This is a genomic window from Cellulomonas sp. B6, assembly GCF_001462455.1.
Classification (GTDB): Bacteria; Actinomycetota; Actinomycetes; order Actinomycetales; family Cellulomonadaceae; genus Cellulomonas.
Genome location: NZ_LNTD01000061.1, coordinates 1 through 55,806 on the forward strand (window position 1 = coordinate 1; position 55,806 = coordinate 55,806).

Here is a 55,806-nt window from a genome sequence, read left to right on the forward strand (position 1 = left end):
GCCCGGACGCGCCCGCGGGTGCGTCCGCCCCGACCGACCCGCCGCGTCGTGGCCGTGAGCCGCGCACGCCGCCGACCCCCTCCAGGAGCACCCCGTGACCCGCATCCTGCTCGTCGAGGACGAGGAGTCGTACCGCGACCCGCTGTCCTACCAGCTCGGCCGCGAGGGCTACGACGTCGTGACCGCCGCGACGGGCCCCGACGCGCTCGACGCGTTCGCCGAGCACGGCGCCGACCTCGTGCTGCTCGACCTCATGCTGCCGGGCCTGCCGGGCACCGAGGTGTGCCGCCGGCTGCGCCTGGAGTCCGACGTGCCGGTCATCATGCTCACGGCCAAGGACGACGAGATCGACAAGGTCGTGGGCCTCGAGCTGGGCGCCGACGACTACGTGACCAAGCCGTACTCGTCGCGCGAGCTGCTCGCGCGGATCCGCGCGGTGCTGCGGCGTCGCGAGTCGGCGGCGCGCACGTCGGACGGCGACGGCGAGGACGACGGCACGCTCGAGGTCGCGAACGTCCGCATGGACGTCGACCGGCACACGGTGCACGTCGACGGCGTGCTCGTGCCGTTCCCGCTCAAGGAGTTCGAGCTGCTCGAGATGCTGCTGCGCAACCCGGGCCGCGTGCTCACGCGCGGTCAGCTCATCGACCGCGTGTGGGGCTCGGACTACGTCGGCGACACCAAGACGCTCGACGTCCACGTCAAGCGGATCCGCGCGAAGGTCGAGGCCGACCCGTCGGCGCCGACGCTCCTGACGACCGTGCGCGGCCTGGGCTACAAGCTGTCCGACGGCGTCGAGGACTGATCGCCCCGCCCTGCCTGCCCCGTCCCGGCCTCGGCCCGGCGCCCCGACCGGGCGTCGGGCCGAGGCCGTTCCCGGTGCGCTGTGGCGCACGTCGCAGCTGGACGCGCGTCTGGTCGACCACCGTTCACCCGGGGTTCACCGAGCACCGCCGGTGCGGTCACCTGACGCCCCTAGCGTCGCCTGCGGTTGCGCACCGACCGGTGCGCGCGGACCGACAGGACGGGACACAGTGAAGCTCACCTCCCCCACGCGTTTCGGTGCGGTCGCCCTCACGGGCGTGCTGGCCCTCACGCTCGCCGCGTGCTCCTCGACCTCCTCGGCGGAGCCGGGCGAGTCGACGGGCACCGCCGGCGGCGGCAGCGCGACCGAGCTGAGCGGTTCGCTCGCCGGTGCGGGCGCCTCGTCGCAGGAGAAGGCCGTGGCCGGCTGGATCGCCGGCTTCAACGACACCTACCCCGACGTGGCCGTCAGCTACGACGCCGCGGGCTCGGGCGGCGGCCGCGAGCAGTTCCTCGCGGGCGGCGTGCAGTTCGCCGGCTCGGACGCGGCGCTCAAGCCGGAGGAGCTGACGAAGGCGACCGAGCGCTGCTTCGGCGGCGAGGCCCTCGAGCTGCCGCTCTACATCAGCCCGATCGCGGTCGTGTACAACCTCAAGGGTGTGGACGCCGAGCACCTGCAGCTCTCGGCGGCGACGATCGCGAAGATCTTCAACCGCGACATCACGTCGTGGGACGACCCGGCCATCGCCGCGGAGAACCCCGACGTCACGCTGCCGTCGACCGCGATCATCCCGGTCAACCGCAACGACGAGTCCGGCACCACGGAGAACTTCACCGAGTACCTCGCGGCCGCGTCGGACGGCGCCTGGCCGCACGAGGCGTCGGGCGACTGGCCGCTGTCGGGCGGGCAGTCCGGCAAGGGCACGCAGGGCATGATCGACACGGTCTCGGGCGCCGACGGCGCGATCGGCTACGCCGACGCGTCGCGCGCCGGTGACCTGGGCACGGTCGCGCTCAAGGTCGGCGACGAGTACGTGCCGTTCTCGGCCGAGGCCGCCGCGAAGGTCGTCGACGCGTCGCCCGCCGCGGCGGACGCGACCGACAAGCGCCTGGTCGTCGAGCTCGACCGCACGACCACCGAGAAGGGCGCCTACCCGCTCGTCCTGGTGTCGTACTCGATCGCCTGCTCGACGTACGACTCCGAGTCGGACGCGAACAACGTCAAGGCGTACCTGTCCTACGTCGCGAGCCCCGAGGGCCAGGAGCGCGCGGCCGACCCGAGCGTCGCGGGCTCCGCGCCGATCTCGGACGACCTGCGCACCAAGGTGCAGGCCGCGATCGACGCCATCACGGTCGCGAGCTGACCGCACGGATGACCGCAGCGCGCACCCGCCCCGGGGACCGGCCCGTCGCCGGCCCCGGGGCGGGGGCGTGCCCGCAGCGCCCCTGAGCACCACACCCTCCCCGCCCCTGCGGACCACACCCGGAGCAGCCGTGGCCGTCACCACCAGCACACCCCCGCAGCGGGGCGCCGACCCGGACGTCCCCGCCGACGCGGCCGCCGCCGTGCGCGCCGCCTCGACCGGACGCGTCGCGAGCCGCGTCTTCGCGGGCCTGTCCACCGGCGCGGGCGTCCTCATCCTCGTGACGCTCGCCGCGGTCGCAGTCTTCCTCGTCCTGGAGGCGTGGCCGGCCCTCACGGCGTCGTCCGAGGACCTCGAGGCGATCTCGTGGTTCAACGCGTCCTCGGTCGCCGCGTACGTCGGGCCGCTCGTCTTCGGCACGCTGCTGGCCTCGGTGCTGGCGCTGCTGCTCGCGGTGCCCGTGTCGATCGGCATCGCGCTGTTCATCTCGCACTACGCGCCGCGTCGGCTCGCGCAGGGCCTGGGCTACCTCATCGACCTGCTCGCGGCGATCCCGTCGGTCGTCTACGGCCTGTGGGGTGCGCTGTGGCTCATCGGGCAGCTCGACCCGGTGTTCACGTGGCTGTCGTCGACGCTCGGGTTCGTCCCGCTCTTCGAGGGCTACCAGGCGCCGGCCAAGAACGTGCTGTCGGCGTCGGTCGTGCTCGCCGTCATGATCCTGCCGATCATCACGGCCGTCTCGCGCGAGGTGTTCCTGCAGACCCCGCGCCTGCACGAGGAGGCGTCGCTCGCGCTCGGCGCGACGCGCTGGGAGATGGTGCGCATGGCCGTGCTGCCGTTCGGCCGCTCGGGCGTCATCAGCGCCGCGATGCTCGGCCTGGGGCGTGCGCTCGGCGAGACGATGGCCGTGCTCATGGTCATCTCGCCCGGGTTCCTCTACTCGTTCTTCCTGCTGAAGCCGGGGCAGCACCAGACCATCGCCGCGAACATCGCCTCGAAGTTCCCCGAGTCGAGCGGCCTGAGCGTCAGCGCCCTCATCGCGACGGGTCTCGCGCTGTTCGTCGTGACGTTCGCCGTCAACTTCGCCGCGCGCTGGATCATCGCGCGGCGCGCCGAGTTCTCGGGAGCCAACTGATGACCGCCGACGTCGCCCCCGCCGGGCTGCTCGCCGACGCCACGTACCGGCGGCTGCCGTCGTGGGCCCCGTGGGGGTTCGCGGGCGGTGCGCTCGTTCTCGCGTTCCTCGTGCTGCTCGTCGCCGCGACACCTGGCGTGCCCGGCGTCGTCGCGCTCGGCGCGGCGCTGTACGTGCTGTCGCTGAGCATCACGTCGCGCATCGTCGAGGGTCCGCGCCGCGCCGCGGACCGGCTCGCGACGACGCTCGTGACGGGCTCGTTCCTGCTCGCGCTGATCCCGCTGGTCTCGCTGCTGCTGCTCGTGCTCACGCGCGGCTCGACGTCGTTCAGCTGGGCGTTCCTCACGACCGACATGGTCGGGATCTTCGGGGACATGACCGACGGCGGCATCCAGCACGCGATCGTCGGCACGCTCATGGTCACGCTCGCCGCAGCGGTGATCTCGGTGCCGATCGGCCTGCTCACGGCGATCTACCTCGTCGAGTACGGTCGCGGGCCGCTCGCGCGGGCCATCACGTTCCTCGTCGACGTCATGACGGGCATCCCGTCGATCGTCGCGGGCCTGTTCGCGTTCGCGCTGTTCACGCTGATCTTCGGTCCCGCGTACCGCGCGGGCGTCATGGGGGCCGTCGCGCTCGCGCTCCTCATGACGCCGGTCGTCATCCGCTCGGTCGAGGAGATGCTGCGCCTCGTGCCCAACGAGCTGCGGGAGGCGTCGTACGCGCTGGGCGTGCCGAAGTGGCTGACGATCGTCAAGGTCGTGCTGCGCACCGCCGCGGCGGGCATCGTCACGGGCGTCATGCTCGCGGTCGCGCGGGTCATCGGCGAGACCGCGCCGCTGCTGCTCACCGTCGGCCTGGTGACCCAGGTCAACTGGGACCTGTTCGACGGCCGCATGGCGACCCTCCCCGTGTTCGCGTACCGCCAGTACGAGCAGGGCGGCACCGGCATCGACCGGGCCTGGGCCGCGGCGCTCACGCTCATCCTCATCGTCATGCTCCTCAACCTCGTGGCCCGGCTCGTCAGCCGCTGGTTCGCCCCGAAGGGCGCCCGCTGACCGCGGGCCCGCTCCGACCCGAAGGAAGGACCCTCCCCATGTCCAAGCGGATCGACGTCTCCGACCTCGACGTGTTCTACGGCGACTTCCTCGCCGTCGAGGGCGTCAACATGACCATCGATGCCCGGCAGGCGACGGCGCTCATCGGCCCGTCCGGCTGCGGCAAGTCGACGTTCCTGCGCACCCTCAACCGCATGCACGAGGTCATCCCCGGCGCGCGCGTGCAGGGCAAGGCGCTCATGGACGGCCAGGACCTGTACGGCACCGACGTGGACCCGGTGACGGTGCGCCGGCAGATCGGCATGGTCTTCCAGCGCCCCAACCCGTTCCCGACGATGTCGATCTCCGACAACGTGCTCGCGGGCGTGCGTCTCAACAACCGCCGCATGTCGAAGGGCGACCAGCAGGACCTCGTCGAGCAGTCGCTGCGCGGCGCGAACCTGTGGAACGAGGTCAAGGACCGCCTCGCGCGCCCGGGCTCGAGCCTGTCGGGCGGGCAGCAGCAGCGCCTGTGCATCGCGCGCGCGATCGCCGTGAAGCCGCAGGTGCTGCTCATGGACGAGCCGTGCTCGGCGCTCGACCCGATCTCGACGCTCGCGATCGAGGACCTCATCGCCGAGCTCAAGTCGGACTACACGATCGTCATCGTCACGCACAACATGCAGCAGGCCGCGCGCGTCTCCGACCGCACCGCGTTCTTCAACATCGCGGGCACCGGCAAGCCCGGCAAGCTCATCGAGATGGACGACACCGCGACGATGTTCTCCTCGCCGCGCGAGCAGGCCACCGAGGACTACATCTCGGGCCGCTTCGGCTGAGCGGACGCCCGGGCCGACGTCCGCACGGACGAGGGGGCCGACCACCGCCCGGTGGTCGGCCCCCTCGTCGTGGTGCGGGCGCGCTCGTCGTGGTGCGGGGCGTCAGCCCTCCTGGTCGCCCTCCTCGTCGGACGGCGAGGACGCGTCGCGCGTCGGCGCGTCCGTGGCGGAGGTGCCGGGGAGCAGCGCCTGGTACTCCGGGAGCTTGCCGTCGAGCACGGGCACCCGCAGCTCGACCGAGCCGCCCGAGCCGGTGGCGAGCGTGACGGTCGTCAGGCCGCCCGGGGCGACGTCGACGGCCGCGATCTCGACGTCGGCCGTCTCGTAGCGCGCGGGGGCGTCGGGCGCGCCGACGAGCACGGTGCTCGACGCGGCGACCGGCACACGGACCTGCTGGCCGCCGAGCGTGAGGGTGACGGTCTCGTCCTGCGAGGACCGGTTGGTCAGCGCGCCCGTGAGCGTGCCGGGCGCGCCCTCGGCCTCGGCGACGACCAGCATGTTGAGCGCGCGCACGTCGCCGACGGTGGTCGCGACGCCGTCGGACGGCGGGTAGTCGGCGATCGTCGCGATCGGGTTGGTGGCCGAGCAGCCGCTCAGCGCGAGGACGGCGACGACCGCGAGTCCGGCGGCGGTCCGGGCGGTGCGGGGGCGGAGGCGGGTCACGAGAGCTCCTGCTCGGTCTCGCGCGCGGAGGCGGCGTGGGACGGTGGTCACGACCGGCGCCCGCGCGCGTGTGGTAGCGCGGGGAGCCGCAGGTCAGCCTACCCGTGGCGCGCCGTCCGGGGGTCCTGTGGGGGTGCTGCGCAGGTCCTGCGCAGGGTGCGCGGGGCGCGCGTCGCGGGGGCCGCGGGAGGGTCCGCACGGGTCCCGCAGCGTGCGACGACGGTGCGTGAACCCCGCGTGACGGGCGGGCGACGAGCCTCTGACCTGGGCAGATGCCCGGGAGGTGTCGGAAATCGCAGCAATCCGGCGTGATACCATACACGTCTGCGAAAGGGGACACCTGCAGATGACTTTCACTGTTGGGGAGACCGTCGTCTACCCGCACCACGGTGCAGCCAAGATCGAGGAGATCAAGAGCCGGACCATCCGGGGCGAGGAGAAGATCTACCTCAAGCTCAAGGTCGCGCACGGTGACCTGACCATCGAGGTGCCGGCCGAGAACGTCGACCTCGTCGGCGTCCGCGACGTCGTGGGCCAGGAGGGCCTGGACCGCGTGTTCGAGGTGCTGCGCGCCCCGTACACCGAGGAGCCCACCAACTGGTCGCGGCGTTACAAGGCCAACCTGGAGAAGCTCCAGTCGGGCGACGTCATCAAGGTCGCGGAGGTCGTGCGCGACCTGTCGCGGCGCGACGCCGACCGCGGCCTGTCGGCCGGCGAGAAGCGCATGCTCGCCAAGGCCCGCCAGATCCTCGTCTCGGAGCTCGCGCTCGCCGAGAAGACCGAGGAGGACAAGGCCGAAGCCATCCTCGACGAGGTCCTCGCCTCCTGATCCGCACGCACGACGGTCCGGGTGCACGCCGCCCGGGCCGTCTGCTGTGTCGGGGACCCGTGCGCCCAGCCGCACGGGGCACGATGCGCACATGACCATCGCCGCCGTCCTCACCGCCGCCGGGAGCGGGACCCGCCTCGGGCACGCGCTGCCCAAGGCGCTCGTCCCCGTGGCCGGGGAGCCGCTCGTCGTGCACGCCGCCCGGACCCTGCTGGCCGCGCGCACCGCCGACGGCTCGACCGTGACCCAGCTCGTCGTCACGGCGCCGTCGACGCACCTCGACGTCGTCGCCGCGCTCCTCGACGACGTCGTCGCCGCAGCGGCGGGCGACGTCCGGCTCGACGTGGTGGGCGGCGGCCGCACCCGCCAGGAGTCGGTCGCCGCGGGACTCGCCGAGCTGACGGACGACGTCGACGTCGTCCTCGTGCACGACGCCGCGCGCCCGTTCGTGCCGGCCGACCTCGTCGCGCGCGTCGCCGACGCCGTGCGCGCCGGGCACGTCGCGGTCGTGCCCGGCCTGCCGGTCGTCGACACCGTCAAGCGGGTCGGTGACGGCGACGCGGCCGGGCGCCCCGTCGTCGAGACGGTGCCGCGCGCCGACCTCGTGGCGGTGCAGACCCCGCAGGGCTTCGCGCGCGAGGCCCTCGAGCGTGCGCACGCCGTGGGGTCGGGGCGAGGATCGTCGGAGGCGACGGCGGCGTCCGACGACGCCGGGCTCGTCGAGGCCACGGGCGTCGCGGTGTGGGTGGTGCCGGGCGACGAGCGCGCGGCCAAGGTGACGACGGTCCGCGACCTGCTGGTCGCGCAGGCCCTGACGACGGGAGCGCTCACGTGAACCTCCGGACCGGCATCGGGGTGGACGTGCACGCCTACGACCCCGACCCCGCGCCCGACGCGGTGCTGCACCTCGCCGGCCTCGAGTGGCCGGGGGAGCGGCCGCTCGCGGGCCACTCCGACGCCGACGTCGCGGCGCACGCCGCGGCCGACGCGCTGCTCTCGGCCGCGGGCCTGGGCGACCTCGGGGCGCAGTTCGGCACGTCCGACCCGCGGTGGGCGGGCGCGTCGGGCGCGGCGCTGCTCGCCGAGACCGCGCGGCGCGTGCGGGCGGCGGGCTTCACGTTGGGCAACGTCGCCGTGCAGGTGATCGGCAACCGTCCCAAGCTCGGCACGCGACGCATCGAGGCGCAGGCCGTCCTGTCGATGGCGTGCGGCGCGCCCGTCACGGTGTCGGCCACGACGACCGACGCGCTCGGGCTGACCGGCCGGGGCGAGGGGGTCGCCGCGATCGCGACGGCCCTCGTGCAGCTCGACGCGGACTGAGGGCGGTCCCGGCCGGACGGCTGCCGTGGGTCAGCGACCGGCGACCGGCTCCGCGGCGTCGTCGAGCGCCGGCGCGTCCGGCCGCGCCGGCGCGGGTGCCGGTCGGGTGTCGTGCACCGCGTGGGGCCGGGTCGTCGCGCGACGAGCCGGCGCCGACCCGAGCAGGACGCCGCCGACCACGACCGCGCCGAGCACCAGCTCGACCGCCGGCACGGCCTCGTGCAGCACGAGCCAGGACGACGCGATGCCGACGACGGGCACGAGCATCGAGAACGGCGCGACGACGCTCGACGGGTGCCGCGCCATGAGCCACGTCCACAGCCCGGTGCCGACGAGCGTCGCGACGAGGACCGTGAACGCGAGGCCACCCAGCGCCGCGAGGCCCGTCGGCGTCGTGAGGCCGCGGAAGGACTGCACGACGGCGTCCGGCCCCTCCACGACGAGCGAGACCGCGAGCATCGGCAGCGGCGGCACGACCGACATCCACAGCACGAGCCGGAAGGGCGCGTCCGTCCGGGCCTGCCGGTTGCTCAGGTTGCCGAGCGCCCAGCCGAGGCCGCCGCACAGCGTCAGGACCACCGGCAGCAGCGTGGCGCCGCCGTCGAGGCCCGCCCGGTGCACGGCGATGCCCGCGAGCCCGAGCACGGCGACGGCGACGCCGAGGCCCTGCCGGGGCGTCAGTCGCTCGCGGAGCAGCGCCGCGGCGAGGAGCACGGTGAACGGGGCCGACGACTGCAGCACGAGGGACGCGAGCCCGGTCGGCATGCCGGTGTCCATCGCGAGGTAGAGGAACAGGAACTGGAGCACGCCGAACCCGAGCCCGTACCCCAGGATCCAGCGCCACGCGACGCGCGGGCGCGGGACGAGCAGCACGGTCGGCACGGCGATCACCGCGAACCGCAGCGCGACCAGCAGGAAGGGCGGGAACTGCTGGAGGGACAGGTGGATCGCCACGAAGTTCAGTCCCCACGTGAGGGCGACGACGACGGCGAGCAGGCGGTGGCGGAGGGGCACGGCACGAGTCTGCGGCGCGTCAGTGTTCACGACCATCGAAAAGATGTGGATCGAGGATGTAGCGTCGCTTCATGGATCCCGCGGCCCTGGCCACGTTGCGCGCCGTCCGTGCGCACGGCGGGGTGACGGCGGCGGCCGCAGTGCGGCACCTCACGCCGTCGGCGGTGTCGCAGCAGCTCGCCGCGCTGCAGCGCGAGGTCGGCCTCGCGCTGACGGAGCGCGTGGGTCGCGGCGTGCGGCTGACGCCGGCGGGCGACGCGCTCGCCGACGCCGCGCTCGAGGTGGCGGTCGCGCTCGAGCGGGCACGTGCCGCGTGCGACGCGTTCGTGGCGAGCCCCGCCGGGACCGTGACCGTGAGCGCGTTCGCGAGCGGGGCCAAGCTCCTGCTGCCCGGCCTCCTCGACCGCGTCGCGGCGCTCGACGGCATCACGGTCGAGTGCGCCGACGAGGACGTCGCCCAGGACCGGTTCGTCGCGCTGACCGACCGGTTCGACGTCGTGGTCGCGCACCGCCCCGACGGCGGCCCCGGGTGGGGTGCGGACGTCGTGGTCGAGCGGCTGCTGCGCGAGCCGCTCGACGTCGCGGTGCCCGTCGACCACCCGCTCGCGCACGCGGCGTCCGTGGCGCCGGCCGACCTGGTGGACGTGCCGTGGATCGCGGTCCGCGAGGGCTTCCCGGTGGCGCGCGTGCTCGACGAGCTGACGGTGCGCACGGGCGCCGAGCCCCGGGTCGTGCACCGGATCAACGACTTCCACGTGGTCGAGGCGCTGGTCGCCGCGGGGCACGGCGTGAGCCTGCTGCCCCGGTACTCCACCCGGACCGGCCCGGGGTCCGGCCTGCGGCTGGTGCCGCTTCGGGACGTGCGGGCCGGGCGTCTGGTCGAGGCGCTGCTGCGCCCGGACCGGGCGCAACGGGTCGCGGTGCGCCGCGTCCTGGGGGAGCTGCAGACCCTCGCCGCGGCGGTGGAGGCGTCCACGCCCTGACCCCGGTGTCAGGATGTGGACACGCTTCCACCCGCTCGGGTGAAACTCCCGGCCGTGTGCCCGGCCCTGGTGCGGATCGGTGCGCGTGCCCGTCGCGAAAGGGGCGAATCACCGGTACGGTCCGACGCCGTGACAGTGCCATCGACGGACGACGGGCGCACCGCCGCGCCCGCACCCGGCAGCGACCTGCCGGCCACGGGTCCGGGCGGCCTCCCGCAGCGTGTCGCCGGTGCCCGCGTGCGCCAGCGCGACCGGGTGTCGATCGAGACCCTGCGAGCCACGTTCGAGGGCCTGCTGCAGGTGGACGAGCACGCGCGGCCCTCGGTCGCGCTCGAGCCGCCCACCGACCTGCCCGCGGTGTGGCCGCCGCTGACGGGAGCGCTGCCACGCGTCGGCGGGTGACCTCCTCGCCGGGGTCGCCTCGCCGACGTCCGCGGCGCGTCGGCGCTGGTCAGCCCGGCAGCCCCAGCACGCGGTCGACGTAGGGGTTCCGGAACGTCCCGGTGGGGTCCACGCGGCCGCGCACGCGGTTCGCGTCGGCCAGTCGCGGGTACAGCGGCGCCAGGTCCGCGTGGGTGAGGTCGTGCATCTTGCCCCAGTGGGGTCGGCCACCGACCTCGGCCACGATCCGGCGGGCCGCCTCGAAGTACCGGCCGTGCGGCAGCCGGTGGTACTGCTGCACCGCGACGTACGCGGTCTCCCGTCCGTGCGCGGTGGACAGCCACACGTCGTCCGCGGCCGCGAAGCGCACCTCCAGCGGGAACGGGACGTGGGCGCGCGTCGCGCGGAACCACGACGCGAGCTCCGCCACGACGTCCCGGACGCTCTCGCGCGGCACGGCGTACTCGGCCTCGCGGAACCGCACCCGCCGCCGCGAGACCAGCACGTCGTGCGAGGCCGCCGTGTACGTCCGGGGCGGCAGCGACGCGCCCTGGAACCGGTTGAGGTGGGGCGTCCAGCGCGCGGTGCGCGCCGCGACCTCCTGGGCCGCGCCGAACGCGACGTTCGACAGCAGCTCGTCGTCGAGCGCCCGCCGCCAGCGCGGCAGCGGCAGGTGCTCGTCCTGCGCGACGTCGTTGCGCTTGGTCAGCGTCGAGGCGGTGTGGGGGAACCAGAAGAACTCGAAGTGGTCGTGCCCGTCGACGAGGTCGTCGAGCCCCTCGAGCACGGCGGGCAGCGGCATGGGCTCCTCGCGCGCGAGGAGCCGGAAGGCCGGCACGACCTCGAGCGTCACGGCCGCGAGCACACCCGCGGTCCCGAGCCCCAGCCGCGCCAGCTCGAAGAGCTCGGGCTCGTGGTCGGGCGACGCCTCGACGACGTCACCGGCGGCCGTGACGACGCGCAGCCCGACGACCTGCGTGGGGAGCCCGCCGAGCCGTGCCCCCGTGCCGTGCGTCCCCGTGCTGATCGCGCCCGCCACCGACTGTCGGTCGATGTCGCCGAGGTTCCGCATCGCGAGACCGCGCGCCGCCAGCTCGCGGTTCAGCGCGTGCAGGCGGATGCCCGCCCCGACGGTCACGTGCGTGGTGCCGTCCGGCCGGGGCACGACCCGCTCGACGCGGTCGAGCGCGTCGAGGTGGACGTGCACGCCGTCGGTCACCGCGGCACCGGAGAAGGAGTGGCCGGCGCCGACCGCGCGCAGGCGCGTCCCGGAGGCCGTGGCGGCGGCGACCTCGGCCGCGAGGGCGGCGACGTCGCGGGGGCGGGCAACCCGCCGGGGGCGCGCGCTCTCCGTGCGCGCCCAGTTGCGCCACGCGTCAGGACCGGCCCCGTCGGGCGCGCGTTCCCCCATTCGGCGAGCATGGGATTGGTTGAGCGTCCAAGTCAAGTGTGCGAGTGCCTTGACTAACGTCATGACTACCGATGAGATTGTGGAGGAAGGGTGACGCGGCGACCGGGGGGGTGTGCCGCGCATCGCCCGCGAGGAGGAACCGTGAACCGTCTACCCGTCGCCGAGCGACGCGAGCAGCTCATCGAGGCGGCGCTCGTCGTCGCGTGCCGGGACGGCGTCGACGGCGCCACGGTGCGCGCCGTCGCCGCCGAGGCCGGGGTGTCCCTGGGCGTCGTGCACTACTGCTTCCGTGACAAGGACGAGCTGCTGCGCGCCATGGCGCACACCATCACCCTGCGCAACACCGCGCGCGGCATGGCCGAGATGCCCGAGTCCGCTCCGGTGGCCGACCTCATCATGGGCGTCCTCGACGGGGTGTGGGCGAACATCCGGGCGACGCGCGAGCCGCAGCTGCTGACCTACGAGCTGACGACGACGTCGCTGCGTCACCCCGAGCTCCGTCAGGTGGGGGTCGACCAGTACACCCACAGCTGGGCCGTGGCCGAGCACTTCCTGGAGGAGGTCGAGCGGGCCGCGGGCATCGTCTGGCGCGTGCCGCGCCTCATGATCGCCCGCTCGATCATCGCGGCCGTCGACGGGTTCTCGCTCGCCTGGCTCGTCGACGGCGACGACCGTGCCGGGTACGAGGGTCTGCGGCTGTTCGCCGAGCACCTCGCGACGCTCGCGGTGCCGCTCGACGAGGCGACGGTCCTGGGCGAGCCGCACGTGCCCGAGCAGCGCGACGCCGACGTGCACCGGCTCGTTCCCCCCGTCGCACCGTCGGGGGTAACGTCCCGGGCATGACGTCGACCCCGGTGCGCCGCGCGGGCACGGCCCCCGTGCCGTCCGCGGGTGCCGACCCCGCGGCGCGCACCGTGGGGCAGCGCCTCGACGCGGCGACCGCAGGCCGGCCCGGGCCGCTCGTCGTCGTCGACCTCGACGCGCTCGAGGCGAACGCCGGCGACGTGCTGCGCCGCGCCGGTGGCATGCCGGTGCGCGTCGCGAGCAAGTCCGTGCGGGTGCGTCACGTCCTCGAGGAGGTCCTCGCGCGCCCCGGGTTCGCGGGGGTCATGGCCTACGCCGCCGCCGAGGCGCGCTGGCTCGTCGCGCACGGCGTGCACGACGTCCTGCTCGGCTACCCCACGGTCGACGCCGTCGCGATCGACGCGGTCGCCGCCGACCCGGCGGCCGCGGACGCGGTGACGTTCATGGTCGACGACGTCGCCCAGGCCGACCTGCTCGCGGTGGCCGCACGCCGGCACGGGCGGACGCTGCGCGTGTGCCTCGACGTCGACGCGTCGCTGCGCCTGGGGCGCGGTCCGTTCACCGTGCACCTCGGCGTGCGGCGCTCGCCCGTGCGCACCCCGGCGCAGGCGGCCGCGCTCGCCGTGGAGGTCGAGGCCCGCGGGCCGCTCGCGGTGCGCGGCGTCATGTTCTACGAGGCGCAGGTCGCCGGGCTGCCGGACACCTCGTTCGCGGTCCGTGCCGTCAAGGCCGCGTCGGTGCGCGAGCTCGCGGTGCGCCGCGCGGCCGTCGTCGACGCCGTGGCCGACGCGCTCGGGCACCCGCTGGAGCTCGTGAACTCGGGCGGCACCGGGTCGATCGAGGTGAGCGCCGCCGCACCCGCGGTCACCGAGGTCACGGCGGGGTCCGGGCTGTTCGTCCCCACGCTGTTCGACGGCTACCGCGCCTTCCGTCCGCGCCCCGCCGCGTACGTCGGTCTCGACGTCGTGCGGATCCCGGGCGACGGGTGGGCGACGGTCTTCGGCGGCGGGTACGTCGCGTCCGGCCCGGCGACGCCCACCCGGCTGCCGCGCCCCGTGTGGCCGGAGGGCCTGCGGCTCGCGCCGCGCGAGGGGGCCGGCGAGGTCCAGACGCCGCTGCGCGTGCCGGCGCGCGCCGACCTGCGCGTCGGGGACCGCGTGTGGTTCCGGCACGCCAAGGCGGGCGAGGTGATGGAGCGTTTCGCCGAGGTCCACCTGGTGCGCGGCGACCGCGTCGAGGCGACCGTGCCGACCTACCGCGGCGAGGGCGTCTGCGTCGGCTGACGTCGCCGCGCAGGTCCGGGTCGGTCGCGGGGGTCCCGCGCCGGTAGCCTGGGCGGGTGACTCTGCGGCTGTTCGACAGCGGCACCCAGGCGGTGCGTGACTTCGTCCCCCTCGTCGAGGGCCGGGTCGGCATCTACCTGTGCGGTGCGACGGTGCAGTCGCCGCCGCACGTGGGCCACGTGCGGTCCGCCGTCGCGTTCGACGTGCTCGTGCGCTGGCTGCGTCGCCAGGGCCAGCGCGTCACGCTCGTCCGCAACGTCACGGACATCGACGACAAGATCCTCGCCAAGGCCGCCGCGGCCGGGCACGAGTGGTGGGCGTGGGCGCTGACCAACGAGCGTGCGTTCACGACGGCCTACGACGCGCTCGGCGTGCTGCCGCCCGACTACGAGCCGCGCGCGACCGGGCACGTGCCGGCGATGCTCGCGCTCATGGAGCGGCTCGTCGAGCGCGGCCACGCGTACGTCGCGGGTGCGGGCGACGTGTACTTCGACGTGCGGTCGTGGGGCGACTACGGCTCGCTGACCAACCAGCGCGTCGACGACATGACCGACGTGCCCGACGACGCGGGCTCCGGCAAGCGCGACCCGCACGACTTCGCGCTGTGGAAGGCGCCCAAGCCCGGTGAGCCCGCGACCGCGGCCTGGGACACGCCGTTCGGCCGCGGCCGCCCGGGCTGGCACCTCGAGTGCTCGGCGATGGCGCACCGCTACCTGGGCGAGACGTTCGACATCCACGGCGGCGGCCTGGACCTGCGGTTCCCGCACCACGAGAACGAGCAGGCGCAGTCGCGCGCGGCGGGCTACGGGTTCGCGCGCTACTGGCTGCACAACGGCTGGGTCACGCAGGGCGGCGCGAAGATGAGCAAGTCGCTCGGCAACGGGCTGCTCGTGAGCGCGGTGCTCGAGAAGGCGCCCGCAGCCGTCGTCCGGTACGCGCTCACCGCCGTGCAGTACCGCTCGATGCTCGAGTGGACGGACGACACGCTGACCGAGGCGGCGGCCACCTGGGACCGCCTCGCGGGCTTCGTGCAGCGCGCGACCGAGCGCGTGGGCGCCGTGCCGGCCGACGAGGTCGCCACCGCCGCGCTGCCGGCGGCCTTCGGCGCCGCGCTCGACGACGACCTCAACGTGCCGGCCGCCCTCGCGGTCGTGCACGAGACCCTGCGGGCGGGCAACACCGCGCTCGCCGCGGGCGACGACGACGCCGCGCGCGACGCGATGGTCGTCCTGCGTGGCATGCTCGACGTGCTGGGCCTCGACCCGGCGTCGCCGCAGTGGGCCACCACGGGCGGCGACGACCGCACGGCGCGGGCGCTCGACGCGCTCGTGCGTGCCGAGCTCGACGCACGCGCGGCCGCTCGCGCGGCCCGCGACTGGGCCGCGGCCGACGCGATCCGCGACCGGCTCACGGCCGCAGGCGTCGTGGTCGAGGACTCACCGACGGGTGCGCGCTGGACGCTCGCGGCACCCGCGACCGACACGACGGAGGACTGATGGCCGGCAACTCGCAGCGCCGCGGGGCGACCCGCAAGGCGGGCACGAAGAAGGGCGCACGCGTCGGGACCGGCGGCCACAGCCGCCGCGCGCTCGAGGGCAAGGGCCCCACGCCCAAGGCGGAGGACCGCCCGTACCACGTGGCGCACAAGCGCAAGGTCGAGGCCGAGAAGGGCGCGACGTCCGGGCGTCCGTCGTCCGGGCGTCCGGCCGCGGGCGCGTCCCGCTCGGCCGCGGGCCGCAAGGGTGGTCGCACGTCGTCGACCCACGAGATCGTCGGCGGTCGCAACTCGGTGCTCGAGGCGCTGCGCGCGGGCATCCCGGTCTCCACCGTGTACATCGCGTCGCGCCTGGAGGCGGACGACCGCACCAAGGAGATCGTCTCGATCGCCGCGGACGCCCGGTACCCGCTCCTCGAGGTCGGCCGCGCCGAGCTCGACCGGCTGACCGACGGCGCCGTGCACCAGGGCGTCGCGATCCAGGTGCCGCCCTACGAGTACCTCGACCCGGACGACCTGCTCGACACGGCCGAGGCGTCGCAGACGACGCCGCTGATCGTCGCGCTCGACGGCGTGACCGACCCGCGCAACCTCGGGGCCGTGCTGCGCTCGGCCGGGGCGTTCGGCGCGCACGGCGTGCTGGTGCCCGAGCGGCGTGCGGCCGGCGTGACGGCGTCGGCGTGGAAGGTGTCGGCGGGTGCCGCCGCGCGGGTCCCGGTGGCCCGCGCGACCAACCTCACGCGCGCGCTGCAGGAGCTGCGGGCCGCGGGCGTGTTCGTGGTCGGGCTCGACGCGGGCGGCGACGTGCCGCTCGCGGACCTGCCGTTCGCGACGGACCCGCTCGTGCTCGTCGTCGGGTCCGAGGGCAAGGGGCTGTCGCGGCTCGTGCGCGAGCAGTGCGACGCGATCGCGTCGATCCCGATCGCGTCGGCCGTCGAGTCCCTCAACGCGGGCGTCGCCGCCGGCATCGCGCTGTACGAGGTGGCGCGCCAGCGCGCGTGACGCCCCGCACCCCGGCCGGCGTCAGCCGATGAGCCGGTCGGGGTCCAGGTCGTCGTCGACGCGCGGGTGCTCGCCCGTCTCGCCGTCGCGCAGGTCCTCGGCGCGCGTGCCGAGGACGGCCTGCTCGTCGGGGCGGCTGGGCAGGATGTGCCGGACGTAGCTCGCGGCGACCTCCGTCATGGGCACGTCGCGGTCCTCCTGCTGCGACAGGTACCAGCGGTGGTCGAGCAGCTCGTGGTAGATCTGCGCGGGCTCGAGCTTGCGGCGCAGCTCGCGCGGCACGCTGCGCACGGCCGGCTCGAAGATGTCGGTCAGCCAGTCGTGCGCGACGAACGCCTCGTCGTCGGCCTGCCGGTCCGTCGCGGCACGGTACTCGTCGAGGTCGTTGAGCAGGCGGCGCGCCTGGTTCTCCTGCACGTCCAGGCCCGTCAGGCGCATGAGGCGCCGCGAGTGGTGCCCCGCGTCGACGACCTTGGGCTGGATGCGCACCGACGTGCCGTCGAGGTCCGTGGTGATGTCGAGCTCGCCGACGTCGAACCCGAGGTCGTTGAGGCGGTCGATGCGGGCCTGCACGCGCCACCGCTCGCCGTACCCGAAGGCCTCGACCTCGGTCAGTGCGCGCCACAGCTCGTCGTACCGGACGACGAGCGCCTCGCCGATGGCCACGACGTCCTCGTCCTCGTCGAGGAACTCGCCGGCCTGCAGGTCCATGAGCTCGCCGATGATGTTGACCCGCGCGACCTCGAGGTCGTACGCGCGCTGCCCGGGGCTCAGCCGGTCGTGCAGGTCGCCGGTCTCGGCGTCGACGAGGTAGGCGGCGAACGTCTCGGCGTCGCGGCGGAACAGCGTGTTCGACAGCGACACGTCGCCCCAGTAGAAGCCGGCCAGGTGCAGCCGGACCATGAGCACCGCGAGGGCGTCGATGAGGCGGGTCGCGGTGTCGGGGCGCAGCGACTGGCTGAACAGCGCGCGGTAGGGCAGCGAGAACTGCAGGTGCTGCGTGATGAGCACGGCCTCGAGCGGCTCTCCGTCGGGCGAGCGGCGGCCCGTGATGACGCCGACGGGCTCGACGCTCGGCACCTCGAGCTTGCGCAGCTGACGCAGCAGCTCGTACTCGCGGTACGCGACGGTCTCGCCGATCTCCTTGATGGCGATGACCCGCCCCGAGAGCCGCGCGAACCGCACGATGTGCCGCGAGATGCCGCGCGGCAGCGCGGCGAGCATGTCGGTGGGCCAGTCCTCCAGCGGGACGTCCCACGGCAGGTCGAGCAGCGCGGGGTCCGGGTTGGCCGCCGTGATCTGCAGGCGCTGCACGGTACCGCTCATGGCTCGATCCTCTCAGGTCCGGTGGCGGGCCCCGCGCCGGCGCCGTGACGATCCCGTGGAGCGTCCGGCGCCGGGCGTGGAAAGCACCGAGGCGGGCCCGGTCGACCGGACCCGCCTCGGTGCGTGCTGCTGGGTGTCAGGCGAGACGCTCGCCCGAGCCCGCGTGGAACAGGTGCTGCTCGTTGGGGCGGATCCGGACGTGGATCGTGTCGCCCACCTTCGGGACCTGGCGGGGGTCGACGCGCACGATGATCTGCGCCTCGCCGGCGCCCGAGTGCACGGCCGACGCCTGCTGGCCGAACTCGTTGGTCAGCGCGCCGTAGACGAACGCGTCCGAGCCGAGCTCCTCGACGAGGTTCACGACCACGGGGAACGAGTCCTGCGTGCCCTGGGGCACGGTGTCGAGCGACTCGGGGCGGAAGCCGACCGTGATGTGGCCCTTGTCGTCGTCCGTGAGGCGGCCGACGACCTCGCGCGGCAGCGCGAGACGCGACGAGCCGACGGACGCCGCACCCTCGAGCACGGGGAACGTGCCGATGTTCATGGCGGGCGAGCCGATGAAGCCGGCGACGAACACGTTGGCGGGCGTGTCGTACAGCGCACGCGGCGTGTCGACCTGCTGGAGGATGCCGTCCTTGAGGACCGCGATGCGGTCGCCCATCGTCAGGGCCTCGACCTGGTCGTGCGTGACGTAGACGGTCGTGACGCCGAGGCGGCGCGTGAGCGACGCGATCTGCGTACGGGTCTGGACGCGGAGCTTGGCGTCGAGGTTCGACAGCGGCTCGTCCATGAGGAACACCTGGGGCGAGCGGACGATCGCGCGGCCCATGGCGACACGCTGACGCTGACCACCCGAGAGGGCCTTCGGCTTGCGGTCGAGGTACTGCGTGAGGTCGAGGATCTTCGCGGCCTCCTCGACGCGCGTGCGGATCTCGGCCTTCGGCACGCCGGCGATCTTGAGCGCGAAGCCCATGTTGTCGGCGACCGTCATGTGCGGGTACAGCGCGTAGTTCTGGAAGACCATCGCGATGTCGCGGTCCTTGGGCTGCACGTCGGTGACGTCGCGGTCGCCGATGAGGATGCGACCGGCGTTGACGTCCTCGAGGCCCGCGAGCATGCGCAGGGAGGTCGACTTGCCGCAGCCCGAGGGGCCGACGAGGACGAGGAACTCGCCGTCCTCGATGTGCAGGTTGAGCGCGTCCACCGCGGGGCGCTCGGTCCCGGGGTAGATCCGGGTCGCGTGGTCGAACGTGACCGTAGCCATGGCTGTGCCAATCCCTTCACCGGCAGGTACGTGCCGGACGATCCGTCGTGAAGAGTGTCAACGCAGGTCCGCGGGGTACGCGGGCCTGCCGAGCCCTCTGTGTCTCCGCTGACACGGACCGGCGACGGTCAAGACCGTCCTCGGTCGCGGCGTCAGTATGGCACAGGTCACGGGGCCGTCGACCGGGACCGCCGGGGCCGGGGGCGGGTACCGCGACGCGCCCGCCGCGGACCGGCGTGGCGGCGTCAGGCGAGCGCGTCGCGCAGCGTCGTCAGCGCCGCCACGGCGGCCTCGGGGTCGGCGACGCGGAACCGCGCGACCGTGTCCCCGGCGCCCACCTTGACGGTCACGTCGTCGGCGTCGAGCGCGGCGAACGCGTGCTCGTCGGTGACGTCGTCGCCCGCGTACAGCACGACCGGCGCGGCCAGCTCGTGACGCAGCGCCTGCAGCGCCGTGCCCTTGTCCGCCGGCAGCACCGACAGCTCGACGACGTCCTTGCCGTGCATCGTCCCGACGCCCAGCTCGGCCCCCAGCGCGACGGCCTCGGACTCGGCGGCGTCGGCCACGTCGCGCTCGGCGAGCCGCGTGTGCACGACGACGGCCGTCGGCTTCGTCTCGACCCACACGCCGTCACGGCCGCGCGCGACCGCCGCCGTGCGTGCGCCCAGCGCCGCGAGCCGGTCGGCCTGCTCGTGCGTGAGCTCGACGACGTCGCGGTCCAGCCCGAACTGCGTGACACGCGCGCGCTCGGCGCCGTGGCTGCCGATCAGGTACGTGCCCGGGGGCACCTGCGCGAGCGCGTGCAGGTCGCCCATCGCACGCCCCGAGACGAGCGCGAGGACGACGCCGTCCTGGGTCGAGAGCCCCGCGAGGACCTCGACGCCCTCCGGCAGGATCCGCGACGCGGCCGGGTCGTCCTGCAGCGGCGCGAGCGTGCCGTCGAAGTCGAGCGCGACCAGCAGCGGCCGCGCCGCGGGGTCGGCGGCGAGCGCGGCGAGCCGTGCGTCCAGGTCGGCCGCGGTGGCGGCGGTCGGCTCAGCCACGGGTGCTCCCCGGCATCGACGTCAGCACCGCGAGGAACTCGTCGGACCACGCCGCGACGTCGTGGCTCAGCACGCGCCGCCGCAGCTGGCGCATGCGCTTGCGGGACTCGCGCGCGTCGAGGTGGACGGCGGCCACGATCTTGTCCTTCATGCCGTCGATGTCGTGCGGGTTCACCAGCACGGCGCCGTTCAGCTCGTCCGCGGCGCCCGTGAACTCGCTGAGCAGCAGCGCCCCGCGGTCGTCGGAGCGCGCCGCCACGTACTCCTTCGCGACGAGGTTCATGCCGTCGCGCAGCGCCGTGACGAGCATGACGTCGGCCGCCAGGTACAGCGCGGCCATCTCCTCCATGGGGAACGACTGGTGCAGGTACTGCACGGGCGTGTGCCCGACCTGCCCGTGGTCGCCGTTGATGCGACCGACGAGCAGCTCGACCTCGTCGCGCAGCTGCTGGTACGCGCCGACGTTCTCGCGGCTGGGGGACGCGACCTGCACCAGGACGGTGTCGGTGGCCGACAGCCGGCCGTCCTCCAGGAGCTCGCCGTACGCCTTGATGCGGTGGCGGATGCCCTTGGTGTAGTCGAGCCGGTCGACGCCCAGCAGCAGGTGCTCGGGGTCGCCGAGCTCGCGGCGGATCTCGCGCGCCCGCTCCTGCACCTGCGGCGTGCGCGCCAGCGCGTCGAACGCGCGCGAGTCGATCGAGATCGGGAACGGCGCCGCGCGCACGACGCGCTGGTGGTCCGTGCCCTCGTCGACCGTGATCGTCTGGCCGCGCGTCGTCAGGTCGGTGACGCGGCGCACGACGCGCACGAAGTTCGCGGCGTCGCCCGCGCGCTGGAAGCCCAGCAGGTCCGCGCCGAGCAGGCCCTCGACGACCTGCCGCCGCCACGGCAGCTGCGCGAAGATCTCCAGCGGCGGGAACGGGATGTGGTGGAAGTACCCGATCCGCAGGTCGGGGCGCAGCTCGCGCAGGTACGCGGGCACCAGCTGCAGCTGGTAGTCGTGCACCCAGACGGTCGCCCCGGGCGAGGCCTGCCGCGCGGCGGCCTCGGCGAAGCGGCGGTTGACGCGCTGGAACGCGTCCCACCACTGCCGGTGGAACGCGGGGGGTGCGATGACGTCGTGGTACAGCGGCCACAGGGTGTCGTTCGAGAAGCCCTCGTAGTACCGCTCGACGTCGTCGGACGTGAGGGTCACGGGCACGAGCCGCGTGCCGTCCACGTCGAACGGCTCGAGCTCCAGCCCGGGTGACCCGCCCCAGCCGACCCACGCCCCGTCGGCCCGGGCCATGACGGGCGCGAGCGCCGTGACCAGTCCGCCGGGGGAGCGGGTCCAGCTCGGTGAGCCGTCCTCGTCCAGGCTCACGTCGACGGGCAGCCGGTTCGCGACGACGACCAGGTCGTAGCCGTCCTGCGGGGTGTCGGTGGGCACGACATCAACTCCTCGAGGTTCGCCATGACCCTAGTCGTCCTATGGGTGACACGCTCGGGGACGGGCAGGACCCGTGCGGGGCCGTGACCGGCTAGGTTGCCGGGCATGGAGCGGATCGGTCTGACGCCGGGGTCGGAGATCGGCGGGTACACGGTGGTGGCCCCGCTCGGGTCCGGCGGCATGGGGACCGTGTACCGCGCGGTCGACGGCGGCGGCACCGCCGTCGCGCTCAAGCTGCTGCACCCGCACGTCGGCTCCGACGCGACCGTGCGCGCGCGGCTGCTGCGCGAGGTCGCCGCGCTGCAGCGGCTGCGGCACCCCGCGGTCGCGGCCGTCCTCGACGCCGAGGCGGACTCGACCGAGGCGTTCCTCGTCACCGAGCTGGTCGCGGGGGACACGCTCACCGAGCACGTGCGCGAGCGCGGCCCGCTCGACGCCGACGACCTGCTCGCGCTCGCCGAGGGCCTGCGGGACGCGCTCGCGGCCGTGCACGCGGCGGGCGTCGTGCACCGCGACCTCAAGCCGTCCAACGTGCTGCTCACCGACGACGGTCCGGTACTCATCGACTTCGGGCTCGCGCAGGGCGTCGACGACGACGCGAACCTCACGACCGCGGGCCTCGTGCTCGGGACGCCCGGCTACCTCGCACCCGAGCTGCTCGACGGCGGCGATCCCAGCCCGGCGACCGACATGTGGGGCTGGGCCGCGATGCTCGCGTTCGCGGCGACCGGGCGGGACCCGTTCGGGTCGCGGCCGGTCGAGGCGGTGCTCGCCCGGGCACGTGCGGGCGACGTCGACCTGGCGGGCGTGGGCCCGCTGACGTCGGCCGCGGTCGCCGGCGCGCTGCGCCCGATCGTCGCCGAGCGCACCGACCCCGAGGACGTCGTCGCGGCGCTGCGCGCGGTCGCGGCCGAGGGCGACCTGCCCGCCGGTGCGGTCGCGACGGTCGTGCTCGGGACCGCCGGGCCCGGGGGCGCGGACGGCGGGGACGCCGACGACGTCGCGACGACGGTCGTGGGCGCCGGCGACCTCGACGACCCGGACGACCTCGACGGGGACGACCTCGACGACGACCTCGACGACGACCTCGACGACGACCTCGAGAACGACGGCGAGGACGCGCCCGACGACGGGTGGGACGACGGCCGGGGCGAGGACGACCTCGCGACCGAGCACGTGGCCCGGCGTCCCTCGCCGCAGGACCACCGGGCCACGACGGCCCTCGCGGCGCCGGCCGCCGGTGCGGCGACGGTCGCTCCCGCGGCCGCACCCGTGAACGACGGGCGCACGGTCGCCGTGCCCGTCGGGAACGACGCCGCCCGCCCGACCGCCGTGCTGCCGCCGACGATCGCGCCGCACGTCGGCGCCGAGGTCGACGACGACCCGGACGACGCGTGGATCGGTGACGACCTCGAGGCCGGCGACGACGGCGCCGACGACGGCCCCGGGTACCAGCGCCCGCCCGCCCGCCGCCGGTGGGGGTCGATGCTCGCGATCGGGCTGGTGGTCGCGCTCGCGGCCATGCTGCACCCGTTCGTGACGATCCTGGTCGTCGTCGTGCTGGCCGTGCTGGTCCGCACCGTCGGGCTGGCGGTCGAGACCATGCACACGCGGCGCGAGCGCCGCGGCGTGCGGCGGTCCGACGTGCCGCTCGCGGTGACGGGGCTGCCCTGGTACCTGCTGCGCGCGGTGCTCGCGGCGCTCCCGCCGCTGCTCGTCGGCGGCGCGGTCGTGCTGATCGTCGGCGGGCTGGGCTGGTGGCTGCTGGACACCGGACGCTGGGCGATCGGCGGCTCGCCGGGCGGCGAGCCGCCGCAGGGCACGACGGCGCGGCTCGTCGTCGCGGCCCTCACGCTCCTGCTCGTCGCGTTCGTGTGGTGGGGCCCGCTGTCACGCATGACGCGCACGGGCGCGCGGCGCACGCTCGCGCTGGTCGCGCCCGGACCGGTCGGCGCGCTCGTGGTCGTCGTGCTCGCGCTCGTCGGCGCGCTGCTGCTCTTCGACGGCCTGGTCGACGCGCAGCCGATCCGGTGGTGGCCGCTCGACACGCCGCCCGTGCTGCCGAACCCGTGAGCCCGACGGCGTGACCCGCCCCGTGCCGAACGCCTACCCTGGGCCCGTGCGTGCGACCACAGCGGTGCGGGGGCTGACCCCGGCCGTCGGGCGCGCCCCCGTGCTGGGCGCCCTCGGCGTGCTGCTGTCGGTCGCCTCGGTCGTGCTGGGGGTGCAGGGCCGCGTGCTGCTGCACCAGTGCCTCACCGCCGAGGGGCCGCTCGCGGCGCTCGGCATGCGCCTGGCGGTGCTGCGCTCGGCCGCCGAGTGCCCCGAGGGCGCGGTCGGCCTGGGCTCGACGTCGCAGGGGGCCGTGGTCCTGCTGAGCGTCGCGCTGCCCGCGCTCGCCGCGCACGTCCTGCTGGCCGCGGGCGGGCTCGGGCTCGGGGTCGCGGTGCGCCGCGCCGCCGCCGCGGTCCGCTCGGTGCTCGCGGCGCGCCTCCCCGCGCCGATGCGCCTTCGGCCCGCCCTCGTGCCCGCTCACGTGCGCGTCACCGCCGACGTCGCGGTGCGGGTGCCCGCGGGCCGTGTGCTCGACCCCGCCCGCCCGCACCGGGGACCGCCGGCGCGCTGATCAGCGCCCGCCCGTACGTCCCCGCCGGCTCGCCGGCCCACACCCAGGAGCACCCATGCCCACGAACGACCCCCGCGCACCCAAGGCGCAGCGCCGCGAGGAGGCGCGCGCCAAGGCGCTCGCCCTGCGGCAGGAGCAGGAGCGCAAGGCCAAGCGCACCCGGCTGATCGCGATCGGCGGCCTCGTCATGGCCCTCGTCGTCTTCGGCGGCATCGCCTTCGCCATCTTCTGGCAGAGCCGGGCCAACGCCGAGGCCTACGGCGACGTGGTCTACGCCGGCGGCACCGCCAACACGGTCGTGCCCGCGCTGGCCGACGTCGAGCGGCCCGACGTGGCCGACGCCGGGGGCGGAGTGCCCGTCAGCGCCGAGGGCGTCGGCAAGTCCGGCGCCGACGACGTCGAGGTGCAGGTCTACTTCGACTTCATGTGCCCCTACTGCGGCATGTTCGACCGCGCCAACGGCGCCGAGCTCGAGCGCCTGGCCGAGGCCGGCGGCGTGACGGTCGTCTACAAGAACATCTCGTTCCTCGACGGCAACTCGCGCGGCACGTTCTACTCGACGCGCGCCGCCAACGCGGCCGCCGTGGTCGCCGCGCAGGACCCCGAGCACTACGTCGACTTCATCAGCGCGCTGTACACCGAGGAGAACCAGCCCGACGAGGGCACGACCGGCCCGAAGGACTCGCGCCTCGCCGAGATCGCCGTCGGCGTCGGCGTGCCCCAGTCGGTCGCCGACCAGTTCACGGCGACCGTCGACGGCACGTACGAGGTCGCGACGTCCGGGACCGAGACCGAGGAGCGTGAGGGCACGTGGCGCACCTACGCGCCGTTCGTCGCCGCCACCACGCAGCAGGCGCAGAACGACCTCGGCGGCCTGGGCACGCCGACCGTCCTCATCGACGGCAAGAAGTGGGACGCGGACCTCTACACCACCGGCCCGCTGACCGACGCGATCAACCAGGCGGTCGCCGCCAAGGGTTGACCGTCGCCGCGGGCGCCCGTCCCCTCGCCGGGGCGGGCGCCCGCGCGCGTCGCGGCCGGTACCCTGGCCGCCTCGCCTCCTTAGCTCAGCTGGCCAGAGCAGCTGTCTTGTAAACAGCAGGTCGTCGGTTCGAATCCGACAGGGGGCTCCACCTGGTTGCGAGCGCGCATCCGTCGACGGACGGGCGGAAGCTTCCGACCAGTCGCAGGTTTGTCTCACCCACACCCGTGCGACGCGTGCCGCACGCGGCCAGTGCGCGGGGTCCGGTCACTGCGCACCGCAGACCTCGAGTTCTGCACGAACCGCCGTGTTCGGCAGGGGTGACGCGCCGAGCGTGAATGCCCGGAAGAGGGCGCTGCGATACTCGTTGGCGAACGTCTGCCCCGTTCGTCCGCTGTCGACCGCTGTCGTCCCTTCCATCAAGTAGCGGCGATGGAAATAGCTCCCAGACGGGAGCAGGGGCGGGACCTCGAGCGGTGTGATTGCTTGGCCGTTGACGATGGCGACGGTGGAGCTCTGTTCCCAGTCGACGTCGACGTCGGCTGCTGATGGAATCCACTGCACGGCCATGTCGTGATCAACCAACGTGCCTAGCATGGGCGTGCCGTGACAATGCACGACCGCGAAGACCTGCAGAGCGCGTGGTGCGACGACGTTCGGAACGCCCTGCAGAACGAACGGGAGAACGATCAGGGCGGCGGCGGAGGCCTTCGCGCCACCCTGGAGGGTAGAGCAGGGCGTACCAGTCTCCTCTGCCGGGCCTGCGGCTGCGTACACCGCAGCGCCCACCAGCGAAGCTGGCAACCACGACGTCGCCGCGAGCGTCATGCCGTCTTCAGGACTGGCCAGCGTGACCGCCCCGACCATCCACCGGAAGTAGGCGGCGGACACCCAGAAGATTACGGACGCGACGAGAAAGGCCAGTGGTGCGAGCGTCATCACGAGCGGCCACCACCTGCCGGTGCGAGGTGCGAAGTGCGCGGCCGTCAGCGCCGAACCGGTCGCCGCCAGGACGAAGACCGTGAGCGGAGCGGGTCTGAATGTGCCGACGAGAGCGGTCGCGACCACTCCGGATACAATCCCCGACGCGGCCGCGATGTTCAGGTAGGACGCAGCCACCATCTTCGCCCGTGTCATCGACATGCGCCGAGTCAATCATCATGGTCTGACATCGTCGCGAACGCCTCGATTGGCGCAGTGACCGGCGACGCGTGGTGATTCGCGACTCGCTCGTGCGTGTCGGCTTCTGGTGCTGCCGTCGAGCCCCGGGGCCGGCAGCTTCCGCGCGAGCCGGGAACCCCACGCCTGGACGGTGCAACCGTGGAGTGGTGCTCGTCCTCGGAGATCTGAAGAGGAGCGCGTCGGTCGCAGTCATCTGCTCGCGAGCCACGCCCGGAGTCTGGTGGTCGCCCTACTGACTCGCCGTCGGACGCCGTGGGCGGCGCGCCGCCGCTCAGGCGCCGAGCGCCTCGCGCAGGTACGCCACGTCCTCGGCCTGACCCTCGGCGGGCGTCTCGACGACCACGTCGCAGCCCGCCTCGCGCACGACGTGCGCGATGAGCTCGGGCGGGATCGTGCCGTCGGCGAAGGACGCGTGCCGGTCGCGGCTCGACCCGTGCGGGTCACGCGAGGAGTTGGCGTGCACGAGGTCGATGCGGCCCGTGATCGCGGTCAGCCGCTCGACGATCGTCTCGAGGTCCTCGCCGGCCGCCCACGCGTGGCACGTGTCGAGGCACACGCCGACGTCGTGGCCGCCGATCGCGTCCCACAGCATCGCCCACCGGTCGAGCGTGCGCGCGCACGCGTTCTCGCCGCCCGCGGTGTTCTCGACCAGCACGCGCACGGGGAACGTCGCGCGCTCGAACGTCTTGCGCCAGTTGTCGAACCCGATCGCGACGTCGTCGCCGTCGCCCACGTGACCGCCGTGCACGACCAGGCCGCGCGCGCCGAGGTCGGCCGCGGCGGCGGTGTGCTGCGCGATCATGTTCCGGCTCGGGATGCGGATCCGGTTGTTCGTCGACGCGACGTTCACCAGGTACGGCGCGTGCGCGTAGATGCCCAGGCCCGACGCGACGAGCGCGTCCGCGTCGTCGCGGCGCACGGGCTTCTTCCAGCCCTGCGGGTCGGCCAGGAACACCTGGACGGCCTGCGCGCCGACGCGCTGGGCCTCCGACACCGGGTCGTCCCCGCGCACGTGCGCGCCGATCAGCACCACGACGTCCTCCTCGAGTCCTCGACGGTCACCCGCACCAGACTCGCACGCGGCACCCACGGTCGGCGCCCGGGCGGGGCGCGGCCACGACCGGCCGCGGCGAGGTCAGAGCGCGGGGCCCGTCTCCTCGAGCAGCCGCAGCGCCGCGCTCACCCGCGGGTTGCGCGCCGGGTCGGTGTCGATCCCCAGGGTCGTGTAGACCGCGTAGACGTGGTTCTGCACCGACTTCTCGGTGATGCCGAGCTGCGCGGCGATGCCTGCGTTCGACAGCCCCTGCGCGAGCAGCCGCAGCACCGTGTACTGGCGCTGCGTGAGGCGCGCGACGCTCGACCCAGCCCGCGGCGCGACCCGCTCGAGCAGCGCGGGGTCCAGCACCGTCTCGCCCGCGGCCGCGGCGCGCACCGCGTGCAGCAGCGTCGGCTCGCTCGTCGTCGACGTCTTGGACAGGTAGCCCCAGCCGTGCGCGACGTCGCGCGGCAGGTCCAGCAGCAGGTCCATCGCGTCGTGCGCCGACAGCAGCAGGATCCCCAGCTGCGGCTGCGAGCGGCGCAGGGTCACACCCAGGGCGATGCCGTTGCCGTCGGGCAGGTCGATGTCGAGCACGACGACGTCGACGAGGCCGGGGCTGAGGACCGCGCGCGCCTCGGTGACCGAGCCGAGCGCGGCGACGACCTCGAAGCCGCCGGCGTCGCCGAAGGAACGCTCGAGCATCGAGCGGAACAGCGGCTGGTCCTCGACGATCGCGACGCGCAGACGACGGACAGGAGTGGCTGGGATCATCTCGACCAGTATCGTCGCGGGGGTGCCGTCGCGCGCGGGACGCGTCAGGCGACGACGGCACCGAGCGGGGTGAAATCATGCAGGGCGGACAGGACGGGGTGCAGGCCGCGGTCCGGCACGGCGACGAGGTCGCCGACCGTCGCGCCCTGCTGCGCGGCGCGGGCGTCGTCGCGCTCGGGTACGCGCTCGGGGCCGCGCTGCAGAGCTCGTGGATCTACTCCCAGCTGCTGCCGGAGTGGGGCACGGTCGAGCTGTGGCGTCGTCTGCTCGCCAACGGGGTGGCCGTCGCGGGCCTGGTGGCCGCCCTCGTCGTGCTGCGCGTGCACGCGACGCCGACCGTGGCCGGCGTCGCGCTGCGCGGGGCGGTCGCGGCGCTGTTCATGGGGACGCTGCGGGTCGCGGCGCAGGTCGTCGTGGGCGTGTACGCGCTCGACGAGGCCCGGGCCCTGGGCGCCGAGGTGCTCTCCGGCACGCTGATCGCCCTGATCTCGACCGCCATCGGCGTCGCGTCGATGGTGTCCCTGCGGCGGTCGCGGGTCGCGACGCGGGAGGCCGAGCGCGAGGCCGTGAGCGTCGAGCACGCGGTCCGGGCGCTCGAGGACGAGGAGATCCGGGTGCGGCGCGCGGTCGCCGAGGGTCTGCACGGGACGCTGCAGCAGCGTCTGGTGCTCGTCGACGCGCGCCTCGACGCGGTCCAGGCCGCGACCGAGCGGGCGCTGCCCGCGGCCACCGCCGACGTGCGCTGGGTGCGCTCGCAGCTCGCGGAGGCGCGCGACCTCGACGTGCGCCGCATGAGCCGGCTGCTCTACCCGGACCGTCTCGAGCTCGGGGTCGTGCCCGCCGTCCGGGCCCTGCTCGGCAGGCTTCCGGCCACGATCGCCACGAACCTCGTCGTGGGGGAGGAGCTGCGCGGCGTCGACGACCCGACCCGCGGCGGCCTGACGATCCCCGAGCGGCTGCTGGTCGTGCGGGTCGTCGAGGAGGCCGTGACGAACGCGCTCAAGCACGGCCCGCCGTCGCGCGTCGACGTGCGGATGGACGTCGACGACGGCGTGCTCGAGGTGGTCGTCGCGAACGACGGCGGGTCGTTCGACGCGCCGGCCGAGCAGGACCCCACGACGGGCACCGCGCGGCTGGCCCAGCGGCTGCGCATCGCGGGGGGCTCGCTGCACGTCGGGCCGGGTGCCGGCGGCGGTGCGCTCGTCGAGGCGCGCGTGCCGCTGGGCGTGCTGCAGGGCGAGGACCGCACGGACTGAGCCGGGCCGCGCACGGCCCGTCGCGCGCCCCGGGGCGCCGCACGGACGTGACGCAGGCCACGCGCCCGCGCCGGGACGAAAGTCCCCCTGACCTGGGGGTTCGTGTCTCAAAAACGGCGCCTCGCGGACGGTTCTCGGGTGAAGAACTCGGGCATGTCCGGCGCACCCCGGGAGTTTTCACCTAGGCCTCCTCCGGGCGGGTGACGGGCCGGATCGATAGTGGATGCGCACCCACCTGAACGCTCGTCCAAGAAGGGGCTCACCCATGCCCACGTCCTCCAAGCGCGCGAACCGCCGCAAGCTCCTCGCCGTCGGCCTCGCCGTGCTCGGCGTCGCCGGCCTCTCGCTCGCGTCCGCGTCGCAGCTCAACGTCAACGGCACGTCCGCGGCGGTCGCCCAGGCCGGCACCGCGGCCGTCACGACCGCGGTCTGCCAGACCAGCGCCGTCGCCGTGTCGTACGGCCTCACGTCCGCGCCCGCCGGCACGCTCGCCACGGGGTCGTCCTTCGGCTTCGCGTCCGAGGCCGACGCGCTCACCCTCACGTCCTTCGACGCCGCGTGCGGCGGCAAGACCGTCAAGGTCGCGCTCGGCTCGGCCACGGGTACGCAGATCGGCGACGTCTACAGCGGCACCGTCCCCGCCGCGGGCGGCCCCGTGACGCTGAAGCTGAACGGTGCCGACGGCTCGTTCGGCAAGGCGCTCACGGCCGCGCAGATCAACAGCATCAGCAAGGTCGCCGTCACGGTCTACGGCGCCTGACCTTGGCCCGCCGCCAGCTCGCAGCACCCGCCGGGACCCGGCGGGTGCTGCGTGCTGCGCGGACGGCGGCCTCGTACGTCGCGCTCGCGGTCGCGGTGCTCCTGCTGTGGCCCACCAACCTCGGCGGCTGCACGTCCTTCACGCTCGTCTCCGGGCACTCGATGGAGCCGACGTACCGCACGGGTGACATCGTCGTCGCCCGCTGCGGCGTCCCCCGGGTGGGTGACGTCGTGATCTACCGGCCCGCTGCGCTCGAGGGTGCGCGCATCATCCACCGCGTCATCGGTGGCGACCCGGGCGGCTGGCAGCTCCAGGGCGACAACAACGACCAGGCCGACCCCTTCACCCCGACGCAGGACGAGGTCGTCGGCGTCGAGCTGCTGCACGTGCCGCGCGTCGGGCTCGCGATCGGGTGGGCCGCCAACCCCGGCGTGTGGGCCAGTGTGCTGGTGCTCGCGCTCGCGCTCGTCGTGTGGCCGGCCGCGCCGCGGGTCCGCACGTGATCCGCCGCCGCGCGGTGCGCCGCATCGCCGTCACGCTGAGCAGCGCGGCCGTCCTCGTGCTCGCGCTCGTCGTGCTCGCGGCGCAGGTCGCGTCGGCCGCGAGCCTGCCGCTCGTCGGCGGGTCCGGCGGCGGGCGGGCGTGGGCGGCCACCACCGCGCGCTGCCAGGAGGCGCCGCTCGCGCTCACCGCGGCGCCCGGCTCCGGGGTCCGCGTCACCGGCGTCCAGCCCGCGTGCGTCGGACGCCCGCTCGTCGTCAGCCTCTACGACCCCGCCGTGACGTCGTCGTCGGCGCAGTCGCTCCGCTTCACCGGCCAGGCCGCGGCCGCCGCCACGACCACCGTGCCGGGCGGCGCGTTCACCCCGGCCGCGGGTCTCGTCCCCCGCGTGACCGTCGACGGCTGGCTCGTGCCGGCGACCTGGACGGGGCAGCAGCCGTTCCTGCGCTGCACGGTGCCGGACGCCCCGGGGGCGTCGTGCGCGGTGACCCTCACGAACCTCCAGCAGTGGGGGTACCCGTCCACCACGACGTGGCTCGCGAACCTGGCCGTCTCGACGACCAGCGCGACACCCGTCACCTGGCAGGTCGACGTCAACCTGTCCGACCCCGGGCTGCCCTTCGTCGCCCGCGCCCTGACCGACGGGACCGGCGGTCTCGTGCTCGTCGCGACCAGCGGCTGCGGCGACGTGCCGCGCGTCGTCACGGTGCGCGGCACGACCGCGTGGGGGTCGTTCCACACCGTCGAGGCGGGGCGGACGTCCGCGATCCAGCTGCGCGGCGACCTGACGGGCACGGGCGGCCTGCTCACCTGCCCGTAGCCCGCCGGCGCGCCGCCGCACGGGCGCTCACTCGACCGGCAGCGGCTCCGGTCGCTTGGCGACGCGGGAGTCGCCCGACGACTGCCGCCGCAGCCGGCGCGTCGCCCACGGGTACGCGTGGTCGCGCAGCCAGCGCGCGTCGGCACGCGCCCGCTCGACGCGGGGCACGGGCGGCAGCGGTGCCAGCGGGTCGTCCCAGTCCGGTCGGTCCGGCGGCAGGCCCAGGGCGACCAGCGCCGCCTGCGCGACGCGCGCGTGCCCGTCGGTCGTCAGGTGGATGCGGTCCTCCGACCACATGCGCCAGTCGAGCAGGCTGCGCATGCCCCACAGGTCCAGGACGTACGCGCCGTGCCGCCGCGCGATCGACCAGACGTGCGCGCTGAAGACGCCGGTGCGGCTGCGCGTCGTGCGCACCAGCGGGCTCTCGCGCGCGTCGAACCCGGTCGAGAGCAGCACGTCGGTGCCGTCCGCGCGCAGCCGCGCGACCGCGCGCTCGAGGTCGGCCGCGACGCGGTCCACGTCGACCGACGGCCGCAGCACGTCGTTGCCGCCGCCGACCAGGCTCACGAGGTCCGGGGACAGGCCGCGCGCGACCGGCACCTGCTCGGTGAGGATCGGGCGCATGAGCCGGCCCCGGACCGCGAGGTTCGCGTACTCGAGCGCCGGCAGGTCCGCGGCCGTGCGTCGCGCCGACAGGTGCGACGCGAGCTGGTCGGCCCACCCGCGCAGCGGGCCGTCCTCGCCGTCGGGGGCGTCCCACAGCCCCTCGGTGAAGGAGTCGCCGCACGCGACGTACCGCGTCCAGCGCGGCGCGGGACCGTCCGGCACCGTCGGGTCGGTGCCCGGCGGGGCGGCGGCGGGTCGTGGTGCGGTCGTGCCCTCGGGGTCGTGCGCGGCGGTCATGCCCCCATCATGCGCCGCGCCGTCAGGGCAGGCGCCAGTCCACGGGCTCCGCGCCCTGCTCGCGCAGCAGCGCGTCGACGCGCGAGAACGGGCGCGAGCCGAAGAACCCGCGGCTCGCGGACAGCGGGCTGGGGTGGGCGCTCGCGACCACGGGCACGTCGCCCAGGGCGGGGCGCAGCGACTGCGCGTCACGACCCCACAGCACGGCGACCAGGGGCCCGCCACGCTCGACGAGCGCCGCGATCGCGCGGTCGGTGACCTGCTCCCACCCGTGGCCCCGGTGCGACGCGGGCTCGCCCGGCCGCACCGTCAGGACCCTGTTGAGCAGCATGACGCCGCGGTCGGCCCACGGCGAGAGGTCGCCGCACGTGGGCGCGGGGACGCCGAGGTCGTCGACGAGCTCGCGGAACACGTTCGCGAGCGAGCGCGGCAGCGGTCGCACGTCGGGCTGCACCGAGAAGGACAGACCCATCGCGTGCCCGGGGGTCGGGTACGGGTCCTGGCCGACCACCAGCACGCGGACGTCGGCGAGGGGCCGCGTGAACGCGCGCAGGATCGCGTCGGACGCCGGCAGGTACTCGCGGCCGGCGGCGACCTCGTCCCGCAGGAACCTCCCGGCCGCGTGCAGCGCGGGCTCGGCGGGGGACAGGGCGCGCGCCCAGTCGGGGGCCACGAGCTGGTCGAGGGGCACGGTCACGGGCGAGCACGCTACCGGCCGCTCGCGCCGCGCGGCGCCCCGCGCGACGAATGACACCGTTGTGGTTCCGCACGTACGATGGACGGCGGAGCAGGACCACCCGCTGCCGCCGCTCACGACGAGGTCCGAACGAGGAGGAGCCTTGGACGCCACGGCTGTCCCCACGTCCGCGCACGACGACCTCCCGGACGCCCCGCGCCCGGCCGACGGCCTCAGCGACCGCGACCGCCAGGTCCTGGAGTTCGAGCGTCAGTGGTGGAAGTACGCGGGCGCCAAGGAACAGGCGGTCCGTGAGCTGTTCGACATGTCGGCCACCCGGTACTACCAGCTCCTCAACGCGTTGATCGACGAGCCCGCGGCGCTCGCGCACGACCCGATGCTCGTCAAGCGGCTGCGTCGCATGCGGTCGTCGCGCCAGCGGGCGCGGACCGCCCGCCGACTGGGCGCCGAGGCCTGAGCGTCGTCGTGGGTGGTGCGTCCCGGTATGTCACGCACCCGTCGACGCGGGACGGCGGGCCTGACCTGTGCGCGGCGTCCGAGACGTTAGCCTTGCGGCCGTGAGCAAGGCCGACTACCCGTACCCCGAGGACGAGTTCGACGCGATCTCGCCCGACGCCCCGACGGGTGTGCACCGTGCCCCGCGCTCCACGTGGAGCCGCTGGTGGCCCTTCCTCGTCGTGCTCCTCGTCGTGCCCGTGCTCGCGTGGGGCGCCGTGACCTACCTGTCGCGCACGGGGAGCCTGCCCGGCGACGCCGCGTCGCCCGCGGGCGGCTCGAGCGGCGAGGTGCAGGAACCGCCCGCCGGCGACGGCACGACGGACGAGCCCGCCGACGGCGCCGACGGCGGCACCGGTGAGGAGCAGCCCCCGCCGGAGGAGACGACCGAGGCGCCGCAGCCCGTGCTCACGACGTCCGTGCGGGTCCTCAACGGCGCCCGGGTCTCGGGGCTCGCGGCCGAGGTCGCCGGTCAGCTCACGAGCGCCGGCTTCACGACCGTCACGCCCGACAACGCCACCGGGTCGCTGCCCGCGCAGTCCACGGTGTTCATCGCCTCCGAGGACCTGCGCGCGACCGCCGACCTCGTCGCGAGCACGGTCGGCGTGCCGACGGTCGTGGTGGACGCGGCCCGGGCCGGCAGCGCCATCTCGGTGGTCCTGGTCACCGACCCGCGCGGCTGACGGCCCCGCCGCTGCACCCGGACGGTCGAGTCGGGCGTCACCTGAGCAGACCCTGGTCGCGCGACCACGCCCCGCACTAGGCTCCGGGCACCGGGGCGACGGCGGATCGTCCCGGCCACCGGACGTCGAGGAGCACGGCATGGCCCAGGGCACGGTCAAGTGGTTCAACGCGGAGAAGGGGTTCGGGTTCATCACGCCCGAGGGCGGAGGACAGGACCTCTTCGTGCACTACAGCGCGATCCAGGTCGACGGCTACCGCTCGCTCGACGAGGGTCAGTCGGTCGAGTTCGAGGTGGGGCAGGGGACCAAGGGGCCGCAGGCCGAGCAGGTGCGCCCCGTCTGAGCGCGTGGGTGCGGTGCCCGCAGCGGCGGGCGCGGCACGGCACGGACGGCCCGGTCGCCCCGCGCGACCGGGCCGTCGGCGTGCCCGGGCGTCCTCACGCGGCGTCGAGGTCGTCCAGCGCGTCGAGCGCCAGCAGCACGCACGCCGCGCTCCAGCCGAGGGGCGCCACCGCGGCCGGGGCGCCGTCGGCCAGCACCTTCTCGGGGATCGCGCCCGACGCCGTGCGGTGGGCGGCGATGACGTCGAGCCAGCGGGCGGCGGTCGCGCGGTCGCCCTGCTCCGCGGCGACCCACGCGTAGAGCGAGGTCTGCGGCGTCCACGAGACGCCGTCGCGCCGCCACCCGCCGCCCGGTGCGAGGCCGCTCGCCGGGCGCAGCATGGACGGGACCGACGCGCGCCACGCCGCCGCGCCGTCCGCGGGCGGCTGCGACCAGAACGGTGCGAGGACGAACGCGCTGGCCGCGTCCGGGACGGTGCGTGAGCGGTAGCGACCGTAGCCGACCGGTCCGAACGCGGCGACCACGGCGTCGCGCGCGCGGGCGGCGCCGGTCGCGGCGGCGGCCGCCTCGTCGGGCCGGCCGGCCGCGGCCAGCACGGTCGCCGCCTGCTCGAGCCCGGCGACCAGGGGTGCGGCCGTGCCGAGCGTGACCTCGCTCTCCGCGACCTCCCAGTAGTCCGGCGACGCGGGCGGCAGCCCGTCCGCGACGAGCGTGAGGACGTGCCGCGCGGACAGCGCGACGAGCGGTGCGAGGCGCGCCGCGACCGCGGGCCGGTCGGCGGGCGCCACCTCGGCGAGCACGAGACCCGCGGCCCACATCGACCAGCCCGTGCCGTCGCTCTGGGTCCCGCGGTCGTCGGGCGGACCCGAGCCGTCCGGCAGGTAGCGGGCCTGGAACGACCCGTCCGGCTCCTGCACGCGGGTCAGGAAGTCGAGCACCGCGAGCGCGTCGTCGACGCGGCCCGTGCGGGCCAGCGCGACGGCGACGAACGACGCGTCGCGGGGCCACACGTAGCGCCAGTGCGGGGACCACGCGGCGACGACGACGCCGTCCGCGACCGTGAGCGAGTGCAGGTCGAGCAGCGCCGCGCGCGCGAGGTCGGCGTAGCGGCCCGTTCCTCCGGGCACTGTGCCGGCCGCGAGCCACGCGAGCTGCTGCGCGGCAGCCCGTCGGGCCGCCCGGGGGCCGACCGCGGCCGTGGTCGTGGGGGTGCCGCCGAGGGCGTCGACGAGCACGGCCACCGTCGGGTCCGGGACGCGGGTCCCCGGCAGGTACGTCGCCGTCGCGGCCGCCGGCACCTCGGCGCGCGCGCCGTCGGGAAGCACGGCGACCGCCTGCTGGTGGAGCGCGATCTGCGCGTGCGCGACGCCCGTGCCGACCCCGGTGCCGATCCCGCCCACGGCTCCCGTGCCCGTGCCCGCGTCCGCTGCGGGGGTCGCGACGGCGGGCCCGTCGCTCGCGGTGGCCGGGCCGGAGACGCCCGCGCCCGTCACGAGCAGGGCGCCGACCAGCACGAGCACCGCGCGGGCGCGGGCGCGCCGGGCGCGGCTCACGACGACGGCGTCGGGCACGTCCGCACCCTAGACCTTCGCCGTGGGCGGACGACAGGGACCTCGGTGCTGCTTGCACTCGAAGGGGTCGAGTGCTAACCATTGACTTAGCACTCTCCGGTGGAGAGTGACAGCAGCACACCGGCCGTAGGTGAGGGTCGTCGCGCGCGGGACGTGAGCGCGCACGCCGACCCGTCCGTCGCGGGCACCGACCGGCCACCCCACGAACCGGAAGAAGGATCACAGCCCCATGGCCAAGATCATCGCCTTCGACGAGGAGGCCCGGCGGAGCATGGAGCGCGGGCTCAACACGCTCGCCGACACCGTCAAGGTCACCCTCGGCCCCAAGGGCCGCAACGTCGTGCTCGACAAGAAGTGGGGCGCGCCGACGATCACGAACGACGGCGTCTCCATCGCCAAGGAGATCGACCTCGAGGACCCGTACGAGCGCATCGGTGCGGAGCTCGTCAAGGAGGTCGCCAAGAAGACCGACGACGTCGCGGGCGACGGCACCACCACCGCCACCGTCCTGGCCCAGGCGCTCGTGCGCGAGGGTCTGCGCAACGTCGCCGCCGGCGCCAACCCGATCGCCCTGAAGAAGGGCATCGAGAAGGCCGTCGAGGCCGTCACCGTCGCGCTGCTCGACCAGGCCAAGGAGGTCGAGACCAAGGCGGAGATCGCCGCCACGGCCGCGATCTCGGCCGGCGACCCGGCGATCGGCGAGCTCATCGCCGAGGCCCTCGACAAGGTCGGCAAGGAGGGTGTCATCACGGTCGAGGAGTCCAACGCCCTCGGCCTGGAGCTCGAGCTCACGGAGGGCATGCGCTTCGACAAGGGCTACCTGTCGGCGTACTTCGTGACCGACCCGGAGCGCCAGGAGGCGGTCCTCGAGGACGCGTACGTCCTGCTCGTCGAGTCCAAGGTCTCGAACGTCAAGGACCTGCTGCCGCTGCTGGAGAAGGTCATCCAGGCCGGCAAGCCGCTGCTCATCGTGGCCGAGGACGTCGAGTCCGAGGCGCTCGCGACGCTCGTCGTGAACCGCATCCGCGGCATCTTCAAGTCCATCGCCGTCAAGGCGCCGGGCTTCGGCGACCGCCGCAAGGCGATGCTGCAGGACATGGCCGTCCTCACCGGTGGCCAGGTCGTCTCCGAGACCGTCGGCCTCAAGCTGGACCAGGTCGGCCTCGAGGTGCTCGGCACGGCGCGCAAGGTCGTCGTGACCAAGGACGAGACCACGATCGTCGAGGGCGGCGGCGACGCCGGCCAGATCCAGGGCCGCGTCAACCAGATCCGCGCCGAGATCGAGAACTCGGACTCGGACTACGACCGCGAGAAGCTCCAGGAGCGCCTCGCCAAGCTCGCGGGCGGCGTCGCCGTCATCAAGGCGGGCGCGGCGACCGAGGTCGAGCTCAAGGAGCGCAAGCACCGCATCGAGGACGCCGTGCGCAACGCGAAGGCGGCCGTCGAGGAGGGCATCGTCGCCGGTGGTGGCGTCGCGCTCATCCAGGCCGGTGCCAAGGCGTTCGAGACCCTCGTGCTCGAGGGCGACGAGGCGACCGGTGCGCAGATCGTGAAGCTCGCGATCGAGGCCCCGCTCAAGCAGATCGCGATCAACGCCGGTCTCGAGGGCGGCGTCGTCGCCGAGAAGGTGCGCAACCTCCCGACGGGTCACGGCCTGAACGCCGCGACCAACACGTACGAGGACCTGCTCGCCGCGGGCGTCAACGACCCGGTCAAGGTCACGCGCTCGGCGCTGCAGAACGCCGCGTCGATCGCCGGTCTGTTCCTCACCACCGAGGCCGTCGTGGCCGACAAGCCGGAGAAGGCCGCCCCGGCCGCGCCCGGCGGTGGCGAGGACTTCGGCGGCGGGTTCTGATCCGCTAGCACCTCCCAGCACGACGAGGGCCGCTCACCCCGCGGGGTGAGCGGCCCTCCGTGCGTGCGGCGTCAGGACGCCGCGGCGAGCCGGCTCGCGAGCGACAGCGCCGACGACACCGCGTCGAGGTACACCCGTCCGACGTCGTACGGGTTGAGGCCCGTCGCCGCGAGGGCCTGCGGGTCGTTCTTCTCCTGCGCGAGCACCGCCGCGAGCGCCTGCCCGTAGCGCCCCGCGTGGTGCTCCAGCGCGGCGGCGACGTCGTGCGAGACGCCCGTGCGGGACACCACCTGCGAGGGCGCGACCTTGAGCTGCGCCGCGACGGCCGAGAGCAGGCCGACGGTGTAGCCGGTGTCGTCGCCCGTGATCCCCGAGACCGCCGTCGCGCGCGTCAGGAGGTACCACAACGTCTCCATCGCGGCCGGCGTCGACCCGACGAGAGCCGCGGTCGCGAGCGCGCCGAGCTGCCGCGGGCCCACGAGCACCACGGCGCGGTGCACCGAGTCGACCTTGTGACGCACGCCCATGGCCGAGGAGTTCACCAGGTGCAGCACGCGGATCGACAGCTCGGGGTCGCTCGCGACGGTCTGCGCGCAGGCCGAGGGGTCGGGGGTGGGGCCCGAGACGAGGCGGATCACCTCGAGGCACTGGATCTCCCCGACGCTGAACGAGCGCACGGGCTCGACCGGGCGCTGCTCGAGCACGAGCGGCCCCTGCAGGAACTCGGCGCCCGCCTCGAGCGCGGCGTCGACGCGGTCGCGCGTGGTGGCGTTCTCCGCCACGACCACGGCCCCGCGCGACGCGGCCTGCGCCGTGAGCTCGGAGAGCGTGCGCGCGTCCTGCGCGGCGTCGATCTTGACCATCTGCACGTACGGCAGCAGCGCGACCTGCGGCGCCGACCCCGTGAAGTCGCCGAGCGCCAGGCGCACGCCGGCCTCGGCGAGCGTGCCGAGCCGCTCGGTGGCCGTCGGCATGGCCTGCAGGTGCGGCGCGACCTCCACGACCACGCCGTGCGGCAGGTCCACGAGCATCTCGGGGTTCGCCAGGACGGAGCGCGTCGGTCGGATGACGAGGGGCCGCTCGCCCGCCAGGCGGGTGAGGTCGATCGTGCGGAGCATCGCGTCGACGAGGTGCTCGACCGACTCCTCGGGCATGGGCAGCCCCGAGCCGTCCGGCACGATCCCGCGCACGGCGTACGCGAAGATGCTCCGGTCGGGGTGCACGACCGGCTGACGGAGGATCGACGCGCTCGCGCGAGCGTGGCTGGTCGGGGTGGTCACGTGGCCTCCCGGGCAGGGGTGATTTCACCCACCCATCGGCACCTCGGCACCGGCGCTGAGGTTTCTGCGGCCGGGGACCGCGCCGGTCAGGCGAGCGGGGCGCGCAGCGGCAGGTCGTCCTCGAGCACGACCTGCCGTGCCCGGCCGTCCGCGGGGTGGACGACGAGCGGTGCCAGCAGGTTGGCCGACGGGTGCGCGCGGTCGTCGTCCGCGGGGTGCACGACCACGAGCAGGACCGGGGTCTCGTCCGGTGCGAGGCCCAGCGCCGCGCGGGCCTCGGCCGGTACGCGCGGCGCGTAGTCCGGGAAGAACGCGTGCGGCTCGACGACGAACAGCCGGACGGGACGCGCGTCCGCGGGCTCGGAGCGCAGCGTGAACAGCACGCCGGTCTCGTCGAGCGGGGCGAGCGTCCACTCGTGGTGGTCGGGCAGCCCGGGCAGCGCGGTCTCCGCCCGCAGGACGGGCGGGACCGCGAACGGACCGGAGGGCGTGACGACCGTGACGGGGGCCGCGTGCAGCGCGCTCATCGCAGGAAGTCCAGGAGCGAGGGCTGCAGGACCTTCGCCGCCGCCCCGAGGGCGCCGCGGTACGCGACCTCCTGGGCCTGCACGTCGAGGGTGATCTGCGCGAGGTCGATGTCCTCGATGCCGCCGATCTGCTCCCGGAGGGTGACCGTGCGGGCCATGAGCACGTCCTTGGCCGCGATGACCTGGCTGTGGCGGGCACCGACCGACGCGACCTGCTCGAGCAGGGCCGAGATGCGACCGTCGACCGCGGACAGGTCGGCGGACATGTCGCCGCTGCCCGCCCGGATCGAGGCGGCGAGCCTGTCCAGGACGGCGAACACCGAGTCGTCCCCGGTCCCGAAGGTCTGCGCGCCGTCGGCGTCGACGCGGACGGACGTGCCGGGGCCGATCTCACGGACCACCGACGCGCCGGTGAACCCGTTGAAGGTGTACGGGGGCGTCGCCGTCGGGTCGACGGTGAACGCGGGGTCCTTGCTGGTGCCGGCGAAGACCTGGCGTCCCGAGTAGGTCGCGTTCGCCTGCTGCAGCAGGTCGTCGCGCTTGGCCTCCACCTGGGCCGCGAGCGCCTCACGCGCGTCCGCGTTGAGCGACCCGTTGCCGGCGCCCACCGCGAGGTCGCGGGCCTTGCGCAGGATCGACAGCGACTGCTGCACGGCCTCGTCGACCGTGGTGAGCCAGGCGTCGCCGTCGGCGCGGTTGCGCTCGTGCTGGGTGTTCGCGCGCAGGTCGGCGCGCAGCCGCAGCAGGTCGTGGGCGCCGGCGGGGTCGTCGGACGGCACGGAGATCTTGGTGCCGCTCGACATCTGCGCCTGGAGCCGGGCACCCGCCGCGAGGCTCTGCTGCAGGTTCGCCAGCGTCGACCGCTGGATGGTGGTGTGCGTGACGCGTGTGACCATCGAGGTCACCTCCCGACGATGCCGGTGCGGTTGATGAGGGTGTCGAGCATCTCGTCGATCGCGGTGAGGACGCGCGCGGCACCCTCGTACGCGCGCTGGTGCGCGAGCATGTTCACGGTCTCCTCGTCGATGTCGACCGAGGCGTTCGCGAGCTGCTGGTTCTCGGCGGAGACCAGCCCGACGTTCGCGACGGTCGCGCGCGACGTCGCGCTGGCCGTCTTGACGCCGATGTCGGTGACGACCGCGCGCCACATCGCGTCGGGGCCGCCGTTGGCGCTGCCGAGCTGGGCGATCGCGGTGGCGACCGAGCCGTCGTACGGGCCCTTGCCGTCCTCGCCGGCCGCGACCTGGCTGCTCTGCGTCAGCGCGACCTTCAGGCTGAGGGCGGCGGGCTGGCCAGCGGTGACGGTGAAGAAGTCGCCGCCCGGGGTGCCGTCCTCGCGCCGCGCTGTCGAGTGCAGGGCGTTGACCTGGTCGTGCAGCGCCTGGGCGACCTTGTCGTACTCCTGGGCGGCTCCCGTCAGGAGCCCCCCCTGGTCGGGCGGCGCCAGCACGGACAGCAGCCCGGCGACCTTGCCGCCCTCGAGACCCGCGGACTGGGTGGGGAAGTCGGCCCACACGACCTGCACCGCGGTGCCCGCGGTCGCCTGCGAGAACGCGTCGGCGCCCGTCAGGGCGAGCTCGCTGACGCGCTTGCCCGTGACGAGCAGGTTGCCGCCGACGAGGACGTCGACCTGGCCGTTGTCGCGCACCCGGCTCGAGGCGCCGACCAGGGACGAGAGCTCGGTGACGAGCGAGTCGCGCTGGTCCGCGAGCTCGTGCGCGGTGCCGCCGGAGCTCTCGATCGCGAGGATGCGCTCGTTGAGGTCGGCCACGGACGAGGCGGCCGCGTTGACGCGGTCGACGAGCGCCGAGGTCGTGCTCCGGGCCTGCTGCCACTGCGTGGCGGCGTCGGTGTACAGCGTGTGCAGGCGCGTCGCGACGGCGTCGCCGCGCTCGAGCACCACCGCGCGGGCGCCCTCGCGGTTGGCGCCGTTGGCGAGGTCGGCGAAGCCGGCCCACAGGTCGGAGAGCTGGCCGCCCAGACCGGTCTTGGCCGGCTCGCCGAGGCTGCGCTCGAGCGCCGTGTAGGCGTCGCCCCGCACCGCGAGCTGGCCGGCGGTGCTCGCGGCGGCGCGCACCTTGGCGTCGAGGAACACGTCACCGAGCCGCACGGTGCCCGAGCTCTGGACGCCCTGGCCGACGCCGTTCGACGTCGAGAACATCGAGGGGACGCTGACCGCCTCGACGGACGAGAGGTTGACGCGCTGACGCGTGTACCCGTCGGTCTTGGCGTTGGCGACGTTCTGCGCCGAGACGTCGAGCGCCTGGCGCTGGGCGATGAGGGAGCTCAGGGCTGTCCCGAGTCCGGAGAAGGTGCTCACGGGTCTCCTAGATCGACCGGTCGACGAGGCGGGCGTGGGGGGTCTCGACGGTGGCGCGCTGGCCCTGGCCGTCGTAGGTCTGCACCGTGTCGTGCAGCGACATCAGGGTCTCCTGCGCGGCGCGGTGCGAGACCGCGAGCAGCTCACGGTTGCCGTCGGCGAGCGCGGAGATCTCGGCGGTGAGCGAGGCGAACGCGTCGCGGTGCGTGCGCAGCAGGTCGTCCCAGGGGGAGGGCGCGTGCGCGGCCAGCTCCGCGAGGCCGGCGCCGGGGTCGAGCCCCAGCAGCCGCGCGACGGCGTCGGCCTCGGTCGCGCGCCCGAGCTCGGCGGTGCGGATCTCGTCGAGGACGGCTTCGACCTCGCGCGTCGCGTGGCCGAGCCAGCGCGTGCGGCCCGAGCTGAGCACGAGCTGCTCCTCCTCGAGCTTGAACAGCAGGAGCTCGAGCAGGTGCCGCTCCCGCCAGAGGACCTCCGACAGCTGCTCGAGGGTGGCTCGCTGATCCACCGTCCACCTCTTCCGTCGCCTCTGGTCGCCGCACCGGCCTGTCGACGCTACCCATCGGACGACCGTCGCGGGATCTGACGGTTTCGTACGGACCGCGGAGCACACCTGCCTCGGGCAACCGGGCGTCCGTGACCTGCCGCGGGCGTCGCGCCTGATCGGAAGCGCTTGCGCGGAACCGGAGGGGACCGACGCGTGAAACCGATGTGATCTACATCACACCCGTGGCTGGGTGTACGTGGGTTCGGACCGATTCGTGGGCCCGGGTCGCACACGTAGGTCCCAATGAGGCCATTTCTGCCCTCGCGACGTGGACGCGCACCCACGCTCAACCTCGTGCCGGTGCCGACCGAGGTCGTCGGTGTGAACGTGAACAGCACCCCCGTGGACGTCACGGACCTCGTGGTCGAGCACCTGCCGATCGTGGGCTACAACGTGTCCGAGATCCTCCACCGCGTGCCCCCGACGGTCAGCCGCGACGAGCTCGCGTCGGCCGGGGCGCTCGCGCTGGTGCTCGCCGCCCGCGCCTACGACCCGTCGACCAACGTGCCGTTCGCGCGGTACGCGACGCTGCGCATCAAGGGAGCGCTCCTCGACGAGCTGCGCTCGATGGACTGGGCCAGTCGCGGCGCCCGCCGTCGCTCGCGCGAGCTCGAGGCGGCCACCGACCGGCTGCGCGGCGTGCTGGGCCGCACCCCGACGCGCACCGAGCTCGCCGAGACCCTCGGCGTCGCCGTCACGGCGGTCGACGAGGCGCGCGCCGACGCCGAGCGTCGCGTGCTGTCGCTCGACGTCCCCGGAACGCCCGTCGCCGAGACGCTGCGCGACGCGCAGCAGACGCCCGAGGAGCACCTCCTCGCCGGAGAGCGCGTGCACTGGCTGCGTGCCGCCGTCACCGAGCTGCCCGAGCGGCTGCGCGTCGTGATCGCCGGCCTCTACCTCGAGGACCGCAGCATCGCCGAGCTCGCCGAGGACCTGGGCGTCACGCAGTCGCGCATCAGCCAGCTGCGCACCGAGGCCCTCGGCCTGCTGCGCGACGGCCTCAACACCGCGTTCGACCCCGACCTCGTCGCGGCGCCCTCGCGTCCCGACGGCGTGGCCGAGCGCCGCCGCCAGGCGTACTACGCGTCGGTCGCGGCGCGCGCCGCGCTGTCCTCGACCGCCGGAGCCACGCTCGACGTCGTGCCGACGCCGCGGTCCGGCGCGCACGACGGCGTGCTGCGCACCATCGCCTGACGCGTCCCCCGAACGGCTCAGCGCAGGACCGCGCCCGCCGATGGGTGGGTGCCGTCACGTCACCCGCCGGAGGACGCATGTCCCGCACCGCCACCACCGTCTCCGCCGTCCTCATCGTCAAGGACGAGGAGGCGGTCCTCGAGGAGTGCCTCGCGTCCGTCGCGTGGGCCGACGAGGTCGTCGTCTACGACACGGGGTCGACCGACGGCACCCTCGAGATCGCCCGTCGCCTGGCCACGACCGTCGTCGAGGGCCACTGGGACGACGACTTCGGCGCCGCGCGCAACCGGGCCCTCGCGCACGCGACGAGCGAGTGGGTCCTGACCGTCGACGCCGACGAGACCTTCGACGGCGACGCGGGCGCGCTGCGCGACGAGCTCGCACGGGGCACGGCCGGCGTCCGCACGGTCATGCTGGTCGACGCCGCCCTGGTCGCAGGACGCGAGTCCGGGAGCACGCTCGTCGCGCGGCTTCTCCGTCGTGACCAGCACCGCTACGAGGGTGCGCTGCACGAGCAGCCGGCACGGCTCGACGGCCGACCGCTCGACATGAGCCACCTCCCCGGGGTCTTCCTCGTCCACAGCGGCTACCGCCCCGAGGTCGTCGACGCGAAGGGCAAGGGTGCGCGCAACCTGCGCATCGCCCGGGCCGCGCTGGACGCCGCGCTCGCCGCCGGGGCCCCCGCACCGTCGCTCGCGCGGCGGCAGGCCGACCTGGCTCGCTCGCTCATGCTGGACGGGCGGCTCGTCGAGGCGCTCGCCGCGGCCGAGGAGGCGCACGCGACCGGCGCGCTCCTGCCGGGCGAGAGCGCCCAGCTGGCCCGGGCGATGGCCGACGCCGCCGCGACGCTCGGCGACGACGACGCACGGGAGCGCTGGTACGACGCCTGGGCCGAGGCGTCCGGCACGACCGCGTGGGCGGACGCGGCACGTGCGCGCGACCTCGCGACGGCCGACGACCCCGCCGGTGCGCTCGCGGCCCTGCAGCGCGTGCCGACGACCGCCGTCGACGTGCTCGGCCTGCGGTTCGACAAGTACGCGCACACCGCGACGTGGGCCTGGGCGCTCGTCCGGCTCGGTCGCCGTCGCGAGGCGCTGCAGGTCGTCGTCGACGCCGCGACGCGCGGTCACGTCGCGCTGTCACCCGTCGGGCTGCTCGACCTGTTCGACCGCGCCCAGGTGCTCAGGGTCCTGACGGCCGTGCGGCCCGCCGAGTGGCCCGCGTACGTGCACGCGTGCGTGCAGCGGATCGTCGCCTCCGAGGACGGCGCCCCGCGCGAGCGCGCCTTCCTGCTGCTCATGAACGAGGCCCGGCCCGACGACGTGCGCACCGCCGTCGCGGCGAGGCACGTCGCGCGCCGACTCTCGCTCGAGGAGGCCGCGACCTGGGCCGCGTCGGTGCGGACGCACGGCCTGGCCGAGGTCTGCCCGCTCGTCGCGATCGCGGCCGACCCCGCGTGCGACCCCCGGCAACGCTCTCTCGCGGGCGCGCTCGCGTGGGACGTCTACCGGGACCCGCGGGGACGGGACGGGCTCGCGGCCGCCCTCGGCCTGGTCGCGCCCGAGCACGAGGCCGAGCTCCTCGACCAGCTCGACGTGCTCGCCCCCGGTCTCGTGGGCCGCGCGGGCTGACGCCCGAGGGTCCGCGAGATTCCTCGACCGGAGTCCTCAGCACCCGGCCCGGGCCTCCGATAGGCGGGACGTGCCCACGGATGGGCTGGCAACGACCCGACTTCAGGAGGAATGAGAACCATGGGTCTCTCGATCAACACGAACGTCGCGGCGCTCAACGCGTACCGCAACCTCGGCACCACCCAGGGCGACCTGTCCAAGTCGCTCGAGAAGCTCTCGTCGGGTCTGCGCATCAACCGTGCGGCCGACGACGCTGCCGGTCTCGCCATCTCCGAGGGCCTGCGCGCCCAGATCGGTGGCACCAAGCAGGCCGTCCGCAACGCCCAGGACGGCATCTCGGTCGTCCAGACCGCCGAGGGTGCGCTCACCGAGACGCACTCGATCCTGCAGCGCATGCGCACGCTCTCCGTGCAGGCGGCGAACGACGGCGGCCTGTCGACCTCCGCGAAGACGAACATCCAGGACGAGATCGGCCAGCTGAAGGACGAGCTGACCCGGATCGCCGACACCACGCAGTTCAACGGGCGCAAGCTGCTCGACGGCTCGTACGACGGCCGCTTCCAGGTCGGCGCCAACACCGGCGAGCGCATCGACGTCAAGATCAGCACCGCCGTGGGCGCTGCCGGCCTGGGCGTCAACGGCGTCGACGTCACGAAGCTCGCGGCGGGCATCGCCGCGGCGGGCGCGACGGCGGCCGGTGCGGCCACGACCGCTGCCGCGGGCACCGCGGGCTCGTTCGAGCTGGCCGGCGACTTCACCAAGTCGGAGACCTTCGACAAGCTCAACGGCACCGTGAACTACGGCGGCAAGAGCATCGACCTGTCGACGGTCCAGTTCGCGGCGGGCTCGACCGCCACGGAGCGTCTGGCCGCCCTCACCGGCGCCATCGCCTCCAAGCTGGGCACCGGCATCGGTGTCGCCCTCGCCGGCGCCACGGGCCTGACCTTCACGGGCACGGCCGCCGCGACGGCCCCGACCCAGGCCGAGGTCGACACCAACAACGCCGCGACGAAGATCAGCTTCACGCAGGCGAGCGGTGCCGACATCGCGATCAAGGACATCGACAAGGCGATCGGCTCGGTCTCCAAGCTCCGCTCGGAGCTCGGTGCCGTGCAGAACCGCTTCGACCACACCATCAACAACCTCAACGTCACGGTCGAGAACCTGTCGGCGTCGGAGAGCCGGATCCGTGACACGGACATGGCGCAGGAGATGGTGCAGTTCACGCGGTCGCAGATCCTCTCGCAGGCGGGCACCGCGATGCTCGCCCAGGCGAAGAACCTGCCGCAGTCGGTGCTCTCGCTCCTGCAGTGAGCCACCCGGTCGCCGTGAGGTGACCACCGGCACGACCCTCGACCGGCGGTGGGTGGACGACCGTCCCCCACCGCCGGTCGGCAGTTCGGCACCAGCACGTCACACGACGGCACGGCACAGCGGAGGACGCGGACATGGCGGCGATCGACGGGCTCGTCAGCGGCATCAAGACGGGCGAGTACATCGAGAGCCTCCTCACGCTCCAGAGCGGCCAGCAGAGCCTGCTGGTGCAGAAGAAGTCGACCGCCTCCGCCCTGGTCACCGCGCTGCAGGCACTCAACACCAAGGTCGCCTCGCTCGCCGAGCACGCGACCAAGGCCGCGAAGCCCGCGTCCTGGAACGCCGTCAAGGCCGCGGTGACGCAGCCGGGCGTGACCGGCACGGTCGGCGCGTCCGCCACCGTCTCCGCCGGCGCACAGCTGGGCACGCTCACGTTCCGGGTCGACGCGGTCGCGCAGTCGCAGGCGTCGCTCGTCGCGCTGCCCACCACGTTCGCGTCCGAGAAGCCGTCGTTCACGATCACCCGCGGCGGCGAGACCGTCACGGTGACCGCCGACTCCACCTCGGTGCCCGACATCGTCGAGGCGTTCAACGGCTCCGGGACCGGCGTGCGCGCCACCGCCGTGAAGGTCGACAAGCTGGACGTCGACGGCAACCCCACCGGCGAGTCCACCTACCGCCTGCAGGTCACCGGCACCGAGACGGGCGCCGGCAACGCGTTCACGATCGGGCACGACGGCACCCCCCTCGCGCTCGACACGGTCCGCGAGGCCCGCGACGCCGCGATCACGCTCTTCCCCGGCACGGCCGGCGCGCAGCGCCTCACCTCCGCCACCAACACGATCGCCGGCGTCCTGACCGGCGTGGACCTCACGGTCACCGCCGAGACGGCCACCGACGCGAAGCCGCTGACGCTGGACCTCACGCGCGACGACTCGGCCACCAAGGCGCTCGCCTCGGGCCTCGTCGCGAACCTCAACGTGGTGCTGACCGAGATCGCGTCGCGCACCAAGTCGACGACCACGACGTCGTCGGACGGCCGGACGGTCGTCTCCGGCGGCCTGTTCTCGGGCGACTCCGGCGTGCGGATGCTGCAGCAGAACATGCTCGCCCTGGGGTCGATGCCGGTCGACGGGGTCTCGCCGTCCGACATCGGCATGGTCATCAACAAGGACGGCAGCTTCACGTTCGACGACGCCGCCTACACCGCGGCCGCCGCGAAGGACCCCGACAAGGTCGCCGCGGTCGTCCAGGGCGTGGCCGCCCGCCTCGCCGAGAGCGCGAAGGTCGCGTCCGACGCCAAGGAGGGCACGCTCACCACCGCGATCACCGGGCACCAGGACGCGGTCAAGGACCTCACCGAGCGCATCTCCGCGTGGGACGAGCGCCTCGCCGCCCGCCGCGTGGGGCTCGAGCGCATGTACGCGACCCTCGAGACCACGCTGTCCCGCATGAACTCGCAGGCGAGCTACCTGTCGAGCTACCTCGCCAACGACCAGAAGAAGAGCTGACTCCGGAGGGACCATGTTCGACGCACGGAGCCGGTACGTCGCCGCCGCGGTGCAGACCGCGAGCCCCGCCCGGCTGCTCACCATGCTCGCCGACCGCCTCGTGCTCGACGTCGAGCGCGGCGCGCACGCGCTCGCCGAGGGGCGCCGCGCCGACGCGACGCAGCACCTCGCGCACGCGCAGGACATCGTCACGGAGCTGGCCGCGAGCCTCGACGTCGACGCCTGGGAGGGCGGCGAGCAGCTGCTCGCGATCTACACGTGGCTCATGACCGAGCTGCTGGCCGCCTCGACGAGCGGCGACGCCGCCCGCGTGGACGGCTGCCGCGGCATCGTCGGCGAGCTCGCCCGCACGTGGCACGAGGCGTCGGACTCCGTCGCCGCGACCGCCGCCCCGGCCGCGGCGCCGGCGCCCAGCGGCCTGCTCGGCGTCGGATGAGCCGGCCGTGAGCACCGTCGCGCCGCCGGCACCGGCCGCGGACCGGACCGCCTTCCAGGAGACGTGGGAGCGGGCCCTGGCGGACCTCGAGCTCGAGGTCGAGCACGCCGAGGAGCTGCTGCGCGTCGCGCACCTGCCCACGCCGCACGAGGTCGCCGAGCGTGCCGCGTGGCGTCCGCCCGTGGGCCTCGGGCCCCTGCCCGCCCCGCTGCTCGACCGCGCACGCACGCTGCACGCGCGGCAGCTCGACGTCGCGCGTCGCCTCGCCGAGCAGGCCGCCGTCTCGCGGCGCCACCTCGCCGCCACCGCCGCGCTGCGCGCGCGTCCCGCAGCGACGCCCGTGTACCTCGACCTCGAGGGCTGAGCGCACCGGGGTCGGCGCTCGCCCCGGCTCGGCCGGACGGGTGACGTCGCAGGTCGTCGCGCACGACTCCTCACGGCCCGGGGGCGTCGGCCGATGGGGCGGGTGAGCACGGATCGCTCGCGCAGCAGGCCACGGATCGGCCGACCACGTACCACGCCGTCGGTGAGGTGGCCCGCATGGGCATGTTCGACTCCGTGAGCGTCCGCGCGCTCGACAGCGCGCTCGACGCGCTCGCGATGCGTCAGCGCGTCAGCGCCGACAACGTCGCCAACCTGCAGACCCCCGGGTACCGCGCGCAGCGTGTCCAGTTCGAGGACGAGCTCGCGAGCGCGGTCCGGCGCGGCGACGGCGCCGCGACGGCGACGGTCGGCCGCTCGCTCGAGCCCACGCGCCTCGACGGCAACAACGTCAACCTCGACACCGAGACGCTCCTGCAGATCGACACCAACCTGCGCTACCAGCTCGCGACGCAGGCGATGTCGGGGACGTTCTCGTCGATCCGCACCGCGATGAGGACCAGCTGATGACCATCTTCGGGGCCATCGGCGTGGCCGGGACCGGCATGACCGTGACGCGCAAGTGGATGGACGCGGTCGGCGACAACATCGCCAACGCGAACACCGTCACCGCGACCAGCGAGGAGGCGTTCCGCACGCGGTACGTCGTCGCGCGGGAGATGACCGGCGGCGACGGGGGCGTGCAGGTCGCGGGCATCGAGCTCGGCAGCGCCGAGGGACGGCTCGTGCACGACCCGACCCACCCGCTCGCGGACGAGAACGGCTACGTGCGGCACCCCGACGTGGACATGTCGTCGCAGATGACGCAGCTGATCATGGCGCAGCGCGGCTACCAGGCGAACGCGGCCGTGGTCTCGCGCGCGACCGAGGCCTACCAGGCCGCCCTGCAGATCGGACGCAGCTGATGAGCGCCTTCGCGGTCGCCCCCGTCGCGGGCGTCACCTCCACGCTGCCGCCCACGGGTCTCGGTGCGGTCGGCGCCCCTGGCGTCGTGCCGGCCACCGACGGCTCGGCGTTCGCCGGCGTGCTGGGTTCGATCGAGCAGGTCCAGGAGCTGCAGTCCACGTCGCAGGACCTCGCGGTCCGCGCCGTCACCGGTGACCTCGACGACGTGCACGACTACACGATCGCCGCGGCCCGCTCGTCGCTCGCGCTCGAGCTCACCGCGGCCGTCCGCAACAAGGCCGTCGAGGCCTTCACCGAGATCATGAGGATGCAGGTCTGATGCCCGCTCAGGTGCAGGACGCGTGGGGCCGGGTCACGGCCGCGGTCCGTCAGCTCTCGCTCGCGCAGCGCACGTTCGCGGTCATCGCGGTCGCGGCACTCGTGCTGGGTGCCGTCGCGCTGAGCAGCTGGATGTCGAAGCCGACGCTGGTGCCGCTGTTCTCGGGCCTGTCGGGCGCCGACGCGAGCGCCGTGGTCGACCAGCTCACGTCCGCGGGCGTGCCGTACCAGCTGTCCGACGGCGGGGGCACCGTGCTGGTGCCCGCCTCCGCGGTCTACGAGCAGCGCGTCAAGCTCGCCGCCGCGGGCCTGCCCGCGAACGCCGACGGCGCCGGCTACTCGCTGCTCGACAAGATGCCGATGACGGCGTCGGAGTTCCAGCAGGAGAAGACGTACCGCCGCGCGCTCGAGGGCGAGCTGTCGCGCACGGTCGGCGCGATCGAGGGCGTCGAGGCCGCGACCGTGCGTCTCGCGATCCCCGAGGAGACGGTGTTCGTCGCGGCGAAGACCGACCCGACGGCCTCGGTGTTCGTCCGCACGCGCCCCGGCCGCGAGCTGTCGGCCGACCAGGTGCAGGCCGTCACGCACCTGGTGTCGGCGGGCGTCGAGGGCATGAAGCCGCAGGACGTCGCGGTCGTCGACGCCAGCGGGGCCGTGCTGTCGGCCGTCGGCGACACCGCCGCGTCCGGCGGCCTGACCGACTCGCGCGCGGCCGACTACGAGGCGCGCGTCGCCGGCAACGTGCAGGCGATGCTCGACCGGCTGGTCGGTCCGGGCAACGCGACGGTCACGGTCAACGCCGCGCTGGACCTCTCGCAGTCGGAGCGCACGACCGAGGAGTTCACGGCCACGCCCGACACGCCGCCGCTCGTGTCCTCGAAGAAGACCGAGGAGTACACGGGCACCGGCAACGGCGCGACCGGTGTGCTCGGTCCCGACAACGTCGCGGTGCCGGCCGACGGCGCGGGTGGCAACGGCACCTACTCCTCGACCGACGAGAACCTCACCAACGCCGTCAACAAGGCGACCGAGACCACGCGCTCGGCGCCCGGGACGCTGCAGAAGCAGTCGGTGTCGGTGCTGGTCGACCAGGCCGCCGCCGGCGGACTGAACATGGCCGACCTGCAGGCCGCCGTCGCGGCCGCCGCGGGCATCGACACCGAGCGCGGCGACGCGCTGTCGGTGCAGCGCATGGCCTTCGACACGACGACCGCGCAGGCCGCCACCGAGGCGCTCGCGGCGGCCGACGCGCAGGCCGCGGCGCAGGCGCGCAGCGACATGATCCGCGAGATCGCGATCGCCGCCGGGATCGTCCTGCTCGTCGTCGTGGTGCTGGTCGTGCTGGGCCGGCGCTCGCGCCGGGCCCGGCGCGAGGCCCTCGACCTCGGTGAGCTCGACGCCGCCCGCGCCACGGCCGTCGCGCTGCCCCCGATCGAGGGCCCGAGCGAGGACGAGCTGCCGATCCTGCCGCCGCCGCCCGCGCCGGTCGTGCCGGACGGCACCGCCGTGCGGCGCGCCGAGATCGGCGCGCTGGCCGACGAGCAGCCCGAGCAGGTCGCCGAGCTGCTGCGCGGCTGGATGACGAGCGGGGCGCGCCGATGAGCATCACGGGACGCCAGAAGGCCGCGCTGCTGCTGGTGCAGCTCGGCAAGGAGCGCGCCGCGCGCGTCATGTCGAAGCTCGACGTCGCCGAGATGGAGGAGCTGACGGCCGAGATCCTGCGGTTCGAGCGCATCGACCAGTCGCTCGCCGACGAGGTCGTCGACGAGTTCTACGCCGCGGCCGAGATCGGCCCGGGCGTGGGCGGCGGCCTCGGGTTCGCCCAGCAGCTGCTCGAGGCGTCCGTCGGCAAGGAGCAGGCCGCGGGCATGATCGAGCGTCTGCAGGCCTCGCTCGCGGGCCACTCGTTCGACTTCCTGCAGCAGGCCGACGCGCGCCAGGTCGTGTCGCTGCTGGACGGCGAGCACCCGCAGACCATGGCGCTCGTGCTGGCGCACCTGCGCCCCGACCACGCGTCAGCGATCCTGGCCGGCCTGCCCGAGGACCTGCGGGCCGACGTCGCGCACCGCATCGCCCTCATGGAGCGCGCGTCCCCCGACGTCGTCGCCGTGGTCACCGAGTCGCTGCAGCGCAAGGCCTCCGCGGTGCTCGCCCCGCGCGAGCTCGCCGCGGTCGGCGGCGTGCAGCCGCTCGTCGAGATCATCAACCGCGCCGACCCGGCCACGGAGAAGTCGATCCTCGAGGGACTCGCAGCCCGCGACGAGGCGCTCGCCGACCAGGTGCGCGCGCTGATGTTCGTGTTCGGGGACGTCGTGCTCCTGGAGGACCGCGCCGTGCAGCTCGTGCTGCGGCAGGTCGAGACCGGGTCGCTCGCGCAGGCGCTCAAGGGCTCGGGCCCGGACGTGCGGGACAAGATCCTGCGCAACATGTCGGAGCGCGCGCGAGAGAACCTCGTCGAGGAGATCGACCTGCTCGGCCCGATCCGCCTGTCGCAGGTGGAGGAGGCGCGTGCCGAGATCGTCCAGGTCATCCGTGGCCTGGAGGAGAGCGGCCAGATCGTGGTGCGCCGCGAGGGTGAGGACGAGCTCGTTGCCTGACCTCGACTTCGTGCCGCTGCAGCGCACGCCCGTCCCCGTCGCGCGGTTCGCCGCGCGCCGCGGGGCCGCGACGCAGCCCACCGTGACCCCGCCCGCCGCCGGCGAGGCGCGCGCCGTCGCCCTCGCGCGCCTCGACGCACCGACCGCCGACGACGAGGCGGCGCGCGCCGCCGGCTGGGCCGCCGGGTACGCCGCGGGCGCCCGCCGGGCGGCCGTCGACGCCGCCGAGGAGGAGGCCCGGGCGCAGGAGCGCCGCGCGCAGGACGCGCAGCAGCAGGCGGCCGAGCACGCGAGCGCGCTCGCCGCGCTCGACGCCGCGGCACGCGCCCTGCAGGCGCGGACCGCGCCGGTCGTCGCCGACGCGCTCGGCACGCTGCAGGCGGCGGCCCTCGAGATCGCCGTCGCGCTGCTGGGCGTCGAGCTCGGGGACGCGTCGAGCGCCGCGCGTGCCGCGCTCGCGCGCGTGCTGACGGAGCCCGACGTGCCCGCCGACGCCGTCGTGCGGCTGCACCCGCGCGACCTCGCCGCCGTGCCGACGACCGACGGCCTGGGCGTCACGCTCGTCGCCGACCCCGCCCTCGCTCCCGGCGACGCGGTGCTCGAGCACGCCGACGGCCACGTCGACGCCCGCATCGCCGGGGCCGTCGAGCGCGTGCGCGCCGCGCTGGAGGTCTCGTGACCACGGCGCTCGCGCCCGAGCGGGCGGACGGCTGGTCGCGTGCGCTGCGCGCCGCCCGCCCGGTCACGGTCGGCCGCGTGCGCGGCGTCGTGGGCCTGTCGATCGAGACCGCGGGCACGCCCGCGGCCGTCGGTGAGCTCGTGACGATCGGCGAGGGGGACGACGCCGTGACGGCCGAGGTCGTCGCGACCGCGGGCGGCGCGACGCGCTGCATGCCGCTCGCGCCCACGCACGGCCTGCGGGCCGGGCTGCCGGTGCGCGCGCACGGCACCGGGCTGCGGGTTCCGGTCGGGTCGGGCCTGCTGGGCCGCGTGCTCGACGGCCTGGGCCGGCCGATCGACGGCCGCGGCCCGCTCGACGTCGAGGCGATGGTCGAGCTCGACGCGCCCGCGCCGCACCCGCTGGACCGTGCGCGCGTCGACACCCCCATGCCGCTGGGCGTGCGCGTGCTCGACACGCTCGTGACGGCGGGGCGCGGGCAGCGCCTCGGGCTGTTCGCCGGGTCGGGCGTCGGCAAGTCGAGCCTGCTCTCGATGGTCGCGCGCGGCACCGACGCCGAGGTGTCCGTGATCGCGCTCGTCGGCGAGCGCGGGCGCGAGGTGCGCGAGTTCCTCGAGGACGACCTGGGGCCCGAGGGGCTCGCGCGGTCGGTCGTCGTGGTCGCGACGTCCGACCAGCCGCCGCTCGTGCGGCTGCGCTCGGCGTTCGTCGCGACGCGCATCGCCGAGCGCCTGCGCGACGAGGGCCGCCACGCGGTGCTCATGATGGACTCGCTGACCCGCGTCGCGATGGCGCAGCGCGAGATCGGCCTGTCGGTGGGGGAGCCGCCCGCGACGCGCGGCTACCCGCCCAGCACGTTCGCGCTGCTCGCGCGCCTGCTGGAGCGTGCCGGCACGGGTCCCACCGGCTCGGTCACCGGGCTGTACACGGTGCTCGTGGACGGTGACGACCACAACGAGCCGATCGCCGACGCGGCACGCTCGATCCTCGACGGGCACGTCGTGCTGGACCGCGGTCTCGCGGTCGCGGGTCACTTCCCGTCGGTCGACGCGCTCGGGTCGGTCTCGCGCGTCGCCTCGCGCGTCTCGACGCCGCAGCAGCGCGCCGACGCCGCGCGCCTGCGGGCCGTGATGGCGGCGCGCCGGCAGGCGCAGGACCTCATCGACGTCGGCGCCTACGTGGCCGGCTCCAACCCGCTCGTCGACACGGCGGTGACGCACGCGGCCGCGATCGACGCGTTCCTGCGCCAGGGCATGGACGAGTCCGCACCGGCCGACGCCTCGTGGGCCTGGCTGCGCGCGCTCGTGCAGCAGATGGGGGAGGCATGAGCCGGAACTTCCCGCTGGCCGGGCTGCTGCGCGTGCGGGCCATGGCCGAGGACACCGCGGCGGCCGAGCTGGCCTCGGCACGCCGCGAGGAGCGCGTCGCCCGCGACCGGGCCACCCGGACCGCCGAGATGCTGGGCTCGTCGCGCCCGCCGGGCGAGGCCGACATCGCGGCGTGGCAGGCCGCGGTCGCCGCGCGCGTCGCCCTGTCCTCGCTGCTCAGCGAGGACCTCGCCGCCGTGGACCGGGCCGAGCAGCAGGTCGGCCGACGGCAGTCCGAGTGGACCGCCGCCCGCGTGCGGACGCGCGCCGTGGACCGGCTGCGGGAACGGCACGAGGAGGGCGAGCGCGTGCAGGAGGAGCACGCCGAGCAGGTCGCGCTCGACGAGGTCGCCGCCCGCAGCGCCGCACCGACCACCCCTGGGGAGGACGCATGACCCCGACCGCCGTGGCGGCACCCGCCACGTCCCCGCGCCCGGCGGCCCCCGCCGGCCCGCGCCCCGGTGCGGGCGGCGACGCGTTCGCCGACGCGCTGGCCGCGCAGGTCGAGCGCGCCGAGCCCCGCACGTCGCGTCCCGAGCCCCGCACGTCACGTCCCGAGCCGGGCGCGACGCGCCCCGAGCCCCGGACCGCGCGCCCCGAGCAGCCCGAGGCGCGCCGCGAGCCGCGCGCCGACCGTGCGCCCGCCGCCGACCGCGGTGCGCGCCCCGCCGGCCCGGCCCGGTCCGCCGACGGCGGCGACGCCGACGGCACGGGTGCTGCCGCACCCGTGACCGGTGCGGACGGCGCACCGACGCCCGACGGCACCCCCGCCGGCCAGCTCGTGGCCGACGCGGTCCTCGCGCTCGGTGCGCCCGTGGTGCCCGCCGAGCCCGTGGGCGTCGCACCGGTCGTGCCGGTCGTGGACGCCGGGTCCGACGCTCCGGCGGCGGAC

At 74.7% G+C, this 55,806-nt stretch carries 58 protein-coding genes and 1 tRNA gene (1 of these 59 only partly in view); 41 read left to right on the plus strand and 18 right to left on the minus strand.

From position 1 onward, the window contains the following. Positions 1–94 precede the first annotated feature (94 nt). From ATM99_RS04505 to pstB, 5 genes are all read left to right on the plus strand, one after another. The gene (locus tag ATM99_RS04505) at positions 95–805 is read left to right on the plus strand and encodes a response regulator transcription factor (protein ID WP_062101735.1); all 711 of its coding nucleotides are present in this window, start codon (positions 95–97) and stop codon (positions 803–805) included. Between the two features lie 229 nt (positions 806–1,034). After that, positions 1,035–2,168 (plus strand): phosphate ABC transporter substrate-binding protein PstS, encoded by a 1,134-nt coding sequence (pstS, locus tag ATM99_RS04510; protein WP_062101736.1) that lies wholly within the window; start codon positions 1,035–1,037, stop codon positions 2,166–2,168. A gap of 130 nt (positions 2,169–2,298) precedes the next feature. Beyond that, positions 2,299–3,303 carry a phosphate ABC transporter permease subunit PstC gene (gene pstC, locus ATM99_RS04515; RefSeq protein ID WP_062101737.1) on the plus strand — a complete coding sequence of 335 codons (1,005 nt, stop codon included), beginning with the start codon at positions 2,299–2,301 and terminating at the stop codon, positions 3,301–3,303. After that, complete coding sequence (gene pstA / locus ATM99_RS04520; RefSeq protein WP_062101738.1) at positions 3,303–4,361, plus strand: phosphate ABC transporter permease PstA; 1,059 nt, start codon at positions 3,303–3,305, stop codon at positions 4,359–4,361. Before pstC ends, pstA begins: the two co-directional genes overlap by 1 nt. Before the next feature lie 38 nt (positions 4,362–4,399). Beyond that, the gene (pstB, locus tag ATM99_RS04525) at positions 4,400–5,179 is read left to right on the plus strand and encodes a phosphate ABC transporter ATP-binding protein PstB (protein WP_062101739.1); all 780 of its coding nucleotides are present in this window, start codon (positions 4,400–4,402) and stop codon (positions 5,177–5,179) included. 102 nt (positions 5,180–5,281) lie between these two features. Here the strand turns inward: pstB and ATM99_RS04530 are convergent, their stop codons facing one another. After that, a complete protein-coding gene (locus ATM99_RS04530; RefSeq protein WP_062101740.1) occupies positions 5,282–5,842 on the minus strand; it encodes a hypothetical protein in 561 nt (186 codons plus the stop codon). Between the two features lie 346 nt (positions 5,843–6,188). Between ATM99_RS04530 and ATM99_RS04535 the strand changes: the two genes are divergently transcribed. The 3 genes from ATM99_RS04535 (at position 6,189) to ispF (ending at position 7,991) form a co-directional block, all read left to right on the plus strand. Next, complete coding sequence (locus ATM99_RS04535; RefSeq protein WP_046530074.1) at positions 6,189–6,671, plus strand: CarD family transcriptional regulator; 483 nt, start codon at positions 6,189–6,191, stop codon at positions 6,669–6,671. Between the two features lie 91 nt (positions 6,672–6,762). Continuing rightward, on the plus strand, positions 6,763–7,506 hold the full coding sequence (ispD, locus tag ATM99_RS04540) for a 2-C-methyl-D-erythritol 4-phosphate cytidylyltransferase (protein WP_062101741.1): 744 nt from the start codon (positions 6,763–6,765) through the stop codon (positions 7,504–7,506). Further along, on the plus strand, positions 7,503–7,991 hold the full coding sequence (gene ispF, locus ATM99_RS04545; protein WP_062101742.1) for a 2-C-methyl-D-erythritol 2,4-cyclodiphosphate synthase: 489 nt from the start codon (positions 7,503–7,505) through the stop codon (positions 7,989–7,991). The genes ispD and ispF overlap by 4 nt, the downstream gene beginning before the upstream one ends. A 30-nt stretch (positions 7,992–8,021) precedes the next feature. Here ispF and ATM99_RS04550 read toward each other — a convergent pair whose 3' ends face one another. Further along, entirely contained in the window at positions 8,022–9,005 is a 984-nt protein-coding gene (locus ATM99_RS04550) for an EamA family transporter (protein WP_062101743.1), read from the minus strand. Between the two features lie 71 nt (positions 9,006–9,076). On the opposite strand from ATM99_RS04550, the gene ATM99_RS04555 reads away from it, so the two are divergent. Both ATM99_RS04555 and ATM99_RS04560 read left to right on the plus strand, forming a co-directional pair. After that, on the plus strand, positions 9,077–9,988 hold the full coding sequence (locus tag ATM99_RS04555; protein WP_062101744.1) for a LysR family transcriptional regulator: 912 nt from the start codon (positions 9,077–9,079) through the stop codon (positions 9,986–9,988). A gap of 129 nt (positions 9,989–10,117) precedes the next feature. Further along, entirely contained in the window at positions 10,118–10,390 is a 273-nt protein-coding gene (locus tag ATM99_RS04560) for a hypothetical protein (protein ID WP_150118124.1), read from the plus strand. Positions 10,391–10,439: 49 nt separating this feature from the next. Here the strand turns inward: ATM99_RS04560 and ATM99_RS04565 are convergent, their stop codons facing one another. Beyond that, positions 10,440–11,780, minus strand: coding sequence for a D-arabinono-1,4-lactone oxidase (locus tag ATM99_RS04565; RefSeq protein ID WP_062101746.1), 1,341 nt, complete (start codon positions 11,778–11,780; stop codon positions 10,440–10,442). Between the two features lie 141 nt (positions 11,781–11,921). Here ATM99_RS04565 and ATM99_RS04570 point away from each other — a divergent pair, with 141 nt between their 5' ends. The 4 genes from ATM99_RS04570 to rlmB are packed head-to-tail and all read left to right on the plus strand — an operon-like array spanning position 11,922 to position 16,364. Continuing rightward, positions 11,922–12,623 (plus strand): TetR/AcrR family transcriptional regulator, encoded by a 702-nt coding sequence (locus ATM99_RS04570; protein ID WP_082659272.1) that lies wholly within the window; start codon positions 11,922–11,924, stop codon positions 12,621–12,623. Continuing rightward, on the plus strand, positions 12,620–13,867 hold the full coding sequence (locus ATM99_RS04575) for an alanine racemase (protein ID WP_082659274.1): 1,248 nt from the start codon (positions 12,620–12,622) through the stop codon (positions 13,865–13,867). Before ATM99_RS04570 ends, ATM99_RS04575 begins: the two co-directional genes overlap by 4 nt. 56 nt (positions 13,868–13,923) lie before the next feature. Continuing rightward, entirely contained in the window at positions 13,924–15,363 is a 1,440-nt protein-coding gene (gene cysS, locus ATM99_RS04580; RefSeq protein ID WP_062101747.1) for a cysteine--tRNA ligase, read from the plus strand. Next, on the plus strand, positions 15,363–16,364 hold the full coding sequence (gene rlmB, locus ATM99_RS04585) for a 23S rRNA (guanosine(2251)-2'-O)-methyltransferase RlmB (protein ID WP_062101748.1): 1,002 nt from the start codon (positions 15,363–15,365) through the stop codon (positions 16,362–16,364). Before cysS ends, rlmB begins: the two co-directional genes overlap by 1 nt. A gap of 21 nt (positions 16,365–16,385) precedes the next feature. On the opposite strand, the gene ATM99_RS04590 is transcribed toward rlmB, so the two are convergent. The 4 genes from ATM99_RS04590 to ATM99_RS04605 form a co-directional block, all read right to left on the minus strand. Beyond that, a complete protein-coding gene (locus ATM99_RS04590; protein ID WP_062101749.1) occupies positions 16,386–17,690 on the minus strand; it encodes a DUF4032 domain-containing protein in 1,305 nt (434 codons plus the stop codon). 136 nt (positions 17,691–17,826) lie between these two features. Further along, positions 17,827–18,954 (minus strand): ABC transporter ATP-binding protein, encoded by a 1,128-nt coding sequence (locus tag ATM99_RS04595; protein ID WP_062101750.1) that lies wholly within the window; start codon positions 18,952–18,954, stop codon positions 17,827–17,829. Positions 18,955–19,199: 245 nt separating this feature from the next. Then, the gene (gene otsB / locus ATM99_RS04600) at positions 19,200–19,997 is read right to left on the minus strand and encodes a trehalose-phosphatase (RefSeq protein ID WP_062101751.1); all 798 of its coding nucleotides are present in this window, start codon (positions 19,995–19,997) and stop codon (positions 19,200–19,202) included. Further along, positions 19,990–21,426 carry a trehalose-6-phosphate synthase gene (locus ATM99_RS04605; RefSeq protein ID WP_062101752.1) on the minus strand — a complete coding sequence of 479 codons (1,437 nt, stop codon included), beginning with the start codon at positions 21,424–21,426 and terminating at the stop codon, positions 19,990–19,992. Before ATM99_RS04605 ends, otsB begins: the two co-directional genes overlap by 8 nt. Positions 21,427–21,531: 105 nt before the next feature. On the opposite strand from ATM99_RS04605, the gene ATM99_RS19615 reads away from it, so the two are divergent. The 4 genes from ATM99_RS19615 to ATM99_RS04625 all read left to right on the plus strand — a co-directional run bounded on the left by ATM99_RS19615 (position 21,532) and on the right by ATM99_RS04625 (position 25,185). Then, on the plus strand, positions 21,532–23,499 hold the full coding sequence (locus ATM99_RS19615) for a serine/threonine-protein kinase (protein WP_062101753.1): 1,968 nt from the start codon (positions 21,532–21,534) through the stop codon (positions 23,497–23,499). 46 nt (positions 23,500–23,545) lie between these two features. Continuing rightward, the gene (locus ATM99_RS04615) at positions 23,546–24,052 is read left to right on the plus strand and encodes a hypothetical protein (RefSeq protein WP_150118125.1); all 507 of its coding nucleotides are present in this window, start codon (positions 23,546–23,548) and stop codon (positions 24,050–24,052) included. Positions 24,053–24,107: 55 nt separating this feature from the next. Beyond that, entirely contained in the window at positions 24,108–25,034 is a 927-nt protein-coding gene (locus ATM99_RS04620) for a thioredoxin domain-containing protein (RefSeq protein WP_062101755.1), read from the plus strand. Positions 25,035–25,108: 74 nt separating this feature from the next. Beyond that, a tRNA-Thr gene (locus ATM99_RS04625) sits at positions 25,109–25,185 on the plus strand. Between the two features lie 116 nt (positions 25,186–25,301). On the opposite strand, the gene ATM99_RS04630 is transcribed toward ATM99_RS04625, so the two are convergent. From ATM99_RS04630 to ATM99_RS04640, 3 genes are all read right to left on the minus strand, one after another. Then, a complete protein-coding gene (locus ATM99_RS04630) occupies positions 25,302–26,177 on the minus strand; it encodes a hypothetical protein (protein ID WP_062101756.1) in 876 nt (291 codons plus the stop codon). Positions 26,178–26,487: 310 nt separating this feature from the next. Continuing rightward, positions 26,488–27,249 (minus strand): deoxyribonuclease IV, encoded by a 762-nt coding sequence (locus ATM99_RS04635; protein ID WP_190278772.1) that lies wholly within the window; start codon positions 27,247–27,249, stop codon positions 26,488–26,490. Between the two features lie 102 nt (positions 27,250–27,351). Continuing rightward, the gene (locus ATM99_RS04640) at positions 27,352–28,026 is read right to left on the minus strand and encodes a response regulator transcription factor (RefSeq protein WP_062101757.1); all 675 of its coding nucleotides are present in this window, start codon (positions 28,024–28,026) and stop codon (positions 27,352–27,354) included. 77 nt (positions 28,027–28,103) lie between these two features. On the opposite strand from ATM99_RS04640, the gene ATM99_RS04645 reads away from it, so the two are divergent. From ATM99_RS04645 to ATM99_RS04660, 4 genes are all read left to right on the plus strand, one after another. Beyond that, the gene (locus tag ATM99_RS04645) at positions 28,104–29,282 is read left to right on the plus strand and encodes a sensor histidine kinase (protein ID WP_062101758.1); all 1,179 of its coding nucleotides are present in this window, start codon (positions 28,104–28,106) and stop codon (positions 29,280–29,282) included. Between the two features lie 265 nt (positions 29,283–29,547). After that, the gene (locus tag ATM99_RS19225) at positions 29,548–30,042 is read left to right on the plus strand and encodes a hypothetical protein (protein WP_062101759.1); all 495 of its coding nucleotides are present in this window, start codon (positions 29,548–29,550) and stop codon (positions 30,040–30,042) included. A 2-nt stretch (positions 30,043–30,044) separates the two neighbouring features. Beyond that, positions 30,045–30,545: a signal peptidase I gene (locus ATM99_RS18560; protein ID WP_190278773.1), complete on the plus strand. Its 501-nt coding sequence runs from the start codon at positions 30,045–30,047 to the stop codon at positions 30,543–30,545. Beyond that, positions 30,542–31,363, plus strand: coding sequence for a hypothetical protein (locus ATM99_RS04660; protein ID WP_150118127.1), 822 nt, complete (start codon positions 30,542–30,544; stop codon positions 31,361–31,363). Before ATM99_RS18560 ends, ATM99_RS04660 begins: the two co-directional genes overlap by 4 nt. Positions 31,364–31,390: 27 nt before the next feature. Here the strand turns inward: ATM99_RS04660 and ATM99_RS04665 are convergent, their stop codons facing one another. Next, positions 31,391–32,266 (minus strand): SGNH/GDSL hydrolase family protein, encoded by an 876-nt coding sequence (locus ATM99_RS04665; RefSeq protein ID WP_082659276.1) that lies wholly within the window; start codon positions 32,264–32,266, stop codon positions 31,391–31,393. 22 nt (positions 32,267–32,288) lie between these two features. Beyond that, entirely contained in the window at positions 32,289–32,963 is a 675-nt protein-coding gene (locus tag ATM99_RS04670; protein ID WP_062101762.1) for a uracil-DNA glycosylase, read from the minus strand. A gap of 142 nt (positions 32,964–33,105) precedes the next feature. On the opposite strand from ATM99_RS04670, the gene ATM99_RS04675 reads away from it, so the two are divergent. The 3 genes from ATM99_RS04675 to ATM99_RS04685 all read left to right on the plus strand — a co-directional run bounded on the left by ATM99_RS04675 (position 33,106) and on the right by ATM99_RS04685 (position 34,484). After that, the gene (locus ATM99_RS04675) at positions 33,106–33,420 is read left to right on the plus strand and encodes a DUF3263 domain-containing protein (RefSeq protein WP_062101763.1); all 315 of its coding nucleotides are present in this window, start codon (positions 33,106–33,108) and stop codon (positions 33,418–33,420) included. 100 nt (positions 33,421–33,520) lie between these two features. After that, a complete protein-coding gene (locus ATM99_RS04680; RefSeq protein ID WP_062101764.1) occupies positions 33,521–34,141 on the plus strand; it encodes a LytR C-terminal domain-containing protein in 621 nt (206 codons plus the stop codon). A 139-nt stretch (positions 34,142–34,280) separates the two neighbouring features. Further along, the gene (locus ATM99_RS04685) at positions 34,281–34,484 is read left to right on the plus strand and encodes a cold-shock protein (RefSeq protein ID WP_062101765.1); all 204 of its coding nucleotides are present in this window, start codon (positions 34,281–34,283) and stop codon (positions 34,482–34,484) included. A gap of 94 nt (positions 34,485–34,578) precedes the next feature. Here the strand turns inward: ATM99_RS04685 and ATM99_RS04690 are convergent, their stop codons facing one another. Continuing rightward, complete coding sequence (locus ATM99_RS04690; RefSeq protein ID WP_062101766.1) at positions 34,579–36,054, minus strand: hypothetical protein; 1,476 nt, start codon at positions 36,052–36,054, stop codon at positions 34,579–34,581. Positions 36,055–36,283: 229 nt separating this feature from the next. Between ATM99_RS04690 and groL the strand changes: the two genes are divergently transcribed. Next, the gene (gene groL, locus ATM99_RS04695; RefSeq protein ID WP_062101767.1) at positions 36,284–37,909 is read left to right on the plus strand and encodes a chaperonin GroEL; all 1,626 of its coding nucleotides are present in this window, start codon (positions 36,284–36,286) and stop codon (positions 37,907–37,909) included. A 71-nt stretch (positions 37,910–37,980) separates the two neighbouring features. On the opposite strand, the gene ATM99_RS04700 is transcribed toward groL, so the two are convergent. The 5 genes from ATM99_RS04700 to ATM99_RS04720 form a co-directional block, all read right to left on the minus strand. Continuing rightward, entirely contained in the window at positions 37,981–39,189 is a 1,209-nt protein-coding gene (locus tag ATM99_RS04700) for an EAL and HDOD domain-containing protein (protein ID WP_062101768.1), read from the minus strand. Positions 39,190–39,275: 86 nt separating this feature from the next. Continuing rightward, entirely contained in the window at positions 39,276–39,716 is a 441-nt protein-coding gene (locus tag ATM99_RS04705; protein WP_062101769.1) for a flagellar assembly protein FliW, read from the minus strand. Further along, the gene (flgL, locus tag ATM99_RS04710; protein ID WP_062101805.1) at positions 39,713–40,612 is read right to left on the minus strand and encodes a flagellar hook-associated protein FlgL; all 900 of its coding nucleotides are present in this window, start codon (positions 40,610–40,612) and stop codon (positions 39,713–39,715) included. The genes ATM99_RS04705 and flgL overlap by 4 nt, the downstream gene beginning before the upstream one ends. A gap of 5 nt (positions 40,613–40,617) precedes the next feature. Continuing rightward, positions 40,618–42,036 carry a flagellar hook-associated protein FlgK gene (gene flgK, locus ATM99_RS04715; RefSeq protein WP_062101770.1) on the minus strand — a complete coding sequence of 473 codons (1,419 nt, stop codon included), beginning with the start codon at positions 42,034–42,036 and terminating at the stop codon, positions 40,618–40,620. Between the two features lie 7 nt (positions 42,037–42,043). Beyond that, positions 42,044–42,541, minus strand: a complete 498-nt coding sequence (locus tag ATM99_RS04720) for a flagellar protein FlgN (RefSeq protein ID WP_062101771.1) — start codon at positions 42,539–42,541, stop codon at positions 42,044–42,046. A 333-nt stretch (positions 42,542–42,874) separates the two neighbouring features. Between ATM99_RS04720 and ATM99_RS04725 the strand changes: the two genes are divergently transcribed. The 15 genes from ATM99_RS04725 to ATM99_RS04795 form a co-directional block, all read left to right on the plus strand. After that, complete coding sequence (locus ATM99_RS04725; RefSeq protein ID WP_223304803.1) at positions 42,875–43,774, plus strand: sigma-70 family RNA polymerase sigma factor; 900 nt, start codon at positions 42,875–42,877, stop codon at positions 43,772–43,774. 77 nt (positions 43,775–43,851) lie between these two features. After that, positions 43,852–45,405, plus strand: a complete 1,554-nt coding sequence (locus ATM99_RS04730) for a glycosyltransferase family 2 protein (protein ID WP_062101772.1) — start codon at positions 43,852–43,854, stop codon at positions 45,403–45,405. Between the two features lie 120 nt (positions 45,406–45,525). Beyond that, complete coding sequence (locus ATM99_RS04735; protein ID WP_062101773.1) at positions 45,526–46,719, plus strand: flagellin; 1,194 nt, start codon at positions 45,526–45,528, stop codon at positions 46,717–46,719. Between the two features lie 134 nt (positions 46,720–46,853). Next, positions 46,854–48,230 carry a flagellar filament capping protein FliD gene (fliD, locus tag ATM99_RS04740; RefSeq protein WP_062101774.1) on the plus strand — a complete coding sequence of 459 codons (1,377 nt, stop codon included), beginning with the start codon at positions 46,854–46,856 and terminating at the stop codon, positions 48,228–48,230. A gap of 13 nt (positions 48,231–48,243) precedes the next feature. After that, positions 48,244–48,666 (plus strand): flagellar export chaperone FliS, encoded by a 423-nt coding sequence (gene fliS, locus ATM99_RS04745; RefSeq protein ID WP_062101775.1) that lies wholly within the window; start codon positions 48,244–48,246, stop codon positions 48,664–48,666. Between the two features lie 7 nt (positions 48,667–48,673). Next, entirely contained in the window at positions 48,674–49,030 is a 357-nt protein-coding gene (locus ATM99_RS04750; protein WP_062101776.1) for a hypothetical protein, read from the plus strand. 182 nt (positions 49,031–49,212) lie between these two features. Next, positions 49,213–49,554, plus strand: a complete 342-nt coding sequence (locus tag ATM99_RS04755; RefSeq protein WP_062101807.1) for a flagellar basal body protein — start codon at positions 49,213–49,215, stop codon at positions 49,552–49,554. Further along, the gene (flgC, locus tag ATM99_RS04760) at positions 49,554–49,952 is read left to right on the plus strand and encodes a flagellar basal body rod protein FlgC (RefSeq protein WP_062101777.1); all 399 of its coding nucleotides are present in this window, start codon (positions 49,554–49,556) and stop codon (positions 49,950–49,952) included. Before ATM99_RS04755 ends, flgC begins: the two co-directional genes overlap by 1 nt. After that, the gene (fliE, locus tag ATM99_RS04765) at positions 49,952–50,272 is read left to right on the plus strand and encodes a flagellar hook-basal body complex protein FliE (protein WP_062101778.1); all 321 of its coding nucleotides are present in this window, start codon (positions 49,952–49,954) and stop codon (positions 50,270–50,272) included. The genes flgC and fliE overlap by 1 nt, the downstream gene beginning before the upstream one ends. Further along, complete coding sequence (gene fliF / locus ATM99_RS04770; protein ID WP_062101779.1) at positions 50,272–51,873, plus strand: flagellar basal-body MS-ring/collar protein FliF; 1,602 nt, start codon at positions 50,272–50,274, stop codon at positions 51,871–51,873. The genes fliE and fliF overlap by 1 nt, the downstream gene beginning before the upstream one ends. Then, positions 51,870–52,868: a flagellar motor switch protein FliG gene (gene fliG / locus ATM99_RS04775; protein ID WP_062101780.1), complete on the plus strand. Its 999-nt coding sequence runs from the start codon at positions 51,870–51,872 to the stop codon at positions 52,866–52,868. The genes fliF and fliG overlap by 4 nt, the downstream gene beginning before the upstream one ends. Next, positions 52,861–53,547, plus strand: coding sequence for a FliH/SctL family protein (locus ATM99_RS04780; RefSeq protein WP_062101781.1), 687 nt, complete (start codon positions 52,861–52,863; stop codon positions 53,545–53,547). Before fliG ends, ATM99_RS04780 begins: the two co-directional genes overlap by 8 nt. Next, positions 53,544–54,875, plus strand: coding sequence for a FliI/YscN family ATPase (locus tag ATM99_RS04785; RefSeq protein ID WP_062101782.1), 1,332 nt, complete (start codon positions 53,544–53,546; stop codon positions 54,873–54,875). Before ATM99_RS04780 ends, ATM99_RS04785 begins: the two co-directional genes overlap by 4 nt. Next, positions 54,872–55,309 carry a flagellar export protein FliJ gene (locus ATM99_RS04790; protein ID WP_062101783.1) on the plus strand — a complete coding sequence of 146 codons (438 nt, stop codon included), beginning with the start codon at positions 54,872–54,874 and terminating at the stop codon, positions 55,307–55,309. The genes ATM99_RS04785 and ATM99_RS04790 overlap by 4 nt, the downstream gene beginning before the upstream one ends. Then, a protein-coding gene (locus ATM99_RS04795) for a flagellar hook-length control protein FliK (RefSeq protein ID WP_062101784.1) crosses the window boundary here: on the plus strand, positions 55,306–55,806 show its 5' portion. It continues 855 nt past the right edge of the window; the window shows 501 of its 1,356 coding nt (coding positions 1–501); the start codon lies at positions 55,306–55,308; its stop codon lies off the right edge, out of view. Before ATM99_RS04790 ends, ATM99_RS04795 begins: the two co-directional genes overlap by 4 nt.

Bases quoted from the DNA above. Each gene is read 5' to 3' on its own strand.
- pstA (WP_062101738.1), top strand. From the start codon at position 3,303: ATGACCGCCGACGTCGCCCCCGCCGGGCTGCTCGCCGACGCCACGTAC.
- pstB (WP_062101739.1), top strand. From the start codon at position 4,400: ATGTCCAAGCGGATCGACGTCTCCGACCTCGACGTGTTCTACGGCGAC.
- ATM99_RS04535 (WP_046530074.1), top strand. From the start codon at position 6,189: ATGACTTTCACTGTTGGGGAGACCGTCGTCTACCCGCACCACGGTGCA.
- ispD (WP_062101741.1), top strand. From the start codon at position 6,763: ATGACCATCGCCGCCGTCCTCACCGCCGCCGGGAGCGGGACCCGCCTC.
- ATM99_RS04555 (WP_062101744.1), top strand. From the start codon at position 9,077: ATGGATCCCGCGGCCCTGGCCACGTTGCGCGCCGTCCGTGCGCACGGC.
- ATM99_RS04565 (WP_062101746.1), bottom strand. From the start codon at position 11,780: ATGGGGGAACGCGCGCCCGACGGGGCCGGTCCTGACGCGTGGCGCAAC.
- ATM99_RS04575 (WP_082659274.1), top strand. From the start codon at position 12,620: ATGACGTCGACCCCGGTGCGCCGCGCGGGCACGGCCCCCGTGCCGTCC.
- rlmB (WP_062101748.1), top strand. From the start codon at position 15,363: ATGGCCGGCAACTCGCAGCGCCGCGGGGCGACCCGCAAGGCGGGCACG.
- ATM99_RS04590 (WP_062101749.1), bottom strand. From the start codon at position 17,690: ATGAGCGGTACCGTGCAGCGCCTGCAGATCACGGCGGCCAACCCGGAC.
- ATM99_RS04595 (WP_062101750.1), bottom strand. From the start codon at position 18,954: ATGGCTACGGTCACGTTCGACCACGCGACCCGGATCTACCCCGGGACC.
- ATM99_RS19615 (WP_062101753.1), top strand. From the start codon at position 21,532: ATGGAGCGGATCGGTCTGACGCCGGGGTCGGAGATCGGCGGGTACACG.
- ATM99_RS04620 (WP_062101755.1), top strand. From the start codon at position 24,108: ATGCCCACGAACGACCCCCGCGCACCCAAGGCGCAGCGCCGCGAGGAG.
- ATM99_RS04630 (WP_062101756.1), bottom strand. From the start codon at position 26,177: ATGTCGATGACACGGGCGAAGATGGTGGCTGCGTCCTACCTGAACATC.
- ATM99_RS04640 (WP_062101757.1), bottom strand. From the start codon at position 28,026: ATGATCCCAGCCACTCCTGTCCGTCGTCTGCGCGTCGCGATCGTCGAG.
- ATM99_RS04645 (WP_062101758.1), top strand. From the start codon at position 28,104: ATGCAGGGCGGACAGGACGGGGTGCAGGCCGCGGTCCGGCACGGCGAC.
- ATM99_RS19225 (WP_062101759.1), top strand. From the start codon at position 29,548: ATGCCCACGTCCTCCAAGCGCGCGAACCGCCGCAAGCTCCTCGCCGTC.
- ATM99_RS04665 (WP_082659276.1), bottom strand. From the start codon at position 32,266: ATGACCGCCGCGCACGACCCCGAGGGCACGACCGCACCACGACCCGCC.
- ATM99_RS04685 (WP_062101765.1), top strand. From the start codon at position 34,281: ATGGCCCAGGGCACGGTCAAGTGGTTCAACGCGGAGAAGGGGTTCGGG.
- groL (WP_062101767.1), top strand. From the start codon at position 36,284: ATGGCCAAGATCATCGCCTTCGACGAGGAGGCCCGGCGGAGCATGGAG.
- ATM99_RS04705 (WP_062101769.1), bottom strand. From the start codon at position 39,716: ATGAGCGCGCTGCACGCGGCCCCCGTCACGGTCGTCACGCCCTCCGGT.
- flgL (WP_062101805.1), bottom strand. From the start codon at position 40,612: ATGGTCACACGCGTCACGCACACCACCATCCAGCGGTCGACGCTGGCG.
- ATM99_RS04730 (WP_062101772.1), top strand. From the start codon at position 43,852: ATGTCCCGCACCGCCACCACCGTCTCCGCCGTCCTCATCGTCAAGGAC.
- ATM99_RS04735 (WP_062101773.1), top strand. From the start codon at position 45,526: ATGGGTCTCTCGATCAACACGAACGTCGCGGCGCTCAACGCGTACCGC.
- fliD (WP_062101774.1), top strand. From the start codon at position 46,854: ATGGCGGCGATCGACGGGCTCGTCAGCGGCATCAAGACGGGCGAGTAC.
- fliS (WP_062101775.1), top strand. From the start codon at position 48,244: ATGTTCGACGCACGGAGCCGGTACGTCGCCGCCGCGGTGCAGACCGCG.
- ATM99_RS04755 (WP_062101807.1), top strand. From the start codon at position 49,213: ATGTTCGACTCCGTGAGCGTCCGCGCGCTCGACAGCGCGCTCGACGCG.
- flgC (WP_062101777.1), top strand. From the start codon at position 49,554: ATGACCATCTTCGGGGCCATCGGCGTGGCCGGGACCGGCATGACCGTG.
- fliE (WP_062101778.1), top strand. From the start codon at position 49,952: ATGAGCGCCTTCGCGGTCGCCCCCGTCGCGGGCGTCACCTCCACGCTG.
- fliF (WP_062101779.1), top strand. From the start codon at position 50,272: ATGCCCGCTCAGGTGCAGGACGCGTGGGGCCGGGTCACGGCCGCGGTC.
- fliG (WP_062101780.1), top strand. From the start codon at position 51,870: ATGAGCATCACGGGACGCCAGAAGGCCGCGCTGCTGCTGGTGCAGCTC.
- ATM99_RS04790 (WP_062101783.1), top strand. From the start codon at position 54,872: ATGAGCCGGAACTTCCCGCTGGCCGGGCTGCTGCGCGTGCGGGCCATG.